Origin of the sequence: Scytonema hankhaensis NUACC26, assembly GCF_045865695.1 — a bacterium.
Classification (GTDB): domain Bacteria; phylum Cyanobacteriota; class Cyanobacteriia; order Cyanobacteriales; family Nostocaceae; genus Scytonema.
Genome location: NZ_BAACAP010000173.1, coordinates 1 through 49,964, shown reverse-complemented (window position 1 = coordinate 49,964; position 49,964 = coordinate 1). Strand labels below are relative to the sequence as shown.

41 protein-coding genes are annotated in these 49,964 nt (G+C 41.9%); 23 read left to right on the top strand and 18 right to left on the bottom strand.

Annotated elements, in window-relative coordinates:
• Positions 1-34: 34 nt before the first annotated feature.
• The 3 genes from ACKTT2_RS15395 to ACKTT2_RS15385 form a co-directional block, all read right to left on the bottom strand.
• Positions 35-1,273, bottom strand: coding sequence for a di-heme oxidoredictase family protein (locus ACKTT2_RS15395; protein WP_407888336.1), 1,239 nt, complete (start codon positions 1,271-1,273; stop codon positions 35-37).
• 124 nt (positions 1,274-1,397) lie between these two features.
• The gene (locus ACKTT2_RS15390) at positions 1,398-2,429 is read right to left on the bottom strand and encodes a WD40 repeat domain-containing protein (protein ID WP_407888334.1); all 1,032 of its coding nucleotides are present in this window, start codon (positions 2,427-2,429) and stop codon (positions 1,398-1,400) included.
• Between the two features lie 121 nt (positions 2,430-2,550).
• On the bottom strand, positions 2,551-3,144 hold the full coding sequence (locus tag ACKTT2_RS15385) for a ferric reductase-like transmembrane domain-containing protein (protein ID WP_407888332.1): 594 nt from the start codon (positions 3,142-3,144) through the stop codon (positions 2,551-2,553).
• 478 nt (positions 3,145-3,622) lie between these two features.
• Between ACKTT2_RS15385 and ACKTT2_RS15380 the strand changes: the two genes are divergently transcribed.
• The gene (locus tag ACKTT2_RS15380) at positions 3,623-3,757 is read left to right on the top strand and encodes a hypothetical protein (RefSeq protein WP_407888330.1); all 135 of its coding nucleotides are present in this window, start codon (positions 3,623-3,625) and stop codon (positions 3,755-3,757) included.
• 140 nt (positions 3,758-3,897) lie between these two features.
• Here the strand turns inward: ACKTT2_RS15380 and ACKTT2_RS15375 are convergent, their stop codons facing one another.
• Positions 3,898-4,092, bottom strand: coding sequence for a hypothetical protein (locus ACKTT2_RS15375; RefSeq protein ID WP_407888328.1), 195 nt, complete (start codon positions 4,090-4,092; stop codon positions 3,898-3,900).
• A 347-nt stretch (positions 4,093-4,439) separates the two neighbouring features.
• Here ACKTT2_RS15375 and ACKTT2_RS15370 point away from each other — a divergent pair, with 347 nt between their 5' ends.
• The 3 genes from ACKTT2_RS15370 to iscB all read left to right on the top strand — a co-directional run bounded on the left by ACKTT2_RS15370 (position 4,440) and on the right by iscB (position 9,240).
• A complete protein-coding gene (locus ACKTT2_RS15370; RefSeq protein ID WP_407888326.1) occupies positions 4,440-6,968 on the top strand; it encodes a sugar phosphate nucleotidyltransferase in 2,529 nt (842 codons plus the stop codon).
• A gap of 72 nt (positions 6,969-7,040) precedes the next feature.
• Entirely contained in the window at positions 7,041-7,703 is a 663-nt protein-coding gene (locus tag ACKTT2_RS15365; protein WP_407888324.1) for a Uma2 family endonuclease, read from the top strand.
• 223 nt (positions 7,704-7,926) lie between these two features.
• Positions 7,927-9,240, top strand: coding sequence for an RNA-guided endonuclease IscB (gene iscB, locus ACKTT2_RS15360; RefSeq protein ID WP_407888322.1), 1,314 nt, complete (start codon positions 7,927-7,929; stop codon positions 9,238-9,240).
• A 626-nt stretch (positions 9,241-9,866) separates the two neighbouring features.
• On the opposite strand, the gene ACKTT2_RS15355 is transcribed toward iscB, so the two are convergent.
• Entirely contained in the window at positions 9,867-11,201 is a 1,335-nt protein-coding gene (locus tag ACKTT2_RS15355) for an ABC transporter ATP-binding protein (protein ID WP_407888320.1), read from the bottom strand.
• Positions 11,202-11,383: 182 nt separating this feature from the next.
• On the bottom strand, positions 11,384-12,676 hold the full coding sequence (locus ACKTT2_RS15350) for an RNA-guided endonuclease InsQ/TnpB family protein (RefSeq protein ID WP_407888318.1): 1,293 nt from the start codon (positions 12,674-12,676) through the stop codon (positions 11,384-11,386).
• A gap of 24 nt (positions 12,677-12,700) precedes the next feature.
• On the opposite strand from ACKTT2_RS15350, the gene ACKTT2_RS15345 reads away from it, so the two are divergent.
• The 3 genes from ACKTT2_RS15345 to ACKTT2_RS15335 all read left to right on the top strand — a co-directional run bounded on the left by ACKTT2_RS15345 (position 12,701) and on the right by ACKTT2_RS15335 (position 16,447).
• A complete protein-coding gene (locus tag ACKTT2_RS15345; RefSeq protein WP_407888316.1) occupies positions 12,701-12,985 on the top strand; it encodes a hypothetical protein in 285 nt (94 codons plus the stop codon).
• Between the two features lie 726 nt (positions 12,986-13,711).
• Positions 13,712-14,254: a single-stranded DNA-binding protein gene (locus tag ACKTT2_RS15340; RefSeq protein WP_407888314.1), complete on the top strand. Its 543-nt coding sequence runs from the start codon at positions 13,712-13,714 to the stop codon at positions 14,252-14,254.
• 312 nt (positions 14,255-14,566) lie between these two features.
• A complete protein-coding gene (locus ACKTT2_RS15335) occupies positions 14,567-16,447 on the top strand; it encodes an ABC transporter ATP-binding protein (protein WP_407888312.1) in 1,881 nt (626 codons plus the stop codon).
• 218 nt (positions 16,448-16,665) lie between these two features.
• Here the strand turns inward: ACKTT2_RS15335 and ACKTT2_RS15330 are convergent, their stop codons facing one another.
• The gene (locus ACKTT2_RS15330; protein ID WP_407888310.1) at positions 16,666-16,869 is read right to left on the bottom strand and encodes a DUF2283 domain-containing protein; all 204 of its coding nucleotides are present in this window, start codon (positions 16,867-16,869) and stop codon (positions 16,666-16,668) included.
• A 142-nt stretch (positions 16,870-17,011) separates the two neighbouring features.
• Between ACKTT2_RS15330 and ACKTT2_RS15325 the strand changes: the two genes are divergently transcribed.
• From ACKTT2_RS15325 to ACKTT2_RS15300, 6 genes are all read left to right on the top strand, one after another.
• Positions 17,012-18,058 carry a chemotaxis protein CheB gene (locus tag ACKTT2_RS15325; RefSeq protein WP_407888308.1) on the top strand — a complete coding sequence of 349 codons (1,047 nt, stop codon included), beginning with the start codon at positions 17,012-17,014 and terminating at the stop codon, positions 18,056-18,058.
• 103 nt (positions 18,059-18,161) lie between these two features.
• On the top strand, positions 18,162-20,021 hold the full coding sequence (locus tag ACKTT2_RS15320) for a CheR family methyltransferase (RefSeq protein ID WP_407888306.1): 1,860 nt from the start codon (positions 18,162-18,164) through the stop codon (positions 20,019-20,021).
• 199 nt (positions 20,022-20,220) lie between these two features.
• Positions 20,221-21,543, top strand: coding sequence for a sensor histidine kinase (locus tag ACKTT2_RS15315; RefSeq protein WP_407888304.1), 1,323 nt, complete (start codon positions 20,221-20,223; stop codon positions 21,541-21,543).
• Between the two features lie 78 nt (positions 21,544-21,621).
• Positions 21,622-25,572 (top strand): ATP-binding protein, encoded by a 3,951-nt coding sequence (locus ACKTT2_RS15310; RefSeq protein ID WP_407888302.1) that lies wholly within the window; start codon positions 21,622-21,624, stop codon positions 25,570-25,572.
• 340 nt (positions 25,573-25,912) lie between these two features.
• Positions 25,913-27,487 (top strand): metallophosphoesterase family protein, encoded by a 1,575-nt coding sequence (locus ACKTT2_RS15305; protein ID WP_407888300.1) that lies wholly within the window; start codon positions 25,913-25,915, stop codon positions 27,485-27,487.
• Positions 27,488-27,616: 129 nt separating this feature from the next.
• The gene (locus ACKTT2_RS15300) at positions 27,617-28,306 is read left to right on the top strand and encodes a class I SAM-dependent methyltransferase (protein WP_407888338.1); all 690 of its coding nucleotides are present in this window, start codon (positions 27,617-27,619) and stop codon (positions 28,304-28,306) included.
• Between the two features lie 127 nt (positions 28,307-28,433).
• Here the strand turns inward: ACKTT2_RS15300 and ACKTT2_RS15295 are convergent, their stop codons facing one another.
• Together ACKTT2_RS15295 and ACKTT2_RS15290 are read right to left on the bottom strand one after the other, a co-directional pair.
• Positions 28,434-28,721, bottom strand: a complete 288-nt coding sequence (locus ACKTT2_RS15295) for a hypothetical protein (protein WP_407888298.1) — start codon at positions 28,719-28,721, stop codon at positions 28,434-28,436.
• A 79-nt stretch (positions 28,722-28,800) separates the two neighbouring features.
• Positions 28,801-29,277 carry a VOC family protein gene (locus ACKTT2_RS15290; protein WP_407888296.1) on the bottom strand — a complete coding sequence of 159 codons (477 nt, stop codon included), beginning with the start codon at positions 29,275-29,277 and terminating at the stop codon, positions 28,801-28,803.
• A gap of 102 nt (positions 29,278-29,379) precedes the next feature.
• On the opposite strand from ACKTT2_RS15290, the gene ACKTT2_RS15285 reads away from it, so the two are divergent.
• The 4 genes from ACKTT2_RS15285 to ACKTT2_RS15270 all read left to right on the top strand — a co-directional run bounded on the left by ACKTT2_RS15285 (position 29,380) and on the right by ACKTT2_RS15270 (position 33,820).
• Complete coding sequence (locus ACKTT2_RS15285; protein WP_407888294.1) at positions 29,380-29,877, top strand: DUF4385 domain-containing protein; 498 nt, start codon at positions 29,380-29,382, stop codon at positions 29,875-29,877.
• 237 nt (positions 29,878-30,114) lie between these two features.
• Positions 30,115-31,257 carry a hypothetical protein gene (locus ACKTT2_RS15280; RefSeq protein WP_407888292.1) on the top strand — a complete coding sequence of 381 codons (1,143 nt, stop codon included), beginning with the start codon at positions 30,115-30,117 and terminating at the stop codon, positions 31,255-31,257.
• Positions 31,258-31,381: 124 nt separating this feature from the next.
• A complete protein-coding gene (locus ACKTT2_RS15275) occupies positions 31,382-32,005 on the top strand; it encodes a hypothetical protein (protein ID WP_407888290.1) in 624 nt (207 codons plus the stop codon).
• A gap of 177 nt (positions 32,006-32,182) precedes the next feature.
• A complete protein-coding gene (locus ACKTT2_RS15270) occupies positions 32,183-33,820 on the top strand; it encodes a hypothetical protein (protein WP_407888288.1) in 1,638 nt (545 codons plus the stop codon).
• 96 nt (positions 33,821-33,916) lie between these two features.
• Here ACKTT2_RS15270 and ACKTT2_RS15265 read toward each other — a convergent pair whose 3' ends face one another.
• Entirely contained in the window at positions 33,917-34,231 is a 315-nt protein-coding gene (locus tag ACKTT2_RS15265; protein WP_407888286.1) for a hypothetical protein, read from the bottom strand.
• Between the two features lie 244 nt (positions 34,232-34,475).
• On the opposite strand from ACKTT2_RS15265, the gene ACKTT2_RS15260 reads away from it, so the two are divergent.
• Positions 34,476-36,635, top strand: coding sequence for a Tex family protein (locus ACKTT2_RS15260; protein ID WP_407888284.1), 2,160 nt, complete (start codon positions 34,476-34,478; stop codon positions 36,633-36,635).
• 6 nt (positions 36,636-36,641) lie between these two features.
• On the opposite strand, the gene ACKTT2_RS15255 is transcribed toward ACKTT2_RS15260, so the two are convergent.
• The 3 genes from ACKTT2_RS15255 to ACKTT2_RS15245 all read right to left on the bottom strand — a co-directional run bounded on the left by ACKTT2_RS15255 (position 36,642) and on the right by ACKTT2_RS15245 (position 38,698).
• The gene (locus tag ACKTT2_RS15255; RefSeq protein WP_407888282.1) at positions 36,642-37,520 is read right to left on the bottom strand and encodes a hypothetical protein; all 879 of its coding nucleotides are present in this window, start codon (positions 37,518-37,520) and stop codon (positions 36,642-36,644) included.
• Positions 37,521-37,729: 209 nt separating this feature from the next.
• Positions 37,730-38,107: a cupin domain-containing protein gene (locus tag ACKTT2_RS15250; RefSeq protein WP_407888280.1), complete on the bottom strand. Its 378-nt coding sequence runs from the start codon at positions 38,105-38,107 to the stop codon at positions 37,730-37,732.
• A 75-nt stretch (positions 38,108-38,182) separates the two neighbouring features.
• Complete coding sequence (locus ACKTT2_RS15245; RefSeq protein WP_407888278.1) at positions 38,183-38,698, bottom strand: vitamin K epoxide reductase family protein; 516 nt, start codon at positions 38,696-38,698, stop codon at positions 38,183-38,185.
• 540 nt (positions 38,699-39,238) lie between these two features.
• Between ACKTT2_RS15245 and ACKTT2_RS15240 the strand changes: the two genes are divergently transcribed.
• Entirely contained in the window at positions 39,239-39,454 is a 216-nt protein-coding gene (locus ACKTT2_RS15240) for a hypothetical protein (RefSeq protein ID WP_407888276.1), read from the top strand.
• A 155-nt stretch (positions 39,455-39,609) separates the two neighbouring features.
• Here the strand turns inward: ACKTT2_RS15240 and ACKTT2_RS15235 are convergent, their stop codons facing one another.
• A complete protein-coding gene (locus ACKTT2_RS15235) occupies positions 39,610-39,849 on the bottom strand; it encodes a hypothetical protein (protein WP_407888274.1) in 240 nt (79 codons plus the stop codon).
• A 387-nt stretch (positions 39,850-40,236) separates the two neighbouring features.
• A complete protein-coding gene (locus ACKTT2_RS15230; RefSeq protein WP_407888273.1) occupies positions 40,237-41,457 on the bottom strand; it encodes a sensor histidine kinase in 1,221 nt (406 codons plus the stop codon).
• A gap of 824 nt (positions 41,458-42,281) precedes the next feature.
• On the opposite strand from ACKTT2_RS15230, the gene ACKTT2_RS15225 reads away from it, so the two are divergent.
• Positions 42,282-43,187, top strand: a complete 906-nt coding sequence (locus tag ACKTT2_RS15225) for an isoaspartyl peptidase/L-asparaginase family protein (protein ID WP_407888271.1) — start codon at positions 42,282-42,284, stop codon at positions 43,185-43,187.
• Positions 43,188-43,298: 111 nt separating this feature from the next.
• Positions 43,299-43,712: a hypothetical protein gene (locus tag ACKTT2_RS15220; RefSeq protein ID WP_407888269.1), complete on the top strand. Its 414-nt coding sequence runs from the start codon at positions 43,299-43,301 to the stop codon at positions 43,710-43,712.
• Positions 43,713-43,852: 140 nt separating this feature from the next.
• Here the strand turns inward: ACKTT2_RS15220 and ACKTT2_RS15215 are convergent, their stop codons facing one another.
• Positions 43,853-44,713, bottom strand: a complete 861-nt coding sequence (locus tag ACKTT2_RS15215; protein WP_407888267.1) for a CheR family methyltransferase — start codon at positions 44,711-44,713, stop codon at positions 43,853-43,855.
• Between the two features lie 1,004 nt (positions 44,714-45,717).
• Here ACKTT2_RS15215 and ACKTT2_RS15210 point away from each other — a divergent pair.
• Positions 45,718-46,197, top strand: a complete 480-nt coding sequence (locus tag ACKTT2_RS15210) for a DUF4383 domain-containing protein (RefSeq protein WP_407888264.1) — start codon at positions 45,718-45,720, stop codon at positions 46,195-46,197.
• A 201-nt stretch (positions 46,198-46,398) separates the two neighbouring features.
• Here ACKTT2_RS15210 and ACKTT2_RS15205 read toward each other — a convergent pair whose 3' ends face one another.
• On the bottom strand, positions 46,399-46,869 hold the full coding sequence (locus ACKTT2_RS15205) for a hypothetical protein (protein ID WP_407888262.1): 471 nt from the start codon (positions 46,867-46,869) through the stop codon (positions 46,399-46,401).
• Positions 46,870-47,499: 630 nt separating this feature from the next.
• Here ACKTT2_RS15205 and ACKTT2_RS15200 point away from each other — a divergent pair.
• Complete coding sequence (locus ACKTT2_RS15200) at positions 47,500-47,970, top strand: response regulator (protein WP_407888260.1); 471 nt, start codon at positions 47,500-47,502, stop codon at positions 47,968-47,970.
• Between the two features lie 55 nt (positions 47,971-48,025).
• On the opposite strand, the gene psaB is transcribed toward ACKTT2_RS15200, so the two are convergent.
• On the bottom strand, positions 48,026-49,964 hold a 1,939-nt coding region (psaB, locus tag ACKTT2_RS15195; RefSeq protein WP_407888258.1), incomplete at its 5' end, for a photosystem I core protein PsaB.

Genomic DNA, 49,964 nt, shown 5'->3' with positions numbered 1-49,964 from the left:
CCACAAGATAGATAATTTATTTCTTGAAAATCCCTTAAAAGCGACTGGGATCGTCATCAAGTGCGAGCAAGAAATTAACTAGGTCTGCTTGCTGCTGTGGACTAAACCCAGCTTGTTCATCCACATAGAAGTCATGACCCGTACCATCAAGGTTACTACGTACCAAAGCAGGGTTAGCCTTATTAGCAGCGATGACTAAAGCGCGAAGTTCCCTGTCTACTAAAGCACGCAAACTGCTCGCAGCATCAGCAGGTTTGGTTTGGCTAAGGGTACCAGTCAGTCCTAACCCACTAGGGTCAACAACAGTAAAACTGCCATCCTTTGCAAAACTTAAACTTCCCGAACCCACTGCTACACCACCGTCATGTAGATATGGCGCACTTAAATAAAGACCTCGTAAAGAAGTTGTTTTGTAACCGCCATTTGGTAATATCCCTTGGGGTAAAGTCGTGGGAGTCTCAGAAACATCCTCTGTTGGGACATCCAGCACTTGGGCGTTGGCAGGTATGGGAACAGGAGTATCAAGGGTGTAGATTTGAGGTTTCACTAAGAACTTATTTAGCCCTAAGCGGGACTGAGCACGGGCTGGGTTAGTACCAATGTCATCAACAGGATGAATTTTGTTGTCAGTGAAGAAGGGTGGAATGTGACACGTTGCACAGTTTGCTTGCTTAAACACTTTTGCCCCTCGGATAACAGAACCGCTTTTCAACGCTCGCAAGTTTTCTTCAGTGCGGTTAGCAGGTGGAACTAAACTATTTTGAAAAGCAGACATGGCGTTATTGGCAAACAGGAAAGTGCCACTGGCAATGTCATCAGGATTTCCACTATTTGGGCTAAAAATCAAACCATTGTACGTAAATAAACTGGGTTGTAAGTTTGGATAATCTCCCGTATTTGGAGCAGTGACTCGATCTTCTAATTCTGCTTTTGTAACGTCTGGTGCAACTTTACGGAGCCATTCTGAGGGTTTTACGGGTTCTCCTGCTGGTAAACGGAGCTTGGGGTCGGCTGCGTTCTGAAGAATTGTACCTAGATAAACTTCTGAGTCAATATTCAAAACTTTTTCGCTTAATTGGTAAGCTGCCAACAAGTTAATTTCGGAAGAGTGAACTCCATTGTTGATAGCACTGAGTCCAGCAAATGGACTTACTACAAACTGCCCATCAGCTCCATAAGGATTTGATTGAAATGTGAAGAGACTGGGAATTTGGGTAGTGTTGTTAATGCTATCTGGCAAACTCTCGAAATGACCAAAAGGTACATCTAACACGGCGTCGTCGAAAGCTTGTTCAAACTTTTGAGGATCTGGTAATTGTACCGTTCGACCTTGGCTGTCAATAATAGTTTTGCCGTTCCCTTGATATTGTGGGTCTAGAGGGTTGAAACAATGGATCTTAAAGATTGTCAGTCAAGTTCCAAATCTTAATCGTTTCGTCAGCACTACCACTAGCAAGAGTGCGATCGCTCTTTGGATTAAAAGCTACACTCCAAACTGCTTTCTCATGCCCCGAAAGAGTTTTTAACAATTTCCCATTTTGCACATTCCATAACTTAATTGTCTTGTCATAACCACCACTAGCAATTGACATTCCATCGGGGCTAAAAGCAACTGACCAAACTGCACCAATATGTCCGTTAAGAGTGTGTAATAACTTTCCTTTGTCTAAATTCCATAGTTTAATTTTTCCTTCATAATCGCTACTAGCAAGAACTTTTCCATCTCGACTAAAACTCACAGATGAAACGGCTTTTTCGTGTGCGGCTAAGGGAGTTTCTAGCTGCCCAGTAGTTAGATTCCAGATCGTAATCTTTCCGTCTTCAGTCCCACTTGCAACAAGTTGTCTATTTGGAGAAATTGCAACTGTTTGTACTGGATATTGGTGATTTAACGTGCGAATTACTTTACCAGTTTTCAAATCCCATAATTTAACTGTTCTATCCCAACTTGCAGAAGCTAAGGTTTTCATATCTGAGCTAATAGCAACAGAGTCAACATTGTCTGAGTGTCCAGTTAATGTACGAATTAATTTACCGTTTTCGAGATTCCATAATTTTATTCTATTATCCCAACTACCACTAGCAAGAACACGTCCATCGGAGCCGATCGCAAGGGATTTTACCGCATCCCCGTGACCGTCGGTTGTATCGCCTTTGATGGTATAAAGTAATTTGCCAGCTTGTTGATTCCAAATCTTAATAGTACCGTCATAACTACCAGAAGCTAGAGTTTTGCCATCTGGACTCATTGCGATCGCATAAACCCAATAAGAATGCCCTTTTAGAATTTTATAACCTTGAGAAGCAGGCGCACACACTTCGAGCTTTGATTGAGAAAGTGATTTAGACCAACTAAATCCAACAACACCTATTATAGCGCTTATTGCGATCGCTACTGACACTTTCTTATAAATCAATTTTTTTATCATATAACAATTCTTTTATACTTAAAGTAAAAATTTTGTAACCCATCATATATAAATTCCTTGCACACTTATTTACGAAAACTCAAAATTTACCGATCGCTGGTCACTGGTCACTGGTTACTGGTCACTGGTCACTGATTACCGATCGCTGATTAAATTTACTTTCTGGTAACATAGTTACTGCAATTTTTTTCTGTTGTTTTTGTTTTGCAGAAAAGTATTTAACCCAATAATGCTTATAAAGAAATAAAACTGAGACTCCCGATATTGCTGTAAGTCCAATAGGCGTTAAATACGTCCAATGTCCTGACATCTTGTCCCAAATATGCCAAGTAATTAGAAACATAGCAAAATAGGTAAGTTGGTGTAGTTTCTTCCAGTTTTTCTTAAGTTTTTTGACACTCCAGTTGTTGGAGGTAATTGTTAACAGGGCAAAAATTATGAAAGTAGCTATACCCTGAATATAAATCCAAGATGTTTTCAAATCAAACAAATCAATATTTCTTTGTTGAATTAATGGAAAACTATGAAACACGGAAAAAACGAAAGCTAAAATACCAATCGAACGCCGATGCTTAAGAAGTACTTGAGGAATTCCAGTTTCTTTTGTCTGAGGAAATACGATTCTCAGAATTGTGGGAAGCAGTGTGAGAATATAGCAAGTTAATGCCAAGAAACCTAGAATATGAGCCTGTAAAGGCATATCCATTGTTATCATAGTAAATCTCCTAATATTTTCTTGAAGAAGACAGCCCTGGGAAATCATGAAAAAGCCCTCACCCCCAACCCCCTCTCCCATTGGGAGAGGGGGCTTTTAAGCCATTCTGAATTTTGTATATATTTCTTTCTTCTTACTAATAGGTGTCAGCAAAGTCCCTTTATGCACTTGAGGGATATCGGACTTACGCAAAGCCCCCCTTATTAAGCTGTGAACCCTCCAAAACTTTGTTGACAAGAAGGCTCTTGGTTCAATATATAAAATTACCTTTAACTGTGTCGTCCGCTAAAAGTTGAAACTTTTACACAGTAGAATGATTGATAAACTTGTGCATCTCAATATTGAAGATTGGCTACAACTAAAGTTGGAATCCAAGCTCAAACTCCAGAACGTTTGCTCCTGTTGTCGTTGTCAAATTAGGGCGCTTGAGAATGGGTAAGAGAAATGCCGCCGTTGCCTAGACAGGATACTGGCTAGGATGAGCGCAGTTTACAACAAAGATGGTCAACTGACGCTTGTAATGTTTGTAACAGATCTAGACGTAGGGGCGCAAGGCATTGCGCCCCTACAAAATCTGTGTGTTGCATTCTTTTTTCAACTTGACGTAACATAAACATTGTTCGCAAGTTACGATCGCGCTGACTCTGTTGTGACAGAAACAGTACAAGGAATCTGGGTTTGAGAGAAAAGAACCGCCAAAGAAGAACTCTCTTGAGTTCCAGCAATCAACCAGATATGTCCTGTGAGATCGGCTTAACTTTTTCCTTTTAATGCCTTTCTAAAGTTTTGACGATAGGACTTACTTGTAGTAAATAAAACAGGCCACATTAAAGCTAAACTCACACGATTGGGCAAAGAGCGCTGAAAGTTAGTGCGCTCAAAGCCATTCCAAAACTTCCACAGACCAAGCCCGTATCCTACTACCAATATCAAACTGACTAATTCCATTTATACAACCCCACTGATACTCTATCTTAAAAAATTCGAGAGAATTAAGTATAGGCTAGTTATGTTATTTACTACACTACCATTCTTAAGACTATACTGACATTTTATCTTAAGATAAGAAAGCGATCGCCTTGCCGTCTAACTTTTAAAATCACAGTTAGTCAAAGGAATTCCGTATATCTTGATTTTGTACTAATAAACAAGTTAGTGTGACGGGTAGTTATCCCTATTTCCGATTGGATGCATAAGCGCGAAAGTTCCTTAAACTAAGAGATACATAAGATAGATAAAGAAATTATCTTGTGGGTGTTGAGGTAGCAAGTCGTGCAAACAGCTAAGGAGGATTTATGCGTGCAGTTCTGATGGCAGGGGGTTCTGGAACACGGCTTCGTCCGCTTACCTGTGACCTACCCAAACCTATGGTTCCTATACTCAATCGACCTATTGCGGAACACATCATTAATTTATTAAAACGGCATCAAATCACAGAAGTTGTTGCCACACTCCATTACTTACCCGACGTTCTACGAGACTATTTCCAAGACGGCAGTGACTTTGGCGTACAAATGACTTATGCCGTAGAAGAAGACCAGCCTCTGGGGACTGCAGGTTGCGTAAAAAACATTGCTGAACTTCTTGATGACACCTTTTTAGTCATTAGCGGAGATAGTATAACAGATTTTGACTTAACAGCAGCAATTGAATTTCACAAACAACAGAAATCAAAAGCCACTTTGATTTTGACCCGCGTTCCCAATCCTATTGAGTTTGGGGTGGTCATAACTGATGAGGAAAGTCGAATTCGACGATTTTTAGAAAAGCCTTCTACTAGTGAAATTTTTTCCGATACTGTGAATACTGGTACGTATATTTTAGAACCCGAAGTTTTAGAATACTTGCCAGAAAATCAAGAAAGTGATTTCTCAAAAGAGCTATTTCCACTTTTACTTGAGAAGAACCAGCCGATGTATGGTTACATTGCTCAAGGCTATTGGTGTGATGTTGGACACTTAGATGCTTATCGAGAGGCTCAGTACGACGCATTGCACGGCAAAGTTCAACTAGACTTTGCTTACAAGGAAACTTCTCCTAGAATTTGGGTCGGTCAGAATACTCACATTGACTCCACAGCACAAATTGAAGCCCCAGCAGTTATTGGGGACAATTGCCGTATTGGCGCAAGAGTCGTTATTGAATCGGGAACTGTTCTTGGCGATAACGTTACCGTCGGTTCCGATGCCAATCTCAAACGCCCCATCATCTGGAATGGAGGTATTATCGGTGACGAAGCTCATCTATCAGCCAGCGTTATTTGTCGTGGTGCGCGTGTAGACCGTCGCGCCCATGTGTTGGAAGGTGCGATCGTTGGTTCGCTTTCTACTGTAGGAGAAGAAGCCCAAATTAGCCCATTTGTCAGAGTTTGGCCTAGCAAAAAGATAGATTCAGGAGCAATCCTCAACATAAACTTGATTTGGGGAAATACAGCCCAACGCAATTTATTTGGGCAACGTGGCGTACAAGGATTGGCGAATATTGACACTACCCCAGAATTTGCTGTTAAGTTAGGAGCAGCTTACGGTTCTATCTTAAAACCGGGATCTCGCGTGACAGTTTCTCGCGACCAACGTAACGTTTCTCGCATGGTCACTAGGTCGTTAATTGCGGGTTTAATGTCAGTCGGTGTTGATATTCAAAACTTAGATGCAACAGCCATTCCCATCACTCGCACGGTTATCCCTACCATGTCAGTTGCGGGGGGTATTCACGTGCGAGTCCATCCAGACCGCCCAGACTACATCCTGATTGAATTCATGGATGCTAAGGGAATTAATATTTCCAAAGCTTTGGAGAAGAAAATTGAGGGGGCTTATTTCAAGGAAGATATGCGGCGATCGCAAATTCATGAAATTGGTGATGTTGCCTACCCCAGCCAAGTCATGGATCGATATTGCACGGCTTTTGAAACATTACTACACGTTGACACAATTCGTAACAGCCGAGCAAAAGTCGTCATTGATTACGTTTATTCCGTTTCAGGAGCTGTATTGCCACAAATGTTAGACAACTTTGGGGCGGATGCAGTAGTCCTCAATGCCAGTCTCAATAAAAACGCCATGTCAGCTACCGACCGCGAAGCCCTCTTAACACAGTTAGGTCATGTGGTCGAAGCATTAAAAGCCAACTTTGGCGTTCAAGTTTCAGCTAATGGAGAACAACTCATTTTAGTTGACGAAGCAGGTATGCCCATTCGTGGCGAAATGTTGACAGCCCTGATGGTAGACATGATATTAACCGCTCAACCGAGGGGAACAGTTGTCGTACCAGTTCACGCTTCCAGTGCTGTAGAGCAAATTGCCCGCCGTCATGATGGTAGAGTGATTCGCACAAAAGCAAACCCCACAGCATTAATGGAAGCATGCCAGAAAAATTCCAATGTTGTCTTGGGCGGTAGTGGCGACACGGGATTTATTTTTCCCCAACTGCATCCCGGTTTTGACGCCATGTTCTGCATTGCCAAACTCATTGAAATGCTCACCATACAAGAGCGTTCTTTAACCACCGTCCGAGCCGATCTACCGCGTGTCATTCACAGAACGTACACAGTGCGTTGTCCGTGGACAGCAAAAGGAGCATTGATGCGCCACTTAGTAGAAACCCACCCAGCCCAGAATTTAGAATTGATTGACGGAGTAAAAATCTGTCAACCCTACGATGATAGTTGGGTATTAGTCTTACCCGATGCTAGCGAGCCAATAGTACACTTGTACGCAAATAGCCACGATCGCGATTGGGTTGATGATTCATTAAGACAATACCGCGCTCGCGTACAAGCCTTTGTAGAAAGGGAGCAAGAAACTGTGGCTGCACAAGTGTAAGAATGTCATTTGTCATTTGTCATTTGTCATTTGTCATTTGTGTTAACAACTAACCACTAACAACTAACAGTTATGTATACAACTTCCAAACTACCACCTTTAGAAAGTGGCGATCGCTTAACGCGCTACGAGTTCGAGCAGCGCTACGCTGAAATGCCTCATATCAAAAAAGCTGAATTAGTTGAAGGAGTTGTATACGTGGCTTCACCAGTAAGGATTAAAAATCATGGTAGACCTCATGCCCAAATAGTTGGTTGGTTAGTAACATATAGTGCTGCTACGCCCGGTGTAGATTTGGCTGACAATACTACAGTACGCCTTGATGCTGATAATGAACCCCAACCAGATGCCTTACTGAGGTTAGAACCAGAAGCTGGAGGAAATTCTCGGATCGGTGATGATGATTATGTTGAAGGAGCGCCAGAATTAATTGTAGAAGTAGCTGCTTCTAGTGCATCTTATGACCTCAAAGACAAGTTGAATGCTTATCGTCGTAATGGTGTACAAGAGTACATTGTTTGGCAAATTTACGAAAATCGTGTAGATTGGTTCCGTCTCGAAGAAGGACGATACATTCCTTTAGAACCAGATGCCGATGGAGTGATTCGCTCTCAAGTCTTTCCTGGATTGTGGTTAGCAGTTTCAGCTTTAAGAGAAGGGAATGTAGCAGAAGTTTTAGCAGTTCTACAGGAAGGATTGCAAACACCGGCGCGTCAGCACCCCGTACTAAAGTGACGGGGCTTCATGCCTCAGCATTTTAGTTAGCTGACCAGTTTAAGTTCTTAACTGAACTACGTTATTGGCAAGAGTTAAAGTTCTCACCTACAGATGCGTAGCCAGTTTGTAGCCCTGAAACTGAGTAATTAAACAGATTTACGAGGGGTAAATCAGTGTTACTTGGAGAGTACCGACCAATAACATTAACGAGGCTAACTTTACCCAGCAATGGACGGACTTTATGTCCAAAGTTTTTGTAATTGATATCAACAAAAAACCACTGAATCCTATTCATCCAGCACAACCAAGGCAGTTGTTGCGAAACAAAAAAGCAGCAGTATACCGACGCTTTCCTTTCACTATCATTTTGAAAGTGACTTTCACAACACCTGTCCAACCTTTAAGATTAAAAATTGACCCTGGTTCTCAGATGACAGGTATAGCAATAGTTAACGATTCTACAGGTGAGGTTGTATTTGTAGCCGAAATCAAGCACCGAGGTTTTGCAATTCGAGATTCTTTGAATTCTAGAAAACAACTAAGAAGAAGTAGAAGAAACCGAAAAACCAGATATCGTCAACCACCATTACACGAATGGTTTAGGAAAGGTAACAAACAACCGTGTCCAAAACAACGTCATGCGGGTTGGTTAGCTCCTAGTTTAAGGAGTCGCATTGACAACATAAAAACTTGGGTTGAAAGATTGCGTAAAGTCGCACTAATTGAAGCAATCTCTCAAGAATTAGTACGGTTTGATATGCAATTAATACGTAATCCGAATATTCAGGGAAAAGAATATCAACAGGGAACGTTATTCGGTTACGAAACTAGGGAGTACTTACTTGAAAAGTGGAACAGACAATGTGCTTACTGTGGTATCAAAGATGTTCCACTTCAAATAGAACACATTCACTGTCGAGCTAAAGGAGGAAGTAACTCAATAACAAACCTAACCTTAAGTTGTGAAAAATGTAATCTCAAAAAAGGGACAAAAGATATCAAGGAGTTTCTCAAAAAAGACCCTACAAGGTTAGAGAAAATTTTAAAGCAAGCCAAGCAACCACTTATAGATGCAGCAGCAGTTAACACAACGCGATTTGCATTACTTGAAGCGCTAAGAACAACCAATTTACCAGTAGAAACAGGTAGTGGAGGTTTGACTAAATTCAATAGAACCCAACAAAGTATACCCAAAACTCACTATTTCGACGCTGCTTGTGTTGGTCAATCAACTCCGATTCTAAATATCAAAGGAGTTAGACCTTTGCTAATTACAGCTAATGGTTACGGAACAAGACAAATATGTCGTACAGACAAATATGGCTTTCCCAATCGTCACTGTTCCAGAACTAAATTTCACTTTGGTTTTCAAACTGGTGACATTGTTAAAGCAGTTGTCACTACTGGTAAAAAAGTTGGTGAATATGTTGGACGCATCGCAACTCGTGCAACAGGAAGTTTCAATATTTCTACCAAAGCTGGACTAATTCAAGGAATCTCACACAAATATTGCAAACGAATTCATGCAAAGGATGGTTACAGCTATGAATTTTAGAGAAGTTAGACGGCAATTAAAATTGCCCCTAAAGGGTTCGGCAGTCGCTTCCTCCCTTGGGAACCCCGGCAACGCGCTGCCTCACCGCGTCGTGCTTCCTCCACGAACTAAAGTTGCGTGGTTTCCGCACTCCCGGAGGCTTTTAGATGAAGAGTTTGTGAAAAGAATTAGTGGTTAGTTGTTTCTCTTGTGGTGCGAAGAGCAGCGCCGTGCGGTGAGACCAGTCCTGCAGGCGGGTTTCCCGCGCCCTGGGAACTGGCGAACCCGGAGGGGGGTTCCCCTTACAAGGGTAGGTATTTTACTTTCTCATTAAGGCAAGACCTGGTAGACAAGGCGGACAAGATGACAAGGGAGGATAACCGAATATAATTGGCTCTAGAGGGTAACCTAACAGACTCTAACTAGACCATGTATACGTAGAAAATCTTCCTTGTCTACTTTCCTTCTTGTCTTCCTTGTCCGACCTCCCTTGATTTGTAAAAAATCTACCCTTGTGAGGGGGGGTTCCCCCCGTTGAGGCGACTGGGGGGCGTCCCGCCCGCCACCAGTATAAGACGGGCGAGGACGCCCGTCCCACAAGATGATAATTTATTTCTTGGAAATCTCTAACTATTACCACCAACCAATCACAAAAATATTGCCTCTTCTGTTTCTGGATCGAAAAAGTGAATTTTTTCGGGTGTTATAGATAACCAAAGTTGTTCGCCAAAATTGATAACTCGGTCTGATGGAACTCGGACTTGTAACTCATTGGTGGAAAAAGCAGATTTTTGAAAATTGGGGTCGAGTATTTTTGTGGCAAGATATGTATCGTTGCCCAGATTTTCCACCAACTCGACTTTCACAGGTAAATTTTTGGTTGCGGCTACGCTTAAAATTAAATGTTCTGGACGAATACCTAATATGAGGGTTTGACCATCATATTTTTGTAAGGCATTTCCCCAAACGTCAGGTAGAGTCTGGCGGAAATCTCCATTAGTAATTAGTAGGGGTGCATGAAACTCTATGTGAATAAAATTCATTGGTGGCGAACCAATAAATTCTGCAACGAAGCGGTTGGCAGGATGATTGTATAATTCTAATGGGGATGCAACTTGCTGTAGCTGACCTCGATTGAGAACAGCTATGCGATCGCCCATTGTCATTGCTTCTGTTTGGTCATGAGTTACGTAAATTGTTGTTACACCCAATTGACGTTGTAATTTAACAATTTGAGCGCGAGTTTCCGTGCGGAGTTTTGCATCTAAGTTAGAAAGCGGTTCATCCATCAAAAACACTTGAGGATTCCGTGCAATTGCTCGTCCTAGAGCGACTCTTTGCCTTTGTCCTCCTGAAAGTTGTTTGGGTAAACGATTCAGTAAAGCTTCTATTTGTAATAACTGAGCAACATAACGCACACGTTTATCGATTGCCCGTTCTTTGTCAGAAATATATCTTAGCCCCTTCGGTAAATTCTTAGTTACTCCCACTAGGAAATCGGCGATTGGCGATTGGCGATTGGCGATTGGTTGTAAGCTATTCTCCTGAGTTTTCCCAGTCCCTAGTCCCCAGTCGCTATTCCCCAACTCTCTACGCCTTAATCCAAAAGCAATGTTGTCATATACTGTCATGTGAGGGTAGAGAGCATAATTTTGAAATACCATTGCAATGTCGCGCTCTTTTGGAGGAAGATCGTTCACTAAGCGATCGCCCACCCAAATATTGCCACCTGTAAGAACCTCCAATCCAGCAATTAACCGCAAAAGAGTGCTTTTCCCACAACCCGAAGGTCCCACAAGAACCATAAATTCACCATCTGTCACCGTCAGGTTAATTCGCCGTAAAACACCCGCATTATCCGAACGGGGAACCGCATCACTGCTTTTATCTGGTATTGTTCTTGGTTGAGTGGGCGATGCAACACCTTCCCCTTTACGAGGAGGAAAACTTTTATAAACGTTTTCTAAAACAACTTGCGCCACGAGTTTTAAATATTTGAATATACAGTTAACGGTCAACAGTCAATGGTCGTATTATCAAATACCAGTGAACTACCTACACCGCCTGAATACAGGTCGGTGTAGGCTTCTGGTGCATTCTTAATACTCCCAGAACTTCCTTCGAGGTACTATTGGTAGTAGAATCAGCTACTACCGGATTCCCTCTACGGCGTTTTATTGTTGGGAACCATCCTGTGCCCAACACGCTTTAAATTGATAGCGGCATTAATGTCGCGGTCAACCCAAAGCAATTCTTTTTCGTCCCAGTACTCGCGTAGATCGCAATCAGTGAAGATAAATTCATCACGATACGCGAGCAATTGAGATGTGTATGCAGGTTTTACTGCTATTACCCTAGCCCCAGCTTTTGAAGCTATGTATTCTAGGATTGTAAAAAACTGTCCAAAAGCGGCATCGTTCCAAGATTTGTTTAGTCCCGATTTAGCACTTTGACCATTTGGAAGATAAGTCCCGTTTTCGTCTTGTTTAGCTTTGTTCCGTTTTGACAAAGCCTTAAGATTTAAATCTTCATGAAGAAAAACTTTTTTATTTGTCCGAACTACTGCATGAGCCGTCTTAAATGCATGGTCTTTCCTTGCTCTGGCAATGCGTTGATGTTCTCGCGCTTCCGTTTTAGCTAGTTTACGGCGTGCCAAGAAACCTTTTTTCTTGGCGGATTTACGGTTAGAAACTCTAGCCAGACGTTTTTCAGACTTTCTGAAAGACTTTAAAGAAGGTAATTTGGTATTCTCTGAAGTTGCCAAATAATCATCCTCATGCAGAACTGCGTCCAAGCCCAGAGTATTGTCCCATGTTGGGACTATTTCATCTGGTGTGAAAACAGGTACATTCGGGTCTTCTAGACAAATTGTCAAGTACCACCCATCAGCTTTCAATGTCAACAAAGCGTTTCTCAATACAAAACCATTGGGTAAAGGTCGATGTAAGCGTACTTTTACCCAACCTTTTAGCTTTGAAATTGATAAAAATAACCAGTCTTTTTCAATTCGCTCAATCGTTATAGCTTGTCCCTCAATCCTCATAGTACGATAGCGGGCCGCATTCTTAAAACGTGGCTTTCCACTACGTTTTCCGTTGCTATCTCCTTGAATAAAACGAGAAAAAGCCTTATCTACTCGCCTACTTACATCTTGCAATGTTTGCGAAGGAACACGAGAAAAGTCTAGCAATTCTCCAGAATGACCTACTTTAAACAAGTCTTCTTTTATAAACGGAATTTGTTTCTTTTGAGAATAGAAATCTGGATGGTCTCGTAGTTGTGGTAACGGACAACTGATTATTGAACAAGCGTCAATGCGACTTCGGTTATTTTCCCACCAATCAAATCTATCGCCTAGTTGCTTGTTGTACCAGTATTGGCAAATTCGCAACCAAGTATTTAGTTCTAGTTTTTGGTTGGTATTCGGTTGTGCTCGATACTGATAGTTAAGCAACATTACAATCACCTCCTTGTTACAACTATGTTAACATCAAAGAGAGAACACTGGGGGTACATTATGAAAGATAAATCATTAAAAATCAGGATATCGTCAAGAAGATTAAATAAGCTACAATTATACGCCGCACAGGCAGACAAAACAATGACTCAAGTGATGGAAGAACTTATAGACTCTCTGCCCCAACCACAGCAAATTGGTAATCAAGTGAGCCAGCGCGTTGCCGGGGTTCCCCCGGTTGAAGCGACTGGCGAACCCGTAAGGGTTGCTATCCCCACTCACAGCTGGACCGACGGTCAACATAGGTGAGCAGCGCGTTGGGCGGCTCCGCCGACTTGAAGCGACTGCTCACCCGTAGGGTCGGGGGATGCAACTTGATTACCCCAAAATTCATCTCATCACTCAGTCCGTAAGGACGAGTGATGAGATGAATTTTGGTTTTAGCTAAAACGTAGTAAATCAGGGTCAATCGTAGCATTTAAAACTATTGGCACCAATTTGAACAAAGAATGCAACAGATAGTTGGCTCAAACTAAGTCTAGGCATGACTTTCTCAATCCAACATTCACGCATCTAAAATCCAAAATGGTATGACCAGTGACAGCGCCAATAATACACCGAATTTTCATTATTGGGGAGATTTTTCCAACGCTACTTTGTTTTAAGAGCAGCACAATATGGTACAATCATACTAATCAAGTGTCAAATGCTATGCTTGTCAAGCGGAGATAGCGAGCAGTTTTACAGTTGTTTGCGACAATCGCTTGACTTTTGTGCTAGAAAAGTAACGCACGACAACTATAGCATTTTCCAGTCTAGTGAGGTACAGATTTATCAGCGTCCATCAGCTACAGGCTGCGGTTAATTTTTTCTTCTCATACCTCACGAATGTGGAAATTGCCATTACCAGAAATTAATTGTGTGTTGCGTACAATACTTATAAAGACGGACTAAATGACAGCATCTTTATTTCATAGTGTTTTTACATATGTCTGTTAACTTTTACAATAGCTTTGATTAAGGAGGATTTATTACATGAACATTTGTCTTTTGATGGTAGAAATTATCCAAGAACCACAATTGCGTCATACACCAGATGGATTAGAACTTGCCGAAATGATAGTACAGTTTCAAGGATTGCGAGCAGAAGATCCTCCCGCAACCTTAAGAGCAATAGGTTGGGGCAATTTAGCCGAACAGATTCATCAAAATTATCATCAAGGCGATCGCGTTCTCATAGAAGGACGCCTCAGTATGAATACTATACCGCATCAGGAAGGATATAAAGAAAAACGAGCAGAATTGACAGTACAAAAAATTCATTCTCTAGGAACGGGCTTTGACATGAGTTCGTTACCGCCTGTTACTAGAACATCTCCTGCACCTGAGGCGTCTGTACAATCCACTCCTAGTTATAATTCTCCAGTATCTAAATCGAATCCAGTCAGTAATGGATCTAGCGTATCCCCTCAAGATGACTTCGACGAACAACCTATACCCCAAAGTAAGAATTTCGAGCGCAACACTTATTCAGCTCCTGCAGAAGAAGATTTTGGTGGCGATGACATTCCTTTCTAGATAACATCTCGTGCATAATAGTAAGTCTAGTCGTTCAACTCGTTCCCAGTCTCCGCCTGGGAATGCAAGTCTAGTCGTTCAACTCGTTTCCAGGCTCCGCCTGGGAATGCATTTTTAGAGGCTCTGCCTCTCGTTTTATACAGGAGGCTCCGCCTCTTAAGACGGCATTCCCATGCAGAGCATGGGAACGAGGGCGACACAATAGAGCATGGGAACGAGGGCTAAACTCACCATTAACAATTAACCATTACCAATTTAAAATTAACTGCTAAAATCCAAATATTTATAAGCAACGCTTTAAACCCGATCGCTATGAGAAATACTATTCTGGATGTTCGCAATCTGCAAGTTGAATTTGTGGGTGATATCAAAGTTGTCAAAGCTGTGGATGGTATCTCTTTTGAGTTGCGCCGAGGAGAAACTCTGGGAATAGTGGGGGAGTCGGGAAGCGGAAAATCAGTGACGTCTCTGGCTGTGATGGGTTTGATACAAAATCCGGGCAGGATAAATGGGGGTGAAATTTTGTTTAGTCCCCAAGAAAATAGCAAGCCTATAGATTTGCAGAAGTTGTCTGGCGAGGAGATGCAACTTCACAGAGGTGGCGATATTGCTATGATATTTCAAGAACCAATGAGTTCTCTCAACCCAGTGTACACTATTGGGTTTCAGTTAACAGAAGCTATTTTACGACATCAGAAGATATCACCCGAAGAAGCAAAACGTCAAGCGATCGCACGCCTGCAAGAAGTGAAGTTGCTTCCTAGTGATGAAGCATTGCGGGAACAGTATACAGAAACTTGGAAAACTTCTGTTGCATCAACTCCTAATGAGCAAAAGCTGATACAGTTGGTCAAACAGCATAAAGAATCGATTCTAGAACGTTATCCTCACGAACTTTCTGGCGGTCAATTGCAAAGGGTTATGATAGCTATGGCAATTTCATGTAACCCATTACTATTGATCGCTGACGAACCAACAACAGCGTTAGATGTGACGGTTCAAGCAACAATTCTTGAGTTATTGCGGGAATTGCAGCAACGCCGCGATATGGCAATGATTTTTATCACTCACGATTTGGGGCTGATTGCAGAAACAGCTGACAAAGTTGCTGTGATGTATAGGGGCAAAATTGTAGAACAAGGTGCTGCAACACAAATTTTTGCTAATCCCCAACATCCTTATACTAAGGGCTTAGTTGCTTGTCGCCCTACCCTGAACCGCCGCCCTCACAAACTTCTGACAGTTTCTGATTATATGCAAGTAGAAGAAACGCCTACAGGAGAGGTGGTGATACAGCCCAAACAACCAGCTCAGCCAAAAGAAGTCACGGTTGAGGAATTCTCTCAAAGATTAGTTAATTTGGAACAACAGCAGCCTTTATTGCAAGTCCGCAACTTAAAAGTGGGTTTTCCTATAAAGGGGTGGTTTGGCGGTACAAAAAACTACAACATGGCAGTGAATGGAGTTTCCTTTGAGGTGAAAAAAGGGGAAACTGTAGGATTGGTGGGAGAATCTGGATGTGGCAAAACCACTGTTGGGAAAACCTTGCTACGATTAATTCAACCGATGAGTGGGGAAATATTGTTTGAGGGACGAGACGTAACGCATTTTCAGGGGAAAGCTTTGCAAGAGTTGCGAAGGGAAATGCAAATTGTGTTTCAAAATCCTTTTAGCGCCCTCGATCCTCGCATGAAGGTCGGGGATGCAATTATGGAGCCTTTGGTGATTCACTCTATTAATAATAGTAAGCAGCAACGTCGCGATCGCGTAGCTTATCTTTTAGAAAGAGTGGGTTTGAGTGCAGATGCTATCAATCTCTATCCTCACCAATTTTCTGGAGGACAGCGTCAAAGGATTTGTATTGCCCGTTCTTTAGCGTTGAATCCTAAGTTTATCATTTGTGATGAATCCGTTTCTGCCCTTGATGTATCGGTACAAGCGCAAGTTTTGAATTTGCTTAAAGAATTACAAGATGAATTTGGGTTGACTTATATCTTTATTTCTCACGATCTCAGTGTAGTAAAATTTATGAGCGATCGCATTTTAGTGATGAATCGCGGTCAAATTGTTGAGCAGGGTACAGCCGAGACAATTTATCGAGAACCTAAAGAAGAATATACCCAGAAACTCATTGCGTCAATTCCTACAGGTAGTCCCGAACGAGTGCAACAACGTCAAGTGAAAGCCTCTTAAATTTACTTCACCCCTCACTCGATCCCAGGCTCCGCCAGGGAATGCCTTTCTAGAGGCTCCGCCTCCCGTCTCTCGCTCGGTAGAGCCTCTCCGTCTGCATTCACAAGCCTTGGCACCAGATCGAGAGATTACCGAATGAAGCGTGTTTTTGCTTTGCCCTATGCCCAACTTTACATGAGTGCATTTATTTTAGTTTAATTACTTAACTTTCACAAAAATTAGAATTTTTCATCAATTGAGTATTCAACATTACGTGGATTGTCCATTCGCTTGGAAGCATCTATAATTTCCAATCCTACTAAATTTCCAGATTGGTCATAATCAAAAATAACACCTGGTTTCTCCTCATCACTTTCTTCTATGGGCATATTGCTCCAAATAATTCTCAAAATATCAACTTCAGGAGCGTAGGTAATTTTCATGCTAAAAGACATATTTATTTGTCTGGCAACTACTAATATAATAAGTTACATAAAAGTTAGGTAAATTAATTATCCGGCTTTGCTAACATAAGCTTAAGCAGTGTAGCGTGACTCTGCTATGAAAAACAAGGAGGAATAAAAAATGCCCGGACACGACATTGTTGTTGTCGGAGCATCGGCGGGCGGAGTCGAAGCACTGAGTGTCTTAGTGAAAAATTTGCCACAAGACCTGAATGCTGCTGTACTAGTAGTCTTACACGTACCTAGCCACAGTAGTAGCGTTTTACCCCGCATTCTTGAAAGAGCCGGGAACTTGCCAACCGCGCACGCTCGAGATGGCGAACCCCTGTTGCTTGGACGAATTTATATTGCCCCACCAGATTATCACTTATTAGTCAAACCGGGAACTTTACAACTTACGCGAGGCCCAAGGGAAAATAGTCATCGTCCTGCAATAGATCCCCTGTTTCGTACTGCTGCAAGAGCATACGGGGGACGAGTCATTGGTGTAGTATTGACAGGTAATCTTGATGATGGTACGGCAGGATTAAAAGCAGTAAAAATACGAGGTGGTCTAGCTGTTGTTCAAAGTCCCGATGATGCATTGTATGCGGGAATGCCGCGCAGTGCGATTGAGAATGTAGATGATATTGACTATATTTTGCCACTCTCACATCTACCAAGTAAATTGGTAGATTTGGTAAACACGCCAGTGGAAGTTGTGGGAGAAAATCCTATTCCAAAGGAGATAGTATTTGAATCTGATTTAGCAGAGATGAAGATGGCACAACTTCACAACGACGATAAACCGGGCAAGCCATCCCCTTTTGGTTGTCCTGATTGTGGTGGTACTCTTTGGGATCTGTCTCAAGGGGATTTGTTGCGATTCCGATGCCGCACGGGTCATGCTTTTTCTGCAGCAACGCTCTTAGCAAAACAATCTGATGCTTTAGAGGATGCATTGTGGAGTGCGCTTAGAGCATTAGAAGAGAAAGCTTCTCTAGCAAATCGTATGTCTCGACGAATGCGCGATCGCAACCAAACTCTCTCGGCAATAAAATTAGAAGAAGAGGCAAAAGATGCTCAAAAGCGTGCTGCTATCATTCAAGATGTACTTCTTACGGGCGATGGTATAACAAAAGATAAAGATTTATCTTCTTTGAGCCTAGATGAACAAATTGAGGAATAGTTAAAAGTTTGCTGCATTCTAAGTCTTTTTTCCTACTATATTTTTTATTAAAATGATAGCTCAATATCGTTTGGCTAAACTTTCATAAAGTATAAAATATAGCATGAGTAGCAATGAACCCAATCCTAACTTGGAAAACTTATTAGAATATATCAAACGCAGTAGAGGATTTGATTTTAGCGGTTACAAACGCACAAGCCTAAGTCGTCGAATACGAAAACGTATGCAAGCGCTCGATATAGAAAACTATTCTGAGTACTTGGATTACTTAGAAGTACACCCAGATGAGTTTGTCGAACTATTTAATACAATCCTGATTAACGTTACGGCTTTTTTTCGAGATGTACAAGCTTGGGAGTACATAGCAAACGAAATTATTCCTCAGATTATAGCTAACAAACACCCGAGCAAACCCATCCGCCTGTGGAGTGCTGGTTGTGCTTCTGGGGAAGAAACCTATACCTTAGCAATTTTGCTAGCAGAAGCACTGGGAATGGAACAGTACACAGCGCGAGTGAAGGTATTTGCGACGGATGTGGATGAGGACGCTCTCAATATTGCTCGTCAAGCACACTATAGTGCTAAAGAAGTGCAAAGTGTTCCCCCAAAGTTACAAGAGAAGTACTTTGAGCAAGTGAATGGTCGCTATGCTGTTCAGAAAGAGTTACGTCGCTGCGTAATTTTTGGTCGTCACGATTTGGTTCAAGATGCACCTATTTCCAGAATTGATTTACTAGTATGTCGGAATACTTTAATGTATTTCAATACTGAAACTCAAGCTAAAATTCTCGATCGCTTTCATTTTGCTCTCAACGATAACGGCTTTCTCTTTTTGGGGAAAGCAGAAATGTTGTTTAGTCGCAACCATTCATTCACTCCGTTAGAATTACGACAACGGGTATTTATTAAAGTTCCAAACGACAACTTGCGCGATATGCTATTAAACATCGCTCATACTAGCAGGCAGCAAGCTGTTCCAGAAATGGTCGATCGCATACGAGTTCATGAAGCAACTTTTGAAATCGACCCCATTGCCCAAATCGTTGTGGATCTCAATGGCATAGTTATCCTATCTAATGCTGAAGCCCGTAACTTATTTCATCTCAACCCCAGGGATTTAGGTCGTCCTTTGCAGGATTTGGAGCTTTCCTACCGACCAGTGGAATTGCGATCGCGTATCGATCAAGTTCGTACCAGTCGTCGCGGGATCTTATTAAAAGACATTGAGTGGAGTACGTCCGACAGAGGCATAAAATATTTGGACATACAGATCGTGCCTTTGTTAGATGATAACACTGACGAGCTATTAGGTATAAAAATTATTTTTGCAGATGTTACCCGCTTTAAAAATTTACAGCAAGAACTAGTACACGCTAACCAAGAATTAGAAACCGCTTATGAAGAACTGCAATCTACTAACGAAGAATTAGAAACCACTAACGAAGAACTCCAATCGACTGTAGAAGAGTTAGAAACTACCAACGAAGAACTTCAATCTACAAACGAAGAACTAGAAACCATGAATGAAGAACTGCAATCCACGAATGAGGAGTTGCAGACAATGAATGAAGAACTACGCCAACGCAGTGAAGAACTAAACAGAGTCAATAGCTTTTTGGAATCCATTCTCACCAGCCTTCGTGCCGGAGTTGTTGTTCTCAGCCCCGATTTACATATTTTAATATGGAACCGGAAATCTGAAGATTTATGGGGTTTGAGGTTTGATGAAGTTTTTTCCAAACACTTGATGAGTTTGGATATCGGTTTGCCGTTAGAACCAATTAGAGCCCCAATTCGGTCTATTATAAACGGAGAGTGCGATTATCATGAAGTGGTGCTAGACGCAAGAAACCGTCGAGGTCGAGCTATTCAATGCCACGTCATTTGCACTCCCCTGTTAGTCGCACGAAACAACATTCAAGGCGTCATCCTATTGATGGAGGAACGCGAACAAGAGGAATAGTCCCAAAAGGTGAAAAGTGAAAAAAAGTTTTTTTCTTGGCTATGACATCTCATTGTTTTATCATCAGGAGGATAATATAATCAGAAGAAGTAACCAAGATTTATTAGAATCGCGATCGCACTATTAACCTAGTAGATAGATTCAATCTCTTGAGGAGATAAGTATCTTTACAGTGGAGGAGAGGACAAGAGGAAAGCCCGTGAATCTGGAAAACTTTGGTAGGCAAGTTCATGAGGTGCGCCGAAACACCCAGCTTCTACATCACCGTGTCAGTGAATCGCCAGAAGGACAACAAGACCTGTTAGCTGAGGCTTTCGAGGAACTTCGGACTGCTTTGGAAGAACTGCACGTAGCAGAGGAAGAATTGCGTCAGCAAAACGAGCAGTTGGCAATAGCTTTTCATCAAACAGCAACAGAACGCAAACGGTATCAAGAATTATTTGATTTTGCTCCTGACGGTTATCTGGTAACAGATGCTCAAGGAAAAATTTTAGAAGCGAATTATGCTGCAGCGCACTTGCTAAAAATCTCTAAAAACTTTCTGATAGGAAAACCACTTGTTAGCTTTTTTCCCTCAGAAGAGCGTCGAGCTTTTCGATATCAATTACAACGCTTGTTTGATATGGAGGGAATGCAGGAGTGGGAAATTAGCATACAGCCTCGTCAAGGAGATATATTTGATGCTAGCCTGACAGTAAAAACTATACGAGATAATGAAGGAAAACCAATCGGGTGGCGGTGGCTGCTCAGAGATATCACATCTCGCAAACAGGCAGAAGAAAAACTAAATAAAATTCAAATTCAAAATTTAAAACTACAGGAAGTGTCTCTGTTTAAATCCCAAATGTTAGCAGTTATATCTCACGAACTGCGTACACCAATGAATATTATTTTGGGATTTTCTCAACTGTTGTTGCGTCGCTACTACCATCTGTTACCACCAGAATTAAGAGAGATGGTGGAAAAAATTGTTCAAAGTGGCAAGCATCTTTTAAAGCTAATTGAAGATATATTAGATTTTTGTAAACTGGAAACAAGTAAGCTTGAGTTAAATCTACAAGAGGTGAATTTTGTAGAGTTAGTCACAAGAATCGTAGAAGAGTTGAAACCTCTAGCAGAACGAAAAAACTTAACTTTGATTCTACACTCAGAACTAAAAAATCCCAACATTATTAACGATCGCGATCGCTTACAACAGGCGGTTACTAACTTGATAACTAATGCGATTAAGTTTACAGAAACAGGCGGCGTATTTGTAGAGATACAACAAGTCAAAGGGGATCGCTTGGTGTTAATGGTGAAAGACACTGGTATTGGTATTCCCGAATCAGAAGTAGCACACATTTTCACAGAATTTTGGCAAGTCGATAAGTCTACGACTCGCAAGCAAGGAGGTGTCGGATTGGGATTAGCGATCGTAGATAAGTTAGTACGATTAATGAAAGGAACCATCACAGTTGAAAGCAAACTAGGAGAAGGCTCAACTTTTCGAGTAGAATTACCAATGAGCAGTGAGCAGTAACCAGTGACCAGTGACCAGTGACCAGTAACCAGTGACCAGTGACCGAAAACACTCACAGGAGGTTGGGGTATCGGTGCCATGCAGCGACAAGAGCCACAAAGAACTACACTCAATGACGTTTTGATTACTGAGGAGTTATCTTGGCGTGCGCCCCGGTCTCCAAACTGGCGTTCTCAAGCTATGGCAATGCAATCCCTGGCACAGCAGATGGCACGTGCTCCAGAAACGCTACTGCCAACTCTGGTGGAGATGGCGCGAGAGCTATGTCAGGCTCAAACAGCAGGTATTAGCTTGCTGACGACAACTGTTAATGGGGAAGCAGTCTTTGGCGCTGACGTGTTGGCAGGAGAGTTAGAACAGTACTTTGGTAGCACTACAAAACGCTTTGAAAGTCCTTGTGGAGTTTGCCTTGAACGTGGTACTCCCGTGCTATATGCTTATCCAGAACGTTATTTTACCGATCTACAGGCAGCAAAGATTCCCATCGTTGAAGCATTAATGCTACCGTTGATTGCGGATAATCAAGCCCTGGGCGTTATCTGGATTATGTCACACTTCGGACAACGGTCATTTGACAGTGAAGACGTGCGGGTGATGACAAGTCTAGCAGACTTTAGTGTTGCTGCACTCCGGTTGAATCAGCGACAAACCCAGGACAAACAGGCAAAGCCCATGGCAGGGGGGATGTATGACTCAAGCGAACAGCAGGCGGAGATTGCTTTACGCGAATCTGAAGCCCGTTCGCAGGCTTTGATTGAGAATCTGCCCGGAGGGGCTATGTTTGTCGTCGATCGCGATCTGCGGTACTTGCTGGCTGAAGGAGAAGCGTTGTCCGGTGCTGGATTCAAACCCGAAGACCTGGTTGGGCGCACCATTTTCGAGGTGCTGCCGCCTAAATTGGCAGCGTATTATGAGGCGTTTTACCGTCGGGCGCTGGCTGGTGAGCCGTTTGAGCATGAGCACAACGCCCACAATCGCTCATTCATCTCACGCGGAACGCCGTTGCGTTCGACCGACGGCGAAGTTTATGCAGTACTTGCTGTTTCCTATGACATTAGCGAGCGCAAGCAAACCGAAGCTGCGATGGCAACAGACTTGCAAGATATGCAACTGTTGCACGACCTAAGTACAAGGCTCGTCGCCGAAGACGACATTCAGACGCTTTATCAAGAGATTGTGGCAACCGCGATCGCACTCACGCAGGCGGATGCTGGCTCCTTTCAAGTTCTCGATGAAGCGACGCAACAATTGATGCTGCTCGCCACGCAGGGCTTCGAGCGAGCGATGACCGAGCATTTCCAGCGCGTTGACGCGGGTTCAAACACGCCTTGTGGCAGGGCATTGGCAGCAGGCAAGCGCACCTTTGTTGATTTTGATGTGCCTGAGAGTGACGACCCCGACAGCTCTGGGCGACTGCATACAAACGCGGGGTATTTCTCTGGTCAGTCCACTCCGCTCATCACTCGTTCGGGCAAACCGATGGGCATAGTTTCAACCCACTGGCGCAAACACCATCGACCGAGCGATCGCGAACTGCGGTTTCTCGATTTACTGGTTCGTCAAGCTGCCGACTTGATTGAGCAGCGACAGGCAGCAACAGCCTTGCGCGAATCGGAAGCGCGTTTCAGGAGCACGTTTTTCAATAATATGGTGGCAATGGGCGTTTGGACGACGACTGGCGACATTACCGACGCGAACGATGCGCTGCTTCATTTAATTGGCTACACCCGCGCAGAACTCGAAGCCGGAAGTATTCGTTTGACTGAGCTAACGCCGCCCGAATACCAAGATCGGGACGAACAAGCCGTAGCCGAAGTCGAGGCGGATGGGGTTTGCACGCCGTATGAAAAAGAATTCATTCACAAAGACGGGCATCGGATTCCGATTTTAATTGGCGGCGGACGCTTAGACGATCGCACTGAGGTGGGCATCTTATGTGCCTTTGACTTAAGCGCTCGCAAGCGGGCAGAAGAAGCGATGCGTGCGTTTTTTAGTAACGTTAGTCATGAGTTTCGTACCCCCCTGACCCTGTTAATCAGTTCTATTCAAGAGACCTTGAGCGATCTTGCACATCCTCTGACTCCTGGCCAACAATCGCAACTGCAACTGGCGTATCGAAACGCGATTCGGCTGGTGAAGCTCGTCAATACCCTGCTTGACGTTTCACGCATTGAAGCGGATCGCATTCAGGCAGTTTACGAGCCGACCGATCTGGCAACCTTTACGACAGAACTAGCGAGTTCATTCGAGTCAGCCATCGAGCAGGCGGGCTTGCAACTGGTGATTGATTGCCCACCCCAAAGGTCGCCAGTGTATGTCGATCGCTCTATGTGGGAAAAGATCGTCCTCAATTTGCTCTCCAATGCGTTTAAGTTTACCTTTGCAGGCGAGATTACAGTCCGTTTGACATCGACTAGCGACTCTGTTAAGTTAACCGTGCAAGACACGGGCATTGGCATTGCAGTCGCACAACTGCCTCGCTTGTTTGAACGGTTCTACCAGGTGAAAAAAGCCAGGGGGCGGAGCTTTGAAGGATCGGGGATTGGCTTGTCTCTAGTCCAGGAGTTCGTCAAACTGCATGGCGGCACGATTCAAGTTAGCAGTATTGAAGGGGAAGGCAGTTGCTTTAAGGTATCCATTCCAACCGGATTAACTCATCTCCCCCCCGAACAGATTGGATCGCATCAAACCCTAACCTCAACGGCAACAGATGTAACTGTCTATGTAGAGGAAGCATTAGGTTGGGTATCAGAAGAAGGGACAGGGGAACTCGGGGTCCCCTCTGGGGATAAGGGGCAATGGGGACAGGGGACTGGGAAAAAGCAGGGAGCAGGGGAGAAAAACTTCCTCAATTCCCAATCCCCAATCCCTAGTACCCAATCCCCAATCCCTAGTACCCAATCCCCAATCCCCCGCATTCTCCTGGTGGATGACAACGCGGATATGCGTGCCTACCTGAAGCGGTTGTTGAGCGAACGATGGCAGGTGGAGACAGCAGCCAATGGAGCGATCGCTCTGGCCCAAATCCAACAACACCCTCCTGACCTGGTACTTAGTGATGTGATGATGCCAGAGTTAGATGGGCTGCAATTGCTGAGAGCGTTACGGGCTGACCAACAGACCAAAAGTATTCCTATCATTTTATTGTCGGCACGGGCAACAGAAGATGCAACGCTCGAAGGTTTGACAACGGGAGCGGATGATTACTTGATCAAACCTTTCTCTGCCCGCGAACTGATGGCGCGGGTTGAAACTCATCTCCAATTAGCACAAATGCGCTTTGAGCGCTCCGCTAACCGCTTCAAGAATGAGTTTCTCTTGACCGTAACCCATGAACTGCAAGTCCCCTTGGCTACGATTCTCGGTTGGTCGCGCTTATTACAAAACAACTCGGTTGACCCAAAGACAAGGACTCGTGCGCTCAAGGCGATTGAGCGTAATGCTAAGGTTGAAGCCAAACTGGTGCAAGATTTGCTAGATATTGCTAGCATACTAGGAGGCAAGTTTCAATTACAGCTTCAAAAAGTCGATCTCCCGTCCCTAATCGAGGATGTTGTGACCTCGCTGCGTCCAACAGCTCGGACAAAGCAGATTCAACTATTTGAAACTTTGCTCGATCGCACAGCGACGGTCACTGTTTTTGGAGATCCTCCTCGTCTCAAACAAGTTATTGCTCATTTGCTATCCAATGCTATCAAATTCACCCCCGAACAAGGACAAGTCAACATTCGGCTAGAATGCTTTGGCTGTAATGCGGCGATCGCCGTTACTGATACTGGCATTGGCATTTCTCCTGATTTTCTCCCCCATGTCTTTGAACGCTTCACTCAGGCAGAGGTGCCCAGCCGTCATTCACCCGGAGGAGTAGGCATTGGGCTAGCAATCTCCCGTCTGTTGGTCGAATTACACGGCGGTACAATTGAGGCAGCGAGTCAGGGAGTTGGAGGAGGTACAACGTTTACCGTCAAAGTGCCGTTAATGACTTGTACCGAATTAAACAATTATGATTTACCATCAGCAAAGGCGTAAAGACGAGCCAGTGTGTTGCGGGGGTTTCCCCCCAACCCCAAAGGGGACCCCAAAGCCCCCCGTTGAAGCATCTGGCGTCGCAAAGAAGTCTGCTGAGGTTTTATGATAACTAATTTGCCGGACATATAGCGGTTTTCAGTTGGCTGCAATACATGAATAATAGTCTTGTGGAACGTCTGTCCCAGACGTTTTAGGTGGGCAAGATGCCCGCCCCACAAGAACTGTATTGGATTCAAGTGAAAAGCGCTATAATATTAATCCTTCAGTAAAGTACAATTGGCGTATAGATGGTCAAAAAATAGTAAAAATTCGGAAATTTTGTATTCTACAGCAATTTACAATGGAATATATCTTCGATCCACCGATCCCCGTAAAAATTCAAAAAATGAAAGAACGGGTGCGGTGGTTGCATCCGAGTCTCGTTCAACGACAAATCGATCAAACGAGTTTGGTCTTGGATGATGGAAACTCGGATAATCCAGAATTTTCCTTTATGGTTATGGGTGATACCGGTTCTAAGCCATCTTATGGGCAGCACCCACAACGGTTAATTGCAGAGTTAATGCTGGCTCAACGCAACGAATGCCGTTTTATTCTCCATACAGGAGATGTCATATATGTGGTAGGTTCCCATGAGTATTATCCGCAAAATTTTATTGAACCATTACGTGAGTTCCTAGTAGGAGGAGAAAACTATCAAGATATTGCTTACGATCGCATGACGTTTAGTACGCCGATTTTGCCAGTACTGGGTAATCACGATTACTACGATGTGCCGTTCATGTATGGCTTAATAGCAGGAACTACACTACCACTGCGACGCCTACTACGTTATAAAGATATAGAAATTGGCTGGCATGGTTCTTATCAAGGAAACGCATATGCAAGAGCATTTCTTGACTATCTCAAACACTTTTCCCCTGGCGATAAGTTAGAACGCCATTTAGACAGTCATTACACAGCTAAAACCGACACGGGGCGCTGTTTGCGTTACGAACCCGGAAAATTTACCCGCCTACCTAATCGGTATTATACTTTTCGTTATGGTGGGATTGACTTTTTTGCCCTTGACTCCAACACCTTCAATGCACCCTCTCCACTTCCAACCACAAAAGAGGGAGACACAGAACGCCGTAAGTTAGAAAAGCGCCGTCATGAAATAGAACGAGAAGAAACGCAAATTTTAGAAGCTTGTTCTCGCCTCAATCCAGATGTTGCCAAAGAAGCCGAACAACTCGATGCGCTCAAAAGTAAGTTGTACCAAATTGATGAAGTGAAAATTGATATCGAGAAACAACTAGAAGCTCATCAAGCACCGCCAGTAGACTTTGAACAACTGAACTGGCTCAAGCAAAGGTTAATTGAATCGTGGAATACTCAGGAAGTACGCGGACGAGTTGTTTACTTTCACCATCCACCCTACGTGACTGAAGCAAGCAAATGGCATCAAGCACAAACTTTAGCAGTTCGTCATCGCTTGCGTTGGGTGTTTGATGGTGTCGCTGAAACTGTAGGTTCTCTGACCAAAGGGCGTCCGGTAGTCGATCTGATATTAAACGGTCATGCCCATTGTTTGGAGTATCTCCGCACAACTGATACCGGACACGGAGATTCCCATATCCATTGTATTATTGCTGGTGGTAGCGGTCGCCGTCCCCGCCGTCAACGAGAGGAAGGATCGGAATTGATGGAAACTTTTGAAGATATAACAGGAAGTCATACTCGTAAGATTGCTGATTCATTTCTTTTTGTTGGTCGCAAAGGATACGACAATCGCAAACGACTTCCCTACTCTTTTGTACGAATAGACGTTTGCGCTGGTTCCCCAGCCAAGTTTATTATTAGACCATTTATCAAAGAGCGGTTTCAAGGAGAGTGGTACGATCGCGAACTAGAACCATTTGTAATCACCTGACCAGTGACCAGTGACCAGTAATCACCTGACCAATGACCAATGGCTAAAGTAAAATCTGTTTTTTTACCTTTGACTGTAGTTATTTTTGGAGTGTTATATTTTTGGGTGTTTGGCTTTAATGAAATCGCGATGCTGCAAAGCAGCCGCTACGCGAACGCGGATTCTGCATCATCCTCAGTTGTTTACGAACAACGGCGTCTTCATAATCCAGATGGAATTGGTAAATTTTATATGGGTCGTGAGATAGCTAAAGTCATGGGACACTTGGGGGCGGGTTGGTTGGAAAGACCAAGCCGGGAGGGTGAGGAACAGCCTAGCAAAGTGGTGAATGGTCTCAATCTCAAATCTAGCGATATTGTGGCGGATATTGGGGCTGGTACGGGTTACATGAGTTTTCGGATTGCACCTCTAGTTTCTAAGGGAAAGGTTTTGGCTGTGGATATTCAGCCAGAAATGTTGGAGATTATTGAGTTTTTTAAGCAAGAAAGGAAGATTACAAATATCGAACCTATTTTGGCGACTCTTAGCGATCCCAAACTACCACCAGAGAGCATTGATTTGGCTTTGATGGTGGATGCTTATCACGAGTTTGAGTATCCGCGAGAGATGATGGAAGGAATTGTTCGTGGGCTGAAACCTGGTGGTCGTGTTGTACTCGTTGAGTATCGGGGCGAAAACCCTTTTATTGCTATCAAAGCTTTGCATAAAATGACTCAGAAACAAGTGAAGAAGGAAATGCAATCTGTCGGTTTGGTTTGGCGGGAAACAAAAAACTTTTTACCTCAGCAACATTTTATGGTGTTTGAGAAACCTCTCTGATAGTTTTACCCCTCCCTAACCCTCCCCTTTTATAAGGGGATGGAACTAAATTTAAGTTTCTTGCTTCCCCCCTTTATAAGGGGGGATTAAGGGGGGTAAATCCAATGATACAGCGTCGAGAACGCGGTTATTTTTGTGGTTGAATGAGACTAGCACTTTTGTTTGTACTATCCCAAACAATCCATGCAAATTGGCTGTCTAAATCTGTTGTATTCTCTGTGACTTTGAAATATATCTTGTCTCCACCTCTGGTTTCTATGGCAAAGTCACCAGTTTGAGCATATGTTACCATGAAACCGCGATCGCGCAAACAATACATTGCCCAAGCTTTTAATGATTGCCTTTGCGGATCGTGTGTAATGGGAGGTCTCTTGATTGCCTCTTCTATGACTTGGTATGTCTTGGGATCGATCATTATTTGTTAGTGGTTAGTAGTTAGTGGTTAGTGGTTAGTGGTCATTTGGCATCATTCTTTCCCTCACTCCCTCACTCCCTCACTCTTCCTTATCTCCTATTGGATCGCAGCGAATCTCTATCATAAAACCATCGGGGTCGTAAAAGTAGACTCCTCTTCCTGTTGGACGAGTAACTGGTCCGTGGGCGATCGCAATTTGATTTTCTCCCAAAACTTCTACTGCGCGATCGAATAACTCAGGAGAGATGTCAAATGCCAAGTGATATGCTCTGGTAAAAGTTCGTTCTGGGTTTGGGTCTGGTGGTGGTAAGTCTGGTTCCCAAAATAAATCGAGGATAGTGCCATCGGGGGTGACAAAATTGGCTACTTTTCCTTGTGCTACTAAATCTATTAAAGTTGCAGGAACTTCATCACCTGTTAACTCGTGCAAGCCCAAAATGCCATTGTAGAATTGCCTTGACGCTTGCATATTATGCACGTTGAGGGCTATGTGATGTACTTGTCGCAGATCTCCTACATTTAGGGCGTTTTTAAGAGATTGGGAACTTGGTAGCATGGGTAGGCGAATTTGACTAGTTTAGACCGAAGTAGTTTGAGTTCATTTTACCATGCTATTGAGTGTAGCTAACTAGCAACCAGATTTTTAGGATTCCTTTTCATGTCTTTTGATTACTCGTTAGATTTTAAAAATATTGATTTCCGAAAAAATCCCGAACTCTATCGCGTTGGTAAAGGCGAACAGGGAGTGTTGTTGGTAGAACCGTATAAGTCAGAGATTCTACCTCACTGGCGGTTTAAAACTCCTGACATTGCAAGACAATCAAGCGAAAAAATCTACCAAATGTTTCTTGAATATTTGGAGCGAGATGATTTGGTTGGGGCTGATATGGCACGTAAGTTCTTACAGATGGGCTATACAAGATCGCGTCGCTATGCCAATCATAAGAGTGGAAAAAAATACAAAACAAATCCTCAAAAGGAAATTTCTCAAGAAGCTGAGGCTAAAGCTAGAAAAGATATTTTGCCAAATGAAGTAGACCCTGTTAAAGCTGAATCGGCAGCAATTTTTAAAGAAAAGTGGATGTTAGCAAAGAAGAATGAGAGATATTGTCAGTTATTGACAAAGCATAAAGCAATACAAAGTACATTAAGATAAATTTCTTACTGATAATACTTGTACTTACAAGTCAGTGCATATTCGTAGAAAATTGAAAATTTTCGTACAATACTTATTTGTTCATAACTACGCCTAAAGACTATACTTTCTAGAACAAAAATTAATTGATTGTATATACCCTTAGAACGGTTAAAACCTTATTTTGAATCGTTAGATTTGCTTTTGAGAACTTCAACAAATGAACGTTGAACCTTTTTGATTAAGGGAATAATTACTATGCAAGAAAGCAGGCAGGCTTCGGACAGACAGGGTGTAAATACTGATGCTACAAGGCAACCGCTACGCGATCGCGTGACTTCTGCTCAACCTGATATAGGTTCAGCAAGCACTAGTGTAGATACTGGATATAGAAACTATGATGCTAATCGCGTCAGTTCTACTCAACCTCATGCAGGTTCAGCAAACATTAACATAGATGCTGGTGTCTCTAAAAACAATGACGTTAACCGCGTCAGTTCCAGTCAATCCAATGTTCAAGCAGCTAACGAAGGTATGAATCCTATGTTAACTAGAGCATTAATAGGAGGACTCGTTGCCGGTACATTGGGGTCATTAATTGGTGCTTTTGCTGGTAAGAGAGTAGGTCAAGGCTTTAATACTGCAGCAAAAGGGATAGGAGTTGCTTCAAAGACTATAGGTGAAGGTCTTAGCCACACAGGGAAAGGTCTAGGGCAAGCCGTAAAAAGTATCGCTGAAGGAGCTACTGAAGCGATCGTAGGTGGTGCAGTAGATACTGCAAAGGGTGTTACTGAGGGAGCCACACAAGCTTTAGTAGGTACAGTAGATACCGTACAGAATACAGCTCGAGGTGTCACTGAAGTAGCCAAGCAAACCGTGGAAGGTACTGTAGACGCAATACAAAATACAGCGCAGGGTGTTAACCAAGCTGTACAAGGTGCAGCACAAGGAACAGCAGACGCAGTACAAAATACAGCGCAAGGTGTTAACCAAGTTGTACAAAGTGCGGCGGACACGACAAAAGATACAGTAAACCGTGCATCTGAGGGGATTAAGAAAACCACAGCAAATGCATCAGATGCGGTACAGAATACAGCACAAGATTTTAACCAATCTGTACAAAGTGCAGCAGAGAATGCATCGGTTGCTCAAAATCAAGGCGATCGCGATCGAGACCGCACAATTGCAGATAATCAGCCATCCAAAAATAATGAAGTGGAAATAGACCGTACACCAACGATCTACGTTTCAGCGCCAGACCCAGTAGAAGGGCTTAACGCTGCTCCAACTTTGTCTTCAGCAGATCCAGCTACCTCTAAAGAGACTGGGATGTTGATAGATACAGGTGAAAAAACTCCACTTGAGAAAGACATAATTCTACTTAACGATTACGACAAATAAACATCTGACATTCTAATGTCATTCATGTTTTTCATTACCAGTTATCAGTTCTTACTAAACGTGTACTGATAACTGTTAATTATTTACTAATTCAGTCTATTGTGGCATAAAGGAAATAATTCTTATGAATGGAAATCAGCAGGTTTTCGAGCATCCTAACGGTGAAGACAATACCGCTTTTGCGGGAGACCAACCTAATGCTTCTTATGAATCAGGTAAAGACTCGAACAATGGGTTATCTAAAATAGCGATTGGAGCACTCATTGGTGCTACGTTAGGTGCAATAGCTGGGGCTTTAACTATTAAGGGTACAGCCGAAAGGGTTAACCAAAGTGTAAAAAGAGCGGGGAACTCGGTCAAGAATACAGCCGAAAGGGTTAACCAAACTGTAAAAGGTGTGGGTGACGCAGTAAGTTCAATAGCTGATGGTGTTAACGATACTGTCAACGATGTAGGAGACAGCGTCAAGGATACTGCTTTGGGTATTAACGAAACTGTCAACGGTACTTTGTCTGCTGTTAAAGCTACAGCAATGAATGTAGGCGACACAGTTAATAACACTGTGAACATCGTCAAGGGTGCTGCTGAAGGTGTTAACGACAATATCAAAGGTACAGTGGACGTAGCCACTAAAGTAGCTGAGGATAATTTGCCCTCTGGGACTCAGGTGACCAATCTCCCCAACATACCCGGTAACTCTAACAACCAGACCACTTATATTTTAGTTCCAGTGGAGAACCAGAAATAAGACGTAGGGTGGGCATTGCCCACCTTATTTTTTGACAGTTCACGCTCTGGGCATTACTGAGAGATATATGTCTTCGGGTTATTAATGTCTTATCTAATGACTGTTAGATTAATTTTGAATTAAGAACGAGCTGCTTCAGTTGGAATCTGATACTACCTTAAGCGAGAGGAGAAAGTAATGATGAGCGATCGCAAGCAGCCTGTTGAGCACCAAGAAAAAGTTGACTATTCTGGTGGGAAGCAACGTATAGCTTATCGAGCAGCAACAGGTATCGGGGGTGGAATTGTTGGAGCAGCTATTGGTGGTTTGCTTGGTCGCCGAGTTGGAGGCTCTGTTGGTGGTGTAGTGGGTGCAGTTGCTGGTGCTTTGGTAGGAAAGGGTACGGCTGAGCGCGTAAATGCTACTGTAGAAGGCGTTGTGGGTGCAGCTAAAACTGTAGCTGATGCCGTTCAATATAATGTCAATGGTGTGGGAGATGCATTAAAAGACACAGTAGAGCAGGTCAAGCCCTCCATAGTAGGTGCTGTTGATACGGTAAAAGATACGGTTGACCGGGTGAAACCTTCTGTTGTCAGTGCTGTTGATGCAGTTAAAGATACAGTTGACCAGGTAAAGCCTTCTGTTGTCAGTGTTGTTGATGCAGTCAAAGATACAGTTGACCAGGTAAAGCCTTCTGTTGTCAGTGTTGTTGATGCAGTCAAAGATACAGTTGACCAGGTGAAGCCTTCTGTTGTAGATGCGGCTATTAATGCAGCCGGGGTTGTTAATTTTAGTGGAAATACTGAAGATGTCATATTTAAAAGTACCATAGAACAGCCCGATTCTTCTGTAGTTGTTGTAGAAGAAAACGCAAAAGGGCAACCTGAAGAGGTAAAGTCACCTGTAGTTAATGAATTTAAGAATATCACTGAGGATGCTGACCTCTGTGTAAATGACGGCAATACACTCAAAGAAACAGTAGAGCAGGTTAATACTTCTGTCGTTAGTCAAGTTGATACAGTAAAAGATATACCTGAAGATTTTTGGTACTCTGTAGTAAATACATCGGATGCTGTTGGGAAAACAATCGAACTGATTGAACCTCATGCAGTTGGTATCGATGCAGTTCAAAATACAAGCGACAACCCTCGAAGTCATGATGGTAATGAGTGGGTTAGTCAAAGCTTGAATAATTTACAACAGGCTAATAATTTTGAAGAAAATACTGAACCTACAAAGTTTGAAGAAAGACAAGAAGAGCACCAACCGCCTCAGCAGCAAAAAACTCAAGCACAATCGGAAAAAAGCCAACAATTTGCTGAAATCGGAAAATTTCTTATAGGTGCTGGGGTAATAGCTTTAGTTGGCACAATCTTATCATTGATTTCCAAACAAAATCTCTTTGCAATTAAATCCCCGGAATCTAGACAGGTAGAATCCAGTCAAAGTTTCAAGTCAGTTTCTGCTGCAACATCATCTCCAAAATTAAAAGAAGTTCCTATCGCTGATGGTTGGATTTTTTTGGGAAATGTCAATAATCACCCAGGTGCAGTATCGGTTGGGAAACCTTTAAGCGAAGATTTACAATCTACTGACTCTCGTGTTGTTCCGTCAGCAGGATCGATAGTTACTGTAACTGTTAAACCAGGAGTAACGTTAAGGAAAAATAGACCACAGTTACCTAACTTTAGTTATCAAGAACAAAAAGCTGTAGCTGTTCTTAAACCTAAAGAAAAGCTGAAGGTTCTTAAAGTGGAATTTGTACCTACTCCTAGTACGACTCAAACAACAAGAGTGTGGGCAAAAGTTTCTAAATGTGGTAACGACTGTAATTAAAAATTTTTAAACTACAGGAGCCGCTTTAACTATGGGATGTCAAAGGCTTACTCCTGCTAGTTTTTCCTCGTTAGCGATTCTAGTATAAATTATTACTCAGTAACTTATACCACGGTATTTTCGTCCTATTTCTTCTTCAGTTACCTGGCGTTTGGGAGCGGTTAATTCTCTTTGCTCGGTATCATTTAAGTTTTCATGATGGTTTTCTACTCGCTGCAAAAGTTTTTGGGTGGTGATGAGAATAACTAGGAGCAGCAAAAGCAAAACTTGCCAAGGTGCGATCGCCAAGCTTAAGGCAAAGCAGAGAGCTGCAAATATCCCCACGAAATACCCAATTTCGTCAGTACATTTTTTGAAGATGTAGCCACCTACCAAGCCGGTAAGTAGCGGAACTAAGAAAAACAAAGCCATTTTTCCTCACCTCTGGGTTCATAGCAGAAGCGTTAATGTGTGCATATTGGGGCTGTTGTCAGTAACTAGTGTGCCTTTTCTAACAGCTATTCAGTTTTAGCTCGCTCGCGTTACTCATAACAACAACGTATAAATACAAGATTCCGAATCTGTCTGTTAAACTAGCTTAACACTATCTTCTTGCGCTGATAAATATATTTAGCGTATGACTTTAAAAAAGTAGCGTTTTCCACTGCAACACCCGATGCTAAACATTCCTCAATCACTAGCTACCGAACTAGACCTTAAACCTTATCAGGTACAAAACGCACTGGATCTTTTGGCAGAGGGTGCGACAATTCCCTTTGTTGCGCGTTACCGTAAAGAACGTACTGGAGAAATGAATGAAGTTCAGTTACGTCAATTAGCAGATAGGTATTCTTACTTAACAGAATTGGAAGAAAGAAAATCCACAATCTTAAATGCGATCGCCGAACAAGGTAAACTGACTGACGAACTTAAAGAAAAGATAGAGTCCTGTTTGCAAAAAACAGAACTTGAGGATTTATACTTACCCTTCCGTCCAAAACGTCGCACGCGAGCCACTGTTGCAAAAGAAAAAGGGTTAGAACCGCTTGCAGAATTTATTAAGTCGTTAAACGTTAAAAATGGTGTCGCCGCTTCTTTGGATGAGGAAGCAGCAAAATACGTCTCTGAAGAGAAAGGTGTCAAAACTGTAGAAGAGGCGTTGCGCGGTGCGTCTGATATTTTGGCAGAAGAAGTGGCTGAAAAAGCAGAGTCGCGTTCTTATGTACGGGAATACCTTTTAGACGAAGGAGTGTTTGTTTCCCGTATCAAGGACGACCATCCAGAAGGCACAACTAAATTTGAAATGTACCGCAATTACCAAATGCGGGTCAAAAATATCGCACCTCACAATATGCTGGCATTATGTCGCGGTGAAGCTGAGGGGATCTTGTCTTTTGACATTTCTTTTGATGAAGATGTCGTTCTATCTTATTTGGAATCAAAAGAAATTAAAACAAAAGTCCGCGCTGTAAGGGACTTCTATCAAGCAATGCTTAAAGATGCTTTCAACCGTTTGATGAAAACATCTTTAGTCAGTGAAGTCGTTTCTGAAAAGAAAGCTTTTGCAGACATTGAGTCCATCAAAACATTTGAAGCTAATTTACGAGAGTTATTACTGTCTGCACCAGCAGGGATGAAACCTACTTTGGCGGTAGATCCGGGTTTCCGGACTGGGTGTAAAGTTGCTGTCCTCGACCAAACAGGTCAATTTTTAGAATATCAAGCAATCTTTCCCCATCTGTCAGCAAATCAGCGCGTAGAAGCTGCAAAAACTCTGAAAAATTTAATTGAGAAATACAAAATAGAGTTAATTGCTATTGGTAATGGTACGGCTTCTCGCGAAACGGATGAATTTGTTTTGGAAGTTCTGCAAACGTTGGATAGAAAACCAATTAAGGTAATCGTCAACGAGTCAGGGGCGTCTATCTATTCGGCGAGCAAAGTTGCTCTTGAAGAATTTCCCAATTTAGATATCACCGTTCGGGGAGCTATTAGTATTGGACGGCGCTTGCAAGATCCCCTTGCAGAACTTGTCAAAATTGACCCCAAATCTATTGGTGTAGGACAGTATCAGCATGATGTGGATCAAAAATTGTTGAAGAAAAAATTGGAAGAAACTGTTGAAAGTTGCGTAAATTATGTTGGTGTAGACTTAAACACGGCTTCTAAAGAACTTCTTACCTTTGTTTCTGGTATTACGTCTAGTGTTGCTAATAATATTGTGGCTTATCGCAACCAAAATGGTGTATTTAAAAACCGTCGCCAATTGTTGAAAGTTCCTAAGTTGGGACCAAAAGCATTTGAACAAGCCGCAGGTTTTTTACGCATTCGCAATGGTGAAAATCCCCTCGATAATACTGCAGTGCATCCAGAAAGTTACTCGGTTGTAGAAGCGATCGCATCGGATCTGAAAGTTCCCTTAACTCAAATTACCAAAATTGCCGAGCAATTGAAAAAAAACAATCTCAAAAAATACGTAACTGACAGCATTGGCGAACCAACATTACGCGATATCTTTAGCGAATTGGAAAAGCCGGGAAGAGATCCTAGAGCTGAGTTTAAGTATGCCACTTTCAAAGAAGGAATTAAGGAAATTACTGATTTGAAAGTCGGAATGGAACTAGAAGGGATTGTTACCAATGTTGCTAACTTTGGTGCATTTGTTGATATTGGCGTCCATCAAGATGGTTTGGTACATATCTCTCAATTAGCTGACAGATTTGTAGACGATCCCAAGAAAATTGTGAAAGTCGGACAAGTTGTGAAAGTCAAAGTGCTGGAAGTGAATGAAAAGCTGAAGCGGATTAGTTTGTCAATGAAAGCCGTTAAGCAGTAAATGTTTTTACTCCTTTCCCGTGTGGACCAAGGAGCGAAATTCATCGAGCTGACTAAACTCAGCTCGATGAATTTTTTTCTTCTGTCTGTTCCTAACATTCGCCTGACGAGCCGTGAATGAAGCTTGAGAACCAATAAAGTTAACTCCTTGTTCCATAAATTGAGCTTGAATCTCTGTGAATTGAGCTTGAAGCTTACAAGCCTGTTCTATAAGTATTTTAGATTGCGCTCGAATTGTAGTAGCTTTCTTTCTCCCCTCTATCATCTTAGTTTGTGTCGCTTTATGATTCGTAAATCTATAATTGACTGGCTTGCTTATTAAAGGTTTAATAGAATTTGATAATGTTTCTCGATGTTCTAACTGTGAAGGTGTGACCGTCAAATTACACAGAGTATCTAGTAGTTCTGCTAAAATTTCATTGCTAGACTTTTTACTTACCAAAAGTTTTTTTGCTAATTCTTTAGCTTCATCAAGCGATCGCCAAGATGAATTAGTTGCACCACATAAATCTACATTTGTCTCGTGCAACTCTTGGCGGATCTCTTGCAGTTCTGACTCTTTGTAATACAATAAATTCTTGAGTGTTTCTATTTGTTCGCACAAAAGCTCTACTCTATCTTCAAGTTCAGATGATTCGTTAAACTGAAGAGTTGGAAATTGTATAACTTGACTATCTTCCTGTTGAATTTTTGGAAATTGAGCAACTGTGCGATCGGATTGATTAAGTTTGATGAAAATTTGTTTTAAAATATCTATAAGAATTTCTAAAGAATCTAGACTATCAAATAGTAGGGAAAAATCCAGAGAATCGTCAGCCTCATTATTGTGTGATTCTAACTGTGAATCCCTTAAAAAGGTTGGATTTGTATTATTTACCGATTCCATGCGCTTTGGTAGAAACGTTCTTAATCTATTCTACTAGCATAATTACAGCAATTTTCACTCTTAATAGACCACAATTTGTGGGGCAGGCGTCCCCGCCCGCCCTCGAATGTACGGGCGTCCCCGCCCGTACATTCGAGGGCATAGTATGGTTTATTTACTTGAAAACTGCTGTAAGTATTACAAGTAGAATTGAACGAAATACTACCGTATTAACTACTAGGTGTTGTAGCAACGCTATCACCCGGTTTTGAAGGCCATCTGATAGTGAGAATAGTGCAGTCAGATTCAGCTATCCAAGAATGAGGTATGCCTGCACCCCAGAGAACGTAGTCCCCCTCACGTGACAATAAAATTTCCCTATCTTCAAGTTTGAGGCGAAATTCCCCATGAATCAGAATGGCAATAGTTGCTGCTTGGTTATTGACTGACCATTTAACTCTGCTGTCACCCACTTTATAATTAGCCCATTTGACTTCTAGCTCTTCTGTAGATCGGGGATCGTCAGTTGGGGTAATGAAGTGACCGAGGAACCATCCCCAGCGATTTGTACCTTCGCTTGCAGCGTTACCAAAAACAACTTCTGTCATTTGTCAAAATAGCGATCGGTAAAGGACAAAGGAGAAAGTGTAATTTTTTATCTTTCAGCCTTTATCCTTTGTATTTTATCCTTCAACCTTCCGTTGACTTGTGAGGGTATTGATAGCACTGAGGACTTCGGGTATTGCGATCGCAACTGACGCAAGCGAGCAAAGTGTTGCAATCTGGCAGTACGCACAAAACGCTTGATTCTCGCTCCATTCCTCACGAGCTAGTTCAAGGGCGGTAACTGCGTCAAACAGAAGTTTAGCACCCATTGCGATCGGCAACAATGGATTCTCTTGCGCCCGGTTCTGACCGCCAGCTCCAGCTAGCCAAGCTGTGATGGCATAATTGGTTATCGTCATCAGCCCATCAGGAGTCTCAAACCGACTGTATGCGTATTCAGATGCGTCAACTCTGTCTGAGTCAAAATATGGTATGGGTGGATCGGGTAAATGGCGAATAATTCCGGTCTGATAAAGCGAGACGAGAATTCTCATGGTAGCACTTACCATAGATAGACCAATAATCCATCGGCGACGCATTAAGTCGGGGGTGTCGCCGAATCGTAGTTCGTGACTCAGTTGTTCTGGATTCATAATATATTAAAGTTGATATTTGCAGTTAATAAGGCATTGATTGTGCCATTTTTTTGTGATTTTTTATAAAAATAATCTATTAATAAACTTCCCTACTTTTAAGTAGGGAAAATAATAAGTTATTGTTAAATATTGCTTTTGCAAATTTTAACTTACGCTCCTTTTTTCAAAATAATTTACCTACTTGTTAAAAACTTCTCTCTTAAGGAATGTATTTATCGGTCTGTATTTGCAATATCTTCTCATGCATTGCAAATACAAACTAATTCTTGACTAAATTGATTTTGAGGAATTACAAGCTCCCCGACTTCTTAAAGAAGTCGGGGAGCTTAGGAACTGCTCGAACTTAATCATCAAAACTTATTTATTCTGCAAATATTACAGGAATATGTATATCAAATTACAAGTTATTGTAATAACAAATTGACTTTAGAAAGAAACACAGTCAGTTCTTTAGTTAGACGTTGTTTGTTTTTTCTACAATTATATTTATTTAATGAAAGCTAAAAAATCACCAATCTCTCAGGAGCATTTATAAGAATGAGTAATAAATTGATAGTACCTCCCAAATTTAGTACACATCAAGTCGTCCGTTTCCTTGGGGGTGTAGGAACAATTTTATATTACCAACCGGATTCCCATACTTGGAAATATGCTGTTGAAATGTCAAAAGGTCCAGAACCAGAAATGGGGAGAATTGGTCCTGAAACCACAATTTTATTGCATGAAGACGACATTTATGAAACTATGAATTAATGCCTTTAAGACAAATACATCTTGCCTTACTGTACTGCTCCTCATATAGCCACTCTAAAAGCAAAGATTGCATCCCTCTTTGCCCTTAAATGAGTGGCTAGTTAGATAGTTTGTTTTATGCGATAAAGATGGAATAAGTTTTGCTTTAAAACAACTTAAGGATTGATAACCCCATAGTAAATGGAAGCAACAAATAGTAACGCTAAAATACTGATAATTAAACCATTACGTACTAAAGGATTAAGTGCAGCTTGGCTAGGGAGGGATTTATCTACTTCTATCTGCTCGATTAGTTCTGAGTTGTTTTCTTTTCGCTCGTTTGTAGAGTTGAACTTGTTATCTATCGAGCGCTCGTTACTCTCAATTCTTGTTGTTTGGATCTCTTGCGATCGCATAAGTTTTTTCGCTGTATTTTTAAGGATGACTTGCTGCTATAGTTCCAAATAATTACGACTTGCGACATCATACTTAAGGATTACTAAGCGTTGAGGATAGTTCTACTAAAAGACCTATTTAATATAAAGTAAAATTGTGAGGATAAACACATTATTTCTAACAATTAGATAAGATATAGCAATCCTAAATTATTTATAATAAAATTTAAGTACTGTAAGGTTGGCAGTGCCCACCACTCAAGCTTTTGGTAGGCATTGTATAAAGGCGAGACCCTCCTGAGGTAAGAGGTTAGTCAGCTAAGGAATAGCTATTATAAAACTAACTTTCATCTTATGAATTGCGATCGCTGGCAATACAGTTTGAAAATTAAATATTTTCTAGATCTTTCATTCTTCAATCTTCGAGCTTGAGTTGACAGGCAAAATAACCGTGAAAGTAGAGCCAACCCCTACTTGGGAAACTAACTCTATTTTTCCTTGCATGAGTTTTACTAACTGCCAGACAATTGCCAGTCCCAAGCCAGTACCATCCACTAAGTGAGTGACACTGTTGTGCAAGCGAAAGAAGGGATCGAAAATACGCTCTCGATCTTCTGGTGCAATTCCAACTCCTGTGTCACTGACTGAGATATGCCACTGGTTGTCAGATAGTATACCGTACCTTAACTTGATGCTTCCCGACTCTGTATAACGAATTGCATTGCTGAGAAGATTTGTGACGATTTGTTGTAACCTGAGGGGATCGACGACTACTGTTTTGGGTAGGTCTGAAGTAGAGCGATCGGATAAATTGCAATCAACGACTATCTGTAGCTTTTTTGCACTAGCGAGAGGCTCCAACATTTTAACCACATCCTCAATGGAAGAGCATACATCTGTTGGCACTGGATGCAGTTTCATCTTCCCAGCCTGATACCGCGAGATTTCTAGAGCATCGTTGATTAGGCGGAGTAACTGTCTGCCGTTACGCACGACTCGCTCAATATGTTCGAGATGGCGAAAAGCACTCTCAGCCCCAGTATTCTTTTGAGAAGCTCGCAAAATCAACTCCGAATATCCAATAATTGAATTTAGAGGATTTTTGAGTTCGTGAGCAAGATGAGAAAGGTTTTCCTGATTGGCTTTAACCAAGCGAGTCAGTTCCTGATTGGTTAATTCTGCCTGACTTTGTAGCTGCTGTAGTGCCTGCAATCGCTCTTCCACATAACTTTTAAAGCACTCACCAATAGCTTCGTCGATAGTTTCGTCAATCGCTCTATGAACTCGCATGACTTCTCGAACTGTACCGTTTACTAAGTCTGCTTCTAGAGTAGACAAGATGATTTGGCGTAGCAGACGATACTCGCGTGCAATTTCTTGTGGAGTGAAACCTTGTGCAGCACGTAAAATGCCATGTTCGAGACTGTTTTGCACGATAGACTGAATATCGCTGTCCTGGAATTGAGAAAGCACGGTTGTCATTGCTCTGAGAACATCGGGAAGGTGATTCCGTATAGCTGAGCGCGATAAATTATCGGTACTTACAATTTGTCGATCTAGGCGAACTGCTTCAACCCAGTTTTTGACGATGGTATCTATTTTCTCATCAAACAACTGACTAAAATTCATTTTGATTATGGTACAGGGGGGGAGTGAATCGAAAAACCCTCTTGGTTTAATTTTAACCAGCAGTAAATCAAAACTCATACGACTTTCACAACAAAACTCTCAAGATTTTGTATTCAAAGCTACAAGCTAACTTAACATTCAGCCCTTCTTTAGGTAGAAGCTTAAACAATATCATAGAATTAGAGTGTTAGATAGTAAAAGGTAGATTTGGTGAAGTCTTACTCTCGATCGATAGCAGGAATAATAGATAATTTTCCTTACGATAGTAGCTTCTAATTTTCAAAGTTCCCAAGATAGAAATTGGGAGCTTTCTTTGTAATATTAATACTTAACTATTAACTATAGCAATCCTATCTGATTGGTGAACAAATCTCAGTACTGTAGGGTGGGCATTGCCCACCAACGTGATAATGGTGGGCAATGCCCACCCTACTCAATACTGCAAGGGCTGAGAAAATTGTCGCGTTAGACAAGCAGGGGGTGCAGGGGTTGCAGGGGGTGCAGGGGAGGAAAAAACGGCTTAACCGACTTAACTATTAACTATAGCAATCCTATCTGATTGGTGAACAAATCTCAGTAGGGTGGGCATTGCCCACCAACGTGATAATGGTGGGCAATGCCCACCCTACTTGTATTTACAGTTACGAAGTCAGTTAATATTAACTAAACTTATATCTGAAAAGATAATATATCCATTGATAGAAGGTTAAAATCTAAAATTAACAGTAACTTTTTAAATAAACTAGGTAAATTAAATAAATTTTTTTAGCTAGTTTTTGCCAATTTATTCCAGAACAAATTTATCAAAATCCAAAAGAAAATTTATGACAATAAGCATTATTGTTCACGGCGGAGCAAAAACAATTTTAAAAGAAAAAGTAGACGCGAACAATGCAGGCTGCTTGGCAGCAGTGGAAGCAGGTTGGGCAATACTAAACCAAGGAGGTAGTGCTGGAGCAGCTGTTGAGGCAGCGATTCGCGTTCTTGAAGCAGACCCTACATTTAACGCTGGTTTTGGTGCAGTTCTCAACACTCGGGGAGAGGTAGAGCTAGATGCAGCAATTATGGAGGGTGCTACCCTAGGCTGGGGAGCAGTCGCTGCAGTTCAAGGTGTGCGCCATCCTATCTCAGTAGCGCGTAAGATTATGGATAAAAAACCAATGCTCCTTGTAGCGCGAAGTGCAGAACGCTATGCCGCAGAAAATGGAGTCGAAATTTGTGCAAAAGAAAACTTAATTGCTGATGAGCAACAGCAACAATGGGAGGAAGAGCAAGAAGTTATCGATCGCCCCAACACTATTGGTTATGTAGCTTTGGATAGCAATGGGACTTTAGTTGCTGGGACCTCAACAGGTGGCACTACAAATCAACCTGCAGGTCGCGTTGGTGACACTGCAATTGTTGGTTCTGGCTTATATGCTGATAATCGATTTGGTGGGTGCTCAACAACAGGAGATGGGGAGTCGATTATTCCAGTGGTTTTATCTAAAACTGCCATTGATTTCCTTGCTCGAGATAGACACCCAGACGAAGCAGCGCAGATGGCGATTGACTTTTTAGCCTCTAGAGTTTCAGGAGAAGCAGGCTGTATTCTTTTGGAGCGCCAGGGACGAGTTGGTTGGGCGCATAATTCATCTGACATGGCTTGTGCTTACATGACTGAGTTACAAGACAAGCCGACTACATTTACAACAAAATATGCTCAAAAACCTACTTTTTCAAGAGTTTGAGATAGTAAATTGGCAAAAACCTCAAGATTTGTTAATTTTAAAAAAAATTGTCAAATTAGTCAAAAAATTTGTCAAGATTAAGAGGTGTGTATCTATACGTGACAGAGCCAAATGACAGAGCCACTCTTTGAGCCACTGACACCATATCTGGCGATCCAAAAATATCTTGAGGTTTTAGAGTCAGTCCAGAAAGCTTTAGGTATTGAATCTGTCAGCGAACCCAAGCAAGTCCTCGAACCAGAGCTTGAAAACGAGTTAATTGAGTTAGAACCTGTAGAACCCGCTCTGGAAATAGGATCGAGTAGAGTAATCCCCCAACTTTTTTGTGGAAATAACACTTGGACTGCTGAGCAACAAACAGAGCAAAAGAGTTATTTAGCACAGTTAAAGACAGAAAACATAAAGATGAGAAATGAAAATCACCAAAAATTTCTTCAGTCTCAAGCTAACTTTGCCCAAACTCAAGCATTGTTTGCAGATAATCAAGCCAGATTTCGCTCTAGAGGGCAGAAGAAAAGTAGGTAACAATCTTTGAAAAGTCAGTAGCTAGGTAAGAAAAAAAATAACTATGTAAAGGTATGTAAACGCGCTAAAATCCTTACAAATAACGAATGACTAATGACAATCCTGACTAGTTAGCTTTATTTGGGACAATTGAAGTTGTATTAAATTTTTTTAAAAGCCTGGACTAATAGTTGAGGCTTGAAATAAGCTTGTGGGACTTTGGTAAAAATACGATGCCTAAGATTGACGGTTTTAAAGAGCTCTAAATTAGGTGCCATCTCACTACTACCAAGAAAGAGGAAACCGTTATCCTTGAGGCTAAAGTAAAAGCGTACAAAGGTTCTACTTTGTGCTTCTTGACTAAAATAAATCAATGTGTTGCGGCAGACTAATAAGTCAATCCGAGGTATTGGAGTGTTGTGAATTATATCGCGCTCTTCAAAGATAATGGAGCGGCGTAAGTCACGACGGAAAACATAATGGTTATTGACTAATTCAAAATACCGATTCAACAGAGACATGGGAAGATTTTTGACTTCGTGACTGGGATAAATACCTTGTTTGGCTTGGTTCAGTGCCTTTTCACTTATATCGGTACCGTAAATTCTTACCCTTTGAAGAAACTGTCGTATTGCAAGGTTTTCAGCCAAAATCATGGCTAAAGTATAAGTTTCTTGTCCAGAAGCACATCCTGCACTCCATACTCGAATAGGTTCATCAGGCAACTTACTTGCAATGATTTCTGGAATAATCTGGCTGCTGAGACAATCCCAATCAGCTTTATCCCTGAAAAAGCTAGTTACACTAATCTTGAAGGCATTGATAACGTGAGTCACTTCTTCTGAATGCTCTTCTAAATAATCTATGTATTCTCTAAAGGAGCCAATAGATATTTGTCGCATTCGGTAACAAATTTGACGCATTAAGCTGCAATGCTTATAACTGGTGAAATCAAAATTGTGTTTTTGCCTCAAGTACTCCAGTAATGCCTCAAAATCATCTTGCTCTGGTCGTGAAGACATTTGAGTTACCATTTATTCGTATACACTACTTAGATAGCGATCGCAGATAGATGCTGATATTACTACTTCTTGGCACTGTACATTACAGGTAAGGGGCAACGAATTACGCTCTTACAAATAAAGTGATATAGTTATTTATGTTTTGGCACATAAATAACTATATCACTTGTAAAACAAATACAACCAAAGTTTATATTTGTTTAAATAAATTGATTTTCCTTCAGCCTGTGTAGGTAAGCGTTGTTTGGACACCTGTAATCTCTAGGTTTGACTAAAAAAATCTCCCTCTGACCGCAACATTAGAGGGAGAAAAAGCAAAAAAGTTTGGAGGACATCTAAAATTTCAATAAAATTAAACAGTAGTTATAGTCAATAGAAATAAGATGACAATTGCTTGTTAGCAAAGTGTTAGAACTATAGCAATCTTATTTGTTTTGTGAAATACACGTAGGGCAATGCCCACCATACATGATTTAACATTGTTTATAAATGATTTAGGATTGCTATAGTGGTTAGCGAGCTTTTTATGATTTAGCCATAGGTAATACAACATTTTTTTAGAGGTTGTTTGAAAAGTGGTCTGTTGTGATTTTAATCACATTACTACCCCCCTTAGTCCCCCCGATGTATTGGGGGGAAACAAGAAAAATCTGGTTCCCTCCCCTTTCCAAGGGGAGGGTTAGGGTGGGGTAAAAAATATTTGATACATCAATCATGACTTTTCAAACATCCTCTTAAACTTTGTGATGTATCTAACCTAATTATTCACTAAAAATCATTTATTTGTAGCCTATCAATAGAAGTATATTGGAACATGAAATAGGTAAACAAGACTTGTATTTAAAATTACATTTTACATTCAAAACAACACCTTCATTTAGATATATCAGCAGATAATCAATCGCTTTCGTTAGTTAGAGGTAAAAGGAATTCTATTTTTTTAACATGGTGTCCAAAGTCAGAAAACTGGTATTAGCTTTCTACAAAACTTGGAGTCATAAAATATGGAAAACGTTACGGCAGGGAATTTGACAGAGCGTTATTGTGCTCTAACAGTTGGAATTCTCTTTTTGATTGTGGGTATAGCTGGGTTTATACCTGGTTTAGTCTCAGTACCTGGAACAGACATATCCCACATCTCGCTTGACGCAACAACAAGCCCATATGCTAAAGGATTTGGCTATATATTTGGCTTATTCCCTACTAATTTCTTGCATAACCTTGTACGCTGTTCTGTTGGATTATTAGGAATTGCTTCCTATTTCAGCGCGAGCAGTGCCCGTTTATTTAATGTCAGTTTTGCAGTTGCTTATACTGCACTCGCCATTATGGGATTGCTGCCTTTTGCTATGACAACATTCGGTTTGATGCCACTGTTTGGTAATAATGTTTGGTTTAATGCTTTAGCAGCCCTAGCTACTGCCTACTATGGCTTTATTATCCCAGCTAAGGTCAAGGGTGTAAGTGTATCGCACAATCTTTAGTCCATAATTCGTAAAGGCTCGTCATGACGAGTCTTTACCACATCCTCTAAGATAATTTCGGAAAAATAGCTCAAATCGCCAGAAAAAATTTCCCTCTTTCAAGGAGGACGTATAAATTTAGTGAGTCCTTGATGCATCACTCATTTCTCATTTCTCCTTGACTTTACTAAACAATTATCTTTTCAAAGGTGTAAAACTTTCTCACCGATTTAGAGATGAAGTTGAAGAATTTGATTGAATTTCCTGTCCTACTTCTCGTACCAGCCACTGGCACCGTCTTTCATTAGGTTGGTTGTAATTAATTGCCATTGTGAAGGTGCGGGATTGAACGCTATTGTTGCGGAAATCTACAACAGCTTTAATATAATTTCCTCCTGCAAACGCAGTCCATTCCAAGGCATTACGGGCATAATCGCGATCGGGAGTAAAGCGCACTTTATATCTGACCCATTCTGGTGAATCATCAGGGCGGACAAACAACAAATCTTGAACAATGTCTGATACCCGTTCTAAGTAATCGGCGGACATAAAGCTACAACTATTAGGAGTGTCACCCTTAACTAATGCCAAGTAAGCTCGTTCTCTAGAAGAATCTACTCGTTGGGCTTGCACTTTCAAGTTGGAACACACCATTAAAGTCATAGGTAATATCAGGAAAATAGCTTTTTTCATAGTTCAAAATTTTACATAAATATTAATTAATAGCTCACAAAGCATAACTCATCTATTAAGATTCAAAAATATCTTGAATCTTTTCAACTCTACCATATAGCTAATTCTAATTTTCCTTAAGGAAGAGCTAGCTTTAATTTAATTAGTGACGAAAAATACAAAAATTCCAACAGAGAATTAAGGTCTTGAGGTGAGATAAAGCTGCTCTGTATAGAGCACTACATAATAAGCTTTATCCCTTTTGAATGTGGGTCTATTAACGACTTAAAGTCAAAATAGAAATATGCACGTTTACTACTTTTTGAAGCAGCTAAGTCACCTACAGCCTCTATAAACAATAGAGGCTTTTTTGTTTTGGCAATAACACTCGTTTGTAATTGTGCTGTCTTCGCTATTGAATTTCCAGTTCCCTCCCCAATCTATCGGTCTGGGTTAGGGTGGGGTAAAACTAACGCTAGAACTTTGATTTGTAAGCTATTACAGACTTGTGTATACACCGTAGTTTTTTAAGCAGAGTTAGGAGGGATATTGATACAACAGTAGACTTTACAAACATTCTCTAAGTAAAGAACTAATGTGTTTCTCAATACCGCAAGTTTTAATAGAAAGATTAAGGAGGCAAAGACAATTATGTTATATCGGTCAGGGAAGCATGATATACATTACAATCAAATAAGTTTTCAAAACTTAACTGGATTGCAAGTACTTGTCATAGATGATAATGCTGACTTTCGTAAGTTAATAACCTTAATTTTGGAAGAATACGGCATTACGGTAATGACAGTAGCATCTGCTAATGAAGCTATTGAAACAATCAAAAAATTTACAGTAGACCTTTTAATTATCGACATTGTTATGCCAAATGAGGATGGTTTCTCATTAATTCGTAAAATTAGAACTCTTATGATTCCTAAGAAACGGTCAATCCCTGCTATTGCGTTAACTGCTTTAGATATAGATGCAGGGGATCTCCTCGCTCTCGTATCTGGATTTCAGCTCTATTTGAATAAACCAGTAAATTTTACATATCTAGTAGAAAAAATAGCACAGCTTGTAGATAAATGTGCTTCCTACAATAATAAAAATCCCTTTCTAACTTAACAGCATAGAAAGGGAGGATTACTAAAGGTCAGAGGATTTTAAATTCTTAATAGGTTCAACCGAATTTCCCGGCGGTTGAGGCAATGAGGAAGGCAGCGTAGGTTAGGATGTAGCCAACTGTGAAGTGAACTAGACCTGTTAACCAACCTTGAACGATGGATAAAGCAACAGGCTTATCTTTCCAGCGAACCAAGTTCGCCAAAGGAGTACGCTCGTGTGCCCAAACTAGAGTTTCAATTAACTCTTGCCAGTATCCACGCCAGCTAATTAGGAACATGAAGCCAGTTGCCCATACTAGGTGTCCGAAGAGGAACATCCAAGCCCAGACAGAGAGGTTGTTCATACCATAGGGATTGTACCCGTTGATCAACTGAGCGGAGTTTGCCCAGAGGTAATCGCGCAGCCAGCCCATGAGGTATGTAGAAGACTCGTTGAACTGAGCTACGTTACCTTGCCAAATACCTAGATGCTTCCAATGCCAGTAGAAGGTGACCCAACCAACAGTGTTGAGCGCCCAGAAGATAGCGAGGAAGAAAGCTTGCTCCCAACCGGAAGTTTGACACGTACCGCCACGACCGGGACCATCACAGGGGAAGGTAAAACCAAAGTCTTTCTTGTCAGGCATCAGCTTTGTACCACGGGCATCCAACGCACCTTTGACACAAATCAGAACAGTTGTGTGTATACCTAGTGCGAAGGCGTGGTGTACTAAGAAGTCTCCAGGACCAATGGTAAGGAACAAGGAGTTAGTACCATTGTTGATAGAATCAATCCAACCAGGTAACCAAGGCGCACCAGCTAATGAAGCAGCGCTATCTGAATTAGACAGCAGAGTATTTAAGCCATAAAGAACTTTACCGTGAGAAGCTTGAACGAATTGAGCAAAAACCGGTTCAATCAGAATTTGCTTTTCAGGAGTTCCAAAAGCCACCACTACGTCATTATGGACGTACAAACCTAGAGTGTGGAAACCCAAGAATAGGGATACCCAACTTAGGTGAGAAATAATTGCTTCTTTGTGCTTGATGACCCGATCGAGTACGTTGCCCTTGTTTTGTTCTGGGTCGTAATCACGTACCCAGAAGATTGCGGCGTGGGCAAAAGCACCAACCATGAAGAACACAGCGAGATACTGGTGGTGGGTGTACAATGCTGCCTGTGTTGTGTAATCCTTTGCTATAAAGGCATAGGGCGGCATGGCGTACATATGCTGAGCCACCAAGGAAAGAGCAGTACCTAACGCCGCCAAGTGTATGGACAACTGGAAGTGTAGGGAGTTGTTGTAGGTGTCGTATAGACCTTGGTGAGGTAGGTTAAACTGTCCTTCCGTGCGGATGCCAAAGAAGTTTCTAGCGTTGAGCATCTCTTTGATGCTATGACCGATCCCGAAGTTAGTCCGGTATTGGTGACCGGCAATGATGAAAATGACTGCGATCGCCAAGTGGTGATGCGCCATATCCGTCAACCATAGGGATTCAGTCTGTGGATGGAAACCACCCAAAAACGTCAGAATCGCATTTCCCGCACCTTGTGCCGTCCCAAATATATGGTTGGGTGAATCTGGGTTAAGAGCGTAAGCACCCCAGTCGCCTCTCCAGAAAGGAGCCAAACCAGCTGGGTGGGGTGGAGTCGTGAGGAAGTTATTCCATCCGACGTGCTGTCCGCGAGATTCGGGGATAGCAACGTGAATCAAGTGACCAGCCCAAGCTAAAGAACTCACACCAAACAAACCTGCTAGGTGGTGGTTCAGACGAGGTTCAGCACTCTTGAACCAAGACAAGCTAGGACGGTACTTGGGTTGTAAATGCAACCAACCAGCGAACAAGAAGACTGCTGCTAACAGTAAGAGGAACACTGAACCTTGGTACAGGTCATTGTTCGTCCGCATACCAATGGTATACCACCAGTGATAAACACCAGAGTATGCAATGTTAACGGGATTGGTAGCACCACCTTGGGTAAATGCTTCTATTGCTGGTTTACCAAAGTGAGGG

Bases quoted from the DNA above. Each gene is read 5' to 3' on its own strand.
- ACKTT2_RS15200 (WP_407888260.1), top strand. From the start codon at position 47,500: ATGTTATATCGGTCAGGGAAGCATGATATACATTACAATCAAATAAGT.
- ACKTT2_RS15385 (WP_407888332.1), bottom strand. From the start codon at position 3,144: ATGATAACAATGGATATGCCTTTACAGGCTCATATTCTAGGTTTCTTG.
- ACKTT2_RS15285 (WP_407888294.1), top strand. From the start codon at position 29,380: ATGTCTTTTGATTACTCGTTAGATTTTAAAAATATTGATTTCCGAAAA.
- ACKTT2_RS15300 (WP_407888338.1), top strand. From the start codon at position 27,617: ATGCTGCAAAGCAGCCGCTACGCGAACGCGGATTCTGCATCATCCTCA.
- ACKTT2_RS15380 (WP_407888330.1), top strand. From the start codon at position 3,623: ATGAGCGCAGTTTACAACAAAGATGGTCAACTGACGCTTGTAATGTTT.
- ACKTT2_RS15210 (WP_407888264.1), top strand. From the start codon at position 45,718: ATGGAAAACGTTACGGCAGGGAATTTGACAGAGCGTTATTGTGCTCTA.
- ACKTT2_RS15350 (WP_407888318.1), bottom strand. From the start codon at position 12,676: ATGTTGCTTAACTATCAGTATCGAGCACAACCGAATACCAACCAAAAA.
- ACKTT2_RS15295 (WP_407888298.1), bottom strand. From the start codon at position 28,721: ATGATCGATCCCAAGACATACCAAGTCATAGAAGAGGCAATCAAGAGA.
- ACKTT2_RS15250 (WP_407888280.1), bottom strand. From the start codon at position 38,107: ATGACAGAAGTTGTTTTTGGTAACGCTGCAAGCGAAGGTACAAATCGC.
- ACKTT2_RS15245 (WP_407888278.1), bottom strand. From the start codon at position 38,698: ATGAATCCAGAACAACTGAGTCACGAACTACGATTCGGCGACACCCCC.
- ACKTT2_RS15330 (WP_407888310.1), bottom strand. From the start codon at position 16,869: ATGAAAATTACCTACGCTCCTGAAGTTGATATTTTGAGAATTATTTGG.
- ACKTT2_RS15290 (WP_407888296.1), bottom strand. From the start codon at position 29,277: ATGCTACCAAGTTCCCAATCTCTTAAAAACGCCCTAAATGTAGGAGAT.
- ACKTT2_RS15225 (WP_407888271.1), top strand. From the start codon at position 42,282: ATGACAATAAGCATTATTGTTCACGGCGGAGCAAAAACAATTTTAAAA.
- ACKTT2_RS15370 (WP_407888326.1), top strand. From the start codon at position 4,440: ATGCGTGCAGTTCTGATGGCAGGGGGTTCTGGAACACGGCTTCGTCCG.
- ACKTT2_RS15340 (WP_407888314.1), top strand. From the start codon at position 13,712: ATGAACATTTGTCTTTTGATGGTAGAAATTATCCAAGAACCACAATTG.
- ACKTT2_RS15220 (WP_407888269.1), top strand. From the start codon at position 43,299: ATGACAGAGCCACTCTTTGAGCCACTGACACCATATCTGGCGATCCAA.
- ACKTT2_RS15305 (WP_407888300.1), top strand. From the start codon at position 25,913: ATGGAATATATCTTCGATCCACCGATCCCCGTAAAAATTCAAAAAATG.
- ACKTT2_RS15375 (WP_407888328.1), bottom strand. From the start codon at position 4,092: ATGGAATTAGTCAGTTTGATATTGGTAGTAGGATACGGGCTTGGTCTG.
- ACKTT2_RS15205 (WP_407888262.1), bottom strand. From the start codon at position 46,869: ATGAAAAAAGCTATTTTCCTGATATTACCTATGACTTTAATGGTGTGT.
- ACKTT2_RS15230 (WP_407888273.1), bottom strand. From the start codon at position 41,457: ATGAATTTTAGTCAGTTGTTTGATGAGAAAATAGATACCATCGTCAAA.
- ACKTT2_RS15390 (WP_407888334.1), bottom strand. From the start codon at position 2,429: ATGATAAAAAAATTGATTTATAAGAAAGTGTCAGTAGCGATCGCAATA.
- ACKTT2_RS15275 (WP_407888290.1), top strand. From the start codon at position 31,382: ATGAATGGAAATCAGCAGGTTTTCGAGCATCCTAACGGTGAAGACAAT.
- ACKTT2_RS15325 (WP_407888308.1), top strand. From the start codon at position 17,012: ATGCCCGGACACGACATTGTTGTTGTCGGAGCATCGGCGGGCGGAGTC.
- ACKTT2_RS15235 (WP_407888274.1), bottom strand. From the start codon at position 39,849: ATGCGATCGCAAGAGATCCAAACAACAAGAATTGAGAGTAACGAGCGC.
- ACKTT2_RS15270 (WP_407888288.1), top strand. From the start codon at position 32,183: ATGATGAGCGATCGCAAGCAGCCTGTTGAGCACCAAGAAAAAGTTGAC.
- ACKTT2_RS15365 (WP_407888324.1), top strand. From the start codon at position 7,041: ATGTATACAACTTCCAAACTACCACCTTTAGAAAGTGGCGATCGCTTA.
- ACKTT2_RS15345 (WP_407888316.1), top strand. From the start codon at position 12,701: ATGTTAACATCAAAGAGAGAACACTGGGGGTACATTATGAAAGATAAA.
- iscB (WP_407888322.1), top strand. From the start codon at position 7,927: ATGTCCAAAGTTTTTGTAATTGATATCAACAAAAAACCACTGAATCCT.
- ACKTT2_RS15260 (WP_407888284.1), top strand. From the start codon at position 34,476: ATGCTAAACATTCCTCAATCACTAGCTACCGAACTAGACCTTAAACCT.
- ACKTT2_RS15265 (WP_407888286.1), bottom strand. From the start codon at position 34,231: ATGGCTTTGTTTTTCTTAGTTCCGCTACTTACCGGCTTGGTAGGTGGC.
- ACKTT2_RS15310 (WP_407888302.1), top strand. From the start codon at position 21,622: ATGCAGCGACAAGAGCCACAAAGAACTACACTCAATGACGTTTTGATT.
- ACKTT2_RS15320 (WP_407888306.1), top strand. From the start codon at position 18,162: ATGAGTAGCAATGAACCCAATCCTAACTTGGAAAACTTATTAGAATAT.
- ACKTT2_RS15215 (WP_407888267.1), bottom strand. From the start codon at position 44,713: ATGTCTTCACGACCAGAGCAAGATGATTTTGAGGCATTACTGGAGTAC.
- ACKTT2_RS15255 (WP_407888282.1), bottom strand. From the start codon at position 37,520: ATGGAATCGGTAAATAATACAAATCCAACCTTTTTAAGGGATTCACAG.
- ACKTT2_RS15280 (WP_407888292.1), top strand. From the start codon at position 30,115: ATGCAAGAAAGCAGGCAGGCTTCGGACAGACAGGGTGTAAATACTGAT.
- ACKTT2_RS15240 (WP_407888276.1), top strand. From the start codon at position 39,239: ATGAGTAATAAATTGATAGTACCTCCCAAATTTAGTACACATCAAGTC.
- ACKTT2_RS15335 (WP_407888312.1), top strand. From the start codon at position 14,567: ATGAGAAATACTATTCTGGATGTTCGCAATCTGCAAGTTGAATTTGTG.